Source organism: Melghirimyces profundicolus, from assembly GCF_003054245.1.
GTDB classification, from domain to species: Bacteria; Bacillota; Bacilli; order Thermoactinomycetales; family DSM-45169; genus Melghirimyces; species Melghirimyces profundicolus.
In genome coordinates, this window is record NZ_QBKR01000015.1 from 1 (window position 1) to 57,671 (window position 57,671).

General features: G+C 56.2%; 51 protein-coding genes (1 of these 51 running past the window's edge). 50 read left to right on the forward strand and 1 reads right to left on the reverse strand.

Annotation, left to right across the window (positions count from 1 at the left end):
- Positions 1–289: 289 nt before the first annotated feature.
- Positions 290–535 (reverse strand): phospholipase D-like domain-containing protein, encoded by a 246-nt coding sequence (locus tag C8P63_RS11200; protein ID WP_108024186.1) that lies wholly within the window; start codon positions 533–535, stop codon positions 290–292.
- A gap of 290 nt (positions 536–825) precedes the next feature.
- Between C8P63_RS11200 and topA the strand changes: the two genes are divergently transcribed.
- The 50 genes from topA to C8P63_RS11450 all read left to right on the forward strand — a co-directional run.
- Complete coding sequence (topA, locus tag C8P63_RS11205; protein WP_108024188.1) at positions 826–2,901, forward strand: type I DNA topoisomerase; 2,076 nt, start codon at positions 826–828, stop codon at positions 2,899–2,901.
- A 15-nt stretch (positions 2,902–2,916) separates the two neighbouring features.
- Complete coding sequence (gene trmFO, locus C8P63_RS11210; protein ID WP_108024190.1) at positions 2,917–4,263, forward strand: FADH(2)-oxidizing methylenetetrahydrofolate--tRNA-(uracil(54)-C(5))-methyltransferase TrmFO; 1,347 nt, start codon at positions 2,917–2,919, stop codon at positions 4,261–4,263.
- 229 nt (positions 4,264–4,492) lie between these two features.
- Positions 4,493–5,032 carry an ATP-dependent protease subunit HslV gene (gene hslV / locus C8P63_RS11215; RefSeq protein WP_108024192.1) on the forward strand — a complete coding sequence of 180 codons (540 nt, stop codon included), beginning with the start codon at positions 4,493–4,495 and terminating at the stop codon, positions 5,030–5,032.
- A 3-nt stretch (positions 5,033–5,035) separates the two neighbouring features.
- Positions 5,036–6,451 carry an ATP-dependent protease ATPase subunit HslU gene (gene hslU, locus C8P63_RS11220; protein WP_281258710.1) on the forward strand — a complete coding sequence of 472 codons (1,416 nt, stop codon included), beginning with the start codon at positions 5,036–5,038 and terminating at the stop codon, positions 6,449–6,451.
- Between the two features lie 18 nt (positions 6,452–6,469).
- Positions 6,470–7,243, forward strand: coding sequence for a GTP-sensing pleiotropic transcriptional regulator CodY (gene codY, locus C8P63_RS11225; RefSeq protein ID WP_108024194.1), 774 nt, complete (start codon positions 6,470–6,472; stop codon positions 7,241–7,243).
- A 152-nt stretch (positions 7,244–7,395) separates the two neighbouring features.
- On the forward strand, positions 7,396–8,100 hold the full coding sequence (gene rpsB, locus C8P63_RS11230; protein WP_108024196.1) for a 30S ribosomal protein S2: 705 nt from the start codon (positions 7,396–7,398) through the stop codon (positions 8,098–8,100).
- An 86-nt stretch (positions 8,101–8,186) separates the two neighbouring features.
- Positions 8,187–8,837 carry a translation elongation factor Ts gene (gene tsf / locus C8P63_RS11235; protein ID WP_108024198.1) on the forward strand — a complete coding sequence of 217 codons (651 nt, stop codon included), beginning with the start codon at positions 8,187–8,189 and terminating at the stop codon, positions 8,835–8,837.
- Positions 8,838–8,952: 115 nt separating this feature from the next.
- Positions 8,953–9,678 carry a UMP kinase gene (pyrH, locus tag C8P63_RS11240; RefSeq protein WP_108024347.1) on the forward strand — a complete coding sequence of 242 codons (726 nt, stop codon included), beginning with the start codon at positions 8,953–8,955 and terminating at the stop codon, positions 9,676–9,678.
- Positions 9,678–10,235, forward strand: coding sequence for a ribosome recycling factor (frr, locus tag C8P63_RS11245; RefSeq protein WP_108024200.1), 558 nt, complete (start codon positions 9,678–9,680; stop codon positions 10,233–10,235). Before pyrH ends, frr begins: the two co-directional genes overlap by 1 nt.
- A 235-nt stretch (positions 10,236–10,470) precedes the next feature.
- A complete protein-coding gene (locus tag C8P63_RS11250; RefSeq protein WP_108024202.1) occupies positions 10,471–11,262 on the forward strand; it encodes an undecaprenyl pyrophosphate synthase in 792 nt (263 codons plus the stop codon).
- 19 nt (positions 11,263–11,281) lie between these two features.
- Positions 11,282–12,082: a phosphatidate cytidylyltransferase gene (locus C8P63_RS11255; protein WP_108024204.1), complete on the forward strand. Its 801-nt coding sequence runs from the start codon at positions 11,282–11,284 to the stop codon at positions 12,080–12,082.
- A gap of 13 nt (positions 12,083–12,095) precedes the next feature.
- Positions 12,096–13,268 (forward strand): 1-deoxy-D-xylulose-5-phosphate reductoisomerase, encoded by a 1,173-nt coding sequence (locus C8P63_RS11260; protein ID WP_108024207.1) that lies wholly within the window; start codon positions 12,096–12,098, stop codon positions 13,266–13,268.
- A 15-nt stretch (positions 13,269–13,283) separates the two neighbouring features.
- Complete coding sequence (gene rseP, locus C8P63_RS11265; RefSeq protein ID WP_108024209.1) at positions 13,284–14,621, forward strand: RIP metalloprotease RseP; 1,338 nt, start codon at positions 13,284–13,286, stop codon at positions 14,619–14,621.
- Between the two features lie 29 nt (positions 14,622–14,650).
- Positions 14,651–16,375, forward strand: coding sequence for a proline--tRNA ligase (locus tag C8P63_RS11270; RefSeq protein ID WP_108024211.1), 1,725 nt, complete (start codon positions 14,651–14,653; stop codon positions 16,373–16,375).
- A gap of 529 nt (positions 16,376–16,904) precedes the next feature.
- On the forward strand, positions 16,905–21,191 hold the full coding sequence (locus C8P63_RS11275) for a PolC-type DNA polymerase III (protein ID WP_108024349.1): 4,287 nt from the start codon (positions 16,905–16,907) through the stop codon (positions 21,189–21,191).
- 259 nt (positions 21,192–21,450) lie between these two features.
- On the forward strand, positions 21,451–21,912 hold the full coding sequence (gene rimP / locus C8P63_RS11280; protein ID WP_108024213.1) for a ribosome maturation factor RimP: 462 nt from the start codon (positions 21,451–21,453) through the stop codon (positions 21,910–21,912).
- Positions 21,913–21,934: 22 nt separating this feature from the next.
- Positions 21,935–23,152 carry a transcription termination factor NusA gene (nusA, locus tag C8P63_RS11285; RefSeq protein WP_108024215.1) on the forward strand — a complete coding sequence of 406 codons (1,218 nt, stop codon included), beginning with the start codon at positions 21,935–21,937 and terminating at the stop codon, positions 23,150–23,152.
- A 35-nt stretch (positions 23,153–23,187) separates the two neighbouring features.
- The gene (gene rnpM, locus C8P63_RS11290; protein ID WP_108024217.1) at positions 23,188–23,466 is read left to right on the forward strand and encodes an RNase P modulator RnpM; all 279 of its coding nucleotides are present in this window, start codon (positions 23,188–23,190) and stop codon (positions 23,464–23,466) included.
- A complete protein-coding gene (locus C8P63_RS11295) occupies positions 23,459–23,755 on the forward strand; it encodes a YlxQ family RNA-binding protein (protein ID WP_108024219.1) in 297 nt (98 codons plus the stop codon). The genes rnpM and C8P63_RS11295 overlap by 8 nt, the downstream gene beginning before the upstream one ends.
- Positions 23,756–25,996, forward strand: coding sequence for a translation initiation factor IF-2 (gene infB, locus C8P63_RS11300; RefSeq protein WP_425437299.1), 2,241 nt, complete (start codon positions 23,756–23,758; stop codon positions 25,994–25,996). It abuts the gene before it with no gap.
- A gap of 6 nt (positions 25,997–26,002) precedes the next feature.
- Positions 26,003–26,284, forward strand: coding sequence for a DUF503 domain-containing protein (locus tag C8P63_RS11305; RefSeq protein WP_108024223.1), 282 nt, complete (start codon positions 26,003–26,005; stop codon positions 26,282–26,284).
- A 51-nt stretch (positions 26,285–26,335) separates the two neighbouring features.
- Entirely contained in the window at positions 26,336–26,695 is a 360-nt protein-coding gene (rbfA, locus tag C8P63_RS11310; protein ID WP_108024225.1) for a 30S ribosome-binding factor RbfA, read from the forward strand.
- On the forward strand, positions 26,676–27,671 hold the full coding sequence (locus C8P63_RS11315; protein WP_108024227.1) for a DHH family phosphoesterase: 996 nt from the start codon (positions 26,676–26,678) through the stop codon (positions 27,669–27,671). Before rbfA ends, C8P63_RS11315 begins: the two co-directional genes overlap by 20 nt.
- On the forward strand, positions 27,671–28,585 hold the full coding sequence (truB, locus tag C8P63_RS11320) for a tRNA pseudouridine(55) synthase TruB (RefSeq protein WP_108024229.1): 915 nt from the start codon (positions 27,671–27,673) through the stop codon (positions 28,583–28,585). Before C8P63_RS11315 ends, truB begins: the two co-directional genes overlap by 1 nt.
- Positions 28,586–28,593: 8 nt before the next feature.
- Positions 28,594–29,538, forward strand: coding sequence for a bifunctional riboflavin kinase/FAD synthetase (locus tag C8P63_RS11325; RefSeq protein WP_108024232.1), 945 nt, complete (start codon positions 28,594–28,596; stop codon positions 29,536–29,538).
- 171 nt (positions 29,539–29,709) lie between these two features.
- Positions 29,710–29,979, forward strand: coding sequence for a 30S ribosomal protein S15 (rpsO, locus tag C8P63_RS11330; RefSeq protein ID WP_108024234.1), 270 nt, complete (start codon positions 29,710–29,712; stop codon positions 29,977–29,979).
- A gap of 129 nt (positions 29,980–30,108) precedes the next feature.
- Positions 30,109–32,199: a polyribonucleotide nucleotidyltransferase gene (pnp, locus tag C8P63_RS11335; protein ID WP_108024236.1), complete on the forward strand. Its 2,091-nt coding sequence runs from the start codon at positions 30,109–30,111 to the stop codon at positions 32,197–32,199.
- A 159-nt stretch (positions 32,200–32,358) separates the two neighbouring features.
- Entirely contained in the window at positions 32,359–33,348 is a 990-nt protein-coding gene (locus tag C8P63_RS11340) for a polysaccharide deacetylase family protein (RefSeq protein WP_108024238.1), read from the forward strand.
- A 90-nt stretch (positions 33,349–33,438) separates the two neighbouring features.
- Complete coding sequence (locus tag C8P63_RS11345) at positions 33,439–34,695, forward strand: M16 family metallopeptidase (protein WP_245920851.1); 1,257 nt, start codon at positions 33,439–33,441, stop codon at positions 34,693–34,695.
- Positions 34,696–34,699: 4 nt separating this feature from the next.
- Positions 34,700–35,131: a dUTP diphosphatase gene (gene dut, locus C8P63_RS11350; protein ID WP_108024351.1), complete on the forward strand. Its 432-nt coding sequence runs from the start codon at positions 34,700–34,702 to the stop codon at positions 35,129–35,131.
- Positions 35,132–35,794: 663 nt separating this feature from the next.
- Entirely contained in the window at positions 35,795–36,043 is a 249-nt protein-coding gene (locus C8P63_RS11355) for a YlmC/YmxH family sporulation protein (protein ID WP_108024240.1), read from the forward strand.
- Between the two features lie 209 nt (positions 36,044–36,252).
- On the forward strand, positions 36,253–37,146 hold the full coding sequence (gene dpsA / locus C8P63_RS11360) for a dipicolinate synthase subunit DpsA (protein WP_108024242.1): 894 nt from the start codon (positions 36,253–36,255) through the stop codon (positions 37,144–37,146).
- Between the two features lie 3 nt (positions 37,147–37,149).
- The gene (locus tag C8P63_RS11365) at positions 37,150–37,752 is read left to right on the forward strand and encodes a dipicolinate synthase subunit B (protein WP_108024244.1); all 603 of its coding nucleotides are present in this window, start codon (positions 37,150–37,152) and stop codon (positions 37,750–37,752) included.
- A gap of 110 nt (positions 37,753–37,862) precedes the next feature.
- Entirely contained in the window at positions 37,863–38,894 is a 1,032-nt protein-coding gene (locus C8P63_RS11370) for an aspartate-semialdehyde dehydrogenase (protein WP_108024246.1), read from the forward strand.
- A 13-nt stretch (positions 38,895–38,907) separates the two neighbouring features.
- Entirely contained in the window at positions 38,908–40,143 is a 1,236-nt protein-coding gene (dapG, locus tag C8P63_RS11375) for an aspartate kinase (protein ID WP_108024248.1), read from the forward strand.
- A gap of 45 nt (positions 40,144–40,188) precedes the next feature.
- Positions 40,189–41,082, forward strand: a complete 894-nt coding sequence (dapA, locus tag C8P63_RS11380; protein ID WP_108024251.1) for a 4-hydroxy-tetrahydrodipicolinate synthase — start codon at positions 40,189–40,191, stop codon at positions 41,080–41,082.
- Positions 41,083–41,257: 175 nt separating this feature from the next.
- The gene (locus tag C8P63_RS11385) at positions 41,258–42,937 is read left to right on the forward strand and encodes a ribonuclease J (RefSeq protein ID WP_108024253.1); all 1,680 of its coding nucleotides are present in this window, start codon (positions 41,258–41,260) and stop codon (positions 42,935–42,937) included.
- Positions 42,938–43,009: 72 nt separating this feature from the next.
- Complete coding sequence (locus tag C8P63_RS11390; protein ID WP_108024255.1) at positions 43,010–43,801, forward strand: ClpP family protease; 792 nt, start codon at positions 43,010–43,012, stop codon at positions 43,799–43,801.
- Positions 43,798–44,010: a YlzJ-like family protein gene (locus C8P63_RS11395; RefSeq protein ID WP_108024257.1), complete on the forward strand. Its 213-nt coding sequence runs from the start codon at positions 43,798–43,800 to the stop codon at positions 44,008–44,010. The genes C8P63_RS11390 and C8P63_RS11395 overlap by 4 nt, the downstream gene beginning before the upstream one ends.
- Positions 44,011–44,103: 93 nt before the next feature.
- On the forward strand, positions 44,104–46,437 hold the full coding sequence (locus C8P63_RS11400; protein ID WP_108024259.1) for an FtsK/SpoIIIE family DNA translocase: 2,334 nt from the start codon (positions 44,104–44,106) through the stop codon (positions 46,435–46,437).
- Positions 46,438–46,700: 263 nt separating this feature from the next.
- Positions 46,701–47,741 (forward strand): BMP family lipoprotein, encoded by a 1,041-nt coding sequence (locus C8P63_RS11405; RefSeq protein WP_108024261.1) that lies wholly within the window; start codon positions 46,701–46,703, stop codon positions 47,739–47,741.
- Between the two features lie 83 nt (positions 47,742–47,824).
- Positions 47,825–49,348: an ABC transporter ATP-binding protein gene (locus C8P63_RS11410; protein WP_108024263.1), complete on the forward strand. Its 1,524-nt coding sequence runs from the start codon at positions 47,825–47,827 to the stop codon at positions 49,346–49,348.
- The gene (locus tag C8P63_RS11415) at positions 49,348–50,415 is read left to right on the forward strand and encodes an ABC transporter permease (protein ID WP_108024265.1); all 1,068 of its coding nucleotides are present in this window, start codon (positions 49,348–49,350) and stop codon (positions 50,413–50,415) included. The genes C8P63_RS11410 and C8P63_RS11415 overlap by 1 nt, the downstream gene beginning before the upstream one ends.
- A complete protein-coding gene (locus tag C8P63_RS11420; RefSeq protein WP_108024267.1) occupies positions 50,408–51,343 on the forward strand; it encodes an ABC transporter permease in 936 nt (311 codons plus the stop codon). The genes C8P63_RS11415 and C8P63_RS11420 overlap by 8 nt, the downstream gene beginning before the upstream one ends.
- 593 nt (positions 51,344–51,936) lie before the next feature.
- Positions 51,937–53,232 carry an EF-P 5-aminopentanol modification-associated protein YfmF gene (gene yfmF / locus C8P63_RS11425; protein ID WP_108024355.1) on the forward strand — a complete coding sequence of 432 codons (1,296 nt, stop codon included), beginning with the start codon at positions 51,937–51,939 and terminating at the stop codon, positions 53,230–53,232.
- Positions 53,219–54,508: an EF-P 5-aminopentanol modification-associated protein YfmH gene (gene yfmH, locus C8P63_RS11430; protein WP_108024269.1), complete on the forward strand. Its 1,290-nt coding sequence runs from the start codon at positions 53,219–53,221 to the stop codon at positions 54,506–54,508. The genes yfmF and yfmH overlap by 14 nt, the downstream gene beginning before the upstream one ends.
- Before the next feature lie 59 nt (positions 54,509–54,567).
- Positions 54,568–55,323 (forward strand): elongation factor P 5-aminopentanone reductase, encoded by a 756-nt coding sequence (gene ymfI, locus C8P63_RS11435; RefSeq protein WP_108024271.1) that lies wholly within the window; start codon positions 54,568–54,570, stop codon positions 55,321–55,323.
- A 676-nt stretch (positions 55,324–55,999) separates the two neighbouring features.
- Positions 56,000–56,260: a DUF3243 domain-containing protein gene (locus C8P63_RS11440; protein ID WP_108024273.1), complete on the forward strand. Its 261-nt coding sequence runs from the start codon at positions 56,000–56,002 to the stop codon at positions 56,258–56,260.
- A 172-nt stretch (positions 56,261–56,432) separates the two neighbouring features.
- A complete protein-coding gene (locus C8P63_RS11445) occupies positions 56,433–57,206 on the forward strand; it encodes a DUF3388 domain-containing protein (protein ID WP_108024275.1) in 774 nt (257 codons plus the stop codon).
- A gap of 31 nt (positions 57,207–57,237) precedes the next feature.
- Positions 57,238–57,671, forward strand: the start of a protein-coding gene (locus tag C8P63_RS11450) for a helix-turn-helix domain-containing protein (RefSeq protein WP_170109620.1). It continues 754 nt past the right edge of the window; the window shows 434 of its 1,188 coding nt (coding positions 1–434); it begins with the start codon at positions 57,238–57,240; its stop codon lies off the right edge, out of view.

Sequence of the window (57,671 nt, forward strand, 5' to 3'; positions counted from 1 at the left end):
AGCACAAGTCTCGCCTGGGTCGCTTGTGCTCCCCGGTCTCGCTATGCACTCACAGAGCACAAGTCTCGCCTGGGTCGCTTGTGCTCCCCGGTCTCACTATGCTGTCCTGCAGGGATGGTTGCACGGTCCGCTCCGAATCTTCCTGCTGCGGGCAGGGGCAAACGCCTGCGGATGCAACCCAGAGAAGCTTTTGCCCCTGAACGCCCTTGCAGGCTGATTCTCCGCTGGGCAGGACAGCAAAGTCGCTATTTCGGGTAAACGCTTCCCTTCTTCTGAGCCTAACCATAAATCACAACGCTTCCAGCCGGTTCCGAACGGGGGCTTTGACCATGTGGCCCACGTTTTCCGAGGGGGTGTTGCTCCCCCGCTTTTCATTGAATTCCGTCTTGAAGATCGAAGCCAGTTCCGGGGAATTACGTTCCACGGAGTTCTGCGTGTTTCTGTCCAGGACCCGGTTGGCATCGGAGCCGTAGAGACCCGTTGTGGCAAAGTTCCGGCTCCCCGTCCGGACAATCACGAGAAAGTTGTTGTGCATCTGGTTGTCTCCCCCCTCCGGCACGGGGGGATTTTCTTGTTTTCAGGTTTAAGCAAGGAAAGTGAAAAAGGTTGGGGAAGGTATGGATTACGGGGAAGCGGGATAAAGTCTCTTTAATATAAAAGGAAATCACGGATGTCCCGTTGTCTGACCTTAAGGGAAGTTGATTCCCGTCGGAGGGATCTGGTATGTTACAATAGCTACTCGAGGCTTTTTCCTCCGACAGGAAGGATTTGGTTGCCGAAATGTGGAAGGGAACAGCGTTCCTGCAATAGAGGGGAGGACGAGAGATGGCCGACTCGCTCGTCATCGTCGAATCGCCCGCCAAAGCGAAAACCATCGGCAAATATCTTGGAAAGAAATACATCGTCAAAGCGTCGATGGGACATGTGCGGGATCTGCCCAAGAGTCAGTTGGGTGTGGATACCGAAAACCAATTCAAACCGAAATATATCACCATCCGGGGAAAGGGCGACGTATTGAAAGAGCTCCGGAATGCCCGTAAAAAAGTGAAGCGCGTCTATCTTGCTGCGGACCCCGACCGGGAAGGGGAGGCCATTGCCTACCACTTGGCCCACAGCCTCAACCTGGAACTTGACGAAGAATGTCGGGTGGTTTTCAATGAAATCACCAAAGAGGCAGTGAAAGACGCCTTCAAACATCCGCGAAAGATCAACATGGACCTGGTTCAGGCCCAACAGGCCCGCCGCATTCTCGACCGACTGGTGGGCTACGGAATCAGTCCGGTGCTCTGGAAAAAAGTCAAGAAGGGGCTTTCCGCCGGCCGTGTACAATCGGTGGCCGTGAAGTTGATCATCGACCGGGAAAACGAAATCCGCAATTTTAAGCCCGAGGAATACTGGACGGTGACAGCCGTTTTGGAGGCCGGGGAAGAAACCTTCGAAGCGAAATTCCACGGCTACGGGAAAAAGAAAACGGATCTCAAAAACAAACAGGACGTGGATCAACTGTTGCAGGCGATCAAAGGTAAACGTTTCACCGTGGAAGAGGTGAAGAAGAGTGAGCGCCGTCGAAATCCCGCCCCGCCCTTCATCACCAGTTCCCTGCAGCAGGAAGCGGCCCGGAAACTCAATTTCCGCGCCGGAAAAACCATGGCGATCGCCCAGCAGCTTTATGAAGGGGTGGATCTGGGCAAAAAGGAAGGATCCGTCGGTTTGATCACATACATGCGCACGGATTCCACAAGGATCGCGGAGACGGCCCGGCTTGAGGCCCGGGATTACATCCAATCCGAGTACGGGTCGTCCTACTTGCCCCGAAACCCCCGCGTCCATAAGAAGCAATCGGGGGCCCAGGACGCTCACGAGGCGATCCGGCCCACCTCCACCTTGCGGACGCCGGCCAAAATCAAACCCCACCTCTCCCGGGACCAGTATCGGTTGTACAAATTGATCTGGGAACGGTTTGTCGCAAGCCAGATGGCCCCGGCAGTCCTGGACGCCATCTCGGCGGACATCCGGGTGGGGGACGCAATATTTCGGGCCACCGGTTCCAAGGTGAAATTCCCCGGCTTCATGAAACTTTACATTGAAGGGAACGACGACGGGAAAAAGGAGGAGAATAAGTTCCTCCCCACTCTGAAAGAGGGACAAAAACTGAAAAAAAAGTCCCTCGATCCGAAACAGCATTTCACCCAGCCCCCGCCCCGCTACACCGAGGCGCGTCTGGTCAAAACCCTGGAAGAGAAGGGGATCGGCCGACCCAGCACCTATGCGCCCACCTTGGACACGATCCAGAAACGAGGGTACGTGACGCTGGAGGATCGCCGGTTGGTTCCGTCGGAGTTGGGAGAAATCGTGATTTCCCTGATGGAGGAGTTTTTTCCGGAGATCCTGAACGTGGAATTCACGGTCAACATGGAGGAAGAACTGGATCGTATCGAGGAAGGGAAAGTCGATTGGGTCCAAATTTTGGAACGCTTCTACGAAAAATTCCACAAACGCCTGGAAGTGGCCGAGGAAGAAATGAGAGAAGTGGAGATCCAGGATGAAGTTTCCGATGAAGCCTGCGAAAAATGCGGCCGTCCCATGGTATATAAATTCGGCCGCTACGGGAAGTTCCTCGCCTGTTCCGGATTTCCGGACTGCCGCAACACCAAACCGATCCTGAAATCCACCGGGGTGACCTGTCCCAAGTGCAAAAAAGGGGACATCGTGGAGCGGAAAAGCAAAAAGCGCCGGACTTTCTACGGGTGTGACCGATATCCCGAATGCGACTTTGTGTCCTGGGACAAACCGATCCCCCGCCCTTGCCCGAGGTGCAGCGGGTTGAGGGTGGAGAAGCGGCGGAAAAAAGGGACTCTCCTTCAATGCACGGAATGTGAGTACCAGGAAGAGAAAAACTGAAGGGAGGTATCCGTTATGACAACACAATCGGTAACCGTAATCGGAGCGGGGCTGGCGGGGAGTGAAGCGGCGTGGCAGCTGGCCCGCCGCGGAGTCCCGGTGCGTCTGGTGGAGATGCGGCCCAAGAAACGGACTCCCGCCCACGTGACGAAAAACTTCGCCGAGCTGGTTTGCAGCAACTCCCTCCGCTCCAATGACCTGACCAACGCGGTCGGAGTGCTGAAGGAAGAGATGAGACGGCTTGATTCGGTGATCATCGAATGCGCCGACACCCATTCGGTTCCCGCTGGCGGCGCGCTGGCCGTGGACCGGGACCGTTTTTCCTCCTGCGTGACGGAAAAACTCTCCAGTCACAAGAATGTGGAGATTGTAAGGGAGGAAGTCCGGGAGATTCCGAAAGGGCTGACGATCATCGCCACCGGCCCGTTGACTTCGGATTCTCTGTCGGCGGAAATCCGAAAGCTGACGGGAGAAGAGCACCTCTATTTCTACGATGCGGCCGCTCCCATCGTGGAGAGGGAAAGCATCGACATGGAAAAGGCCTTTGTCGCTTCCAGGTACAATAAGGGTGAGGCGGCTTACATCAATTGCCCCATGAACGAAGAGGAGTTCCGCCGGTTCTATGAAGCCCTGATCTCGGCGGAAGTCACTCCCCTGAAGGAATTCGAAAAAGAAATCTACTTCGAAGGATGCATGCCGATCGAAGTGATGGCCAAACGGGGGGAGAAAACCGTTCTCTACGGTCCGATGAAACCGGTCGGCCTCATCGATCCGAGAACGGGGGAACAACCCTTTGCCGTGGTTCAGTTGCGCCAGGACAACAGCACGGGTACTCTCTACAACTTGGTGGGCTTCCAGACCCACCTGAAGTGGGGTGAACAGAAGCGCATCATCCGGATGATCCCCGGCCTCGAAAATGCGGAGATCGTCCGTTTCGGTGTCATGCACCGAAATACCTTCATCAATTCCCCCCGCGTGTTAAAACCGACTTACCAGTTCCATGAACGGGAGGATCTCTTCTTTGCCGGCCAGATGACGGGAGTGGAGGGCTATGTGGAGTCCGCGGCGGCGGGGCTGATCGCCGGAATCAATGCCGCCCGGATCGCCCTGGGAAAAGAACCCGTCGTTTTTCCGGCGGAGACGGCGATGGGGAGCCTTGCCCACTACATCACCACTGCCAACCCCGATCATTTCCAGCCGATGAACGCCAATTTCGGGCTCTTCCCCCCGCTTCCGAAACGAGTCAAACCCAAAAAAGAACGGAACCGGAAGATGGCCGAACGAGCTCTTCGGACGATGGAGGCATTCAAAGAACAGCAGGGACTGAAGGGGGGAGAACAGACTCAGACCGGGTCCCTGTGAGGATCCGGTTTTTCCTTCCGATAATGTTCAGAATATTAAAACCCGAGCCTTCTTTCGCCTTGCGGCGGCCAAACCCTGTGTGGTACGATAGGATGGAGTTTGAAACTGGGAACCTTTGACACTTTTTCGAAGGATTAAATGAGCATTACCCACGGAGAGAGTATAGCGGCGTATCCGCTGTTTTTTTCGTCCCGGACACAGGTTTTGGGAAGACAAGGAGGAAACCCGATTGAACAGCATGCACGCGACGACGATTTTCGCCATTCGGCACAGAGGTGCAGGTGCCATCGCCGGTGACGGTCAGGTGACCCTGGGAAACCAGATGGTGATGAAACACCGGGCGAAAAAGGTCCGTCGGCTGTACCGCGGGCAGGTGGTGGCCGGCTTCGCCGGATCGGTGGCAGATGCCGTCACCCTTTTTGAGAAGTTTGAGAGCAAGCTGGAAGAGTACCATGGCAACCTGCCGAGAGCGGCGGTGGAACTGGCGAAGGAATGGCGTGCTGACAAGGTGTTGCGACGGCTGGAAGCGATGTTGGTGGTGATGGACAAGGAGCATCTGCTGTTGGTTTCCGGCACCGGGGAAGTGATCGAACCCGACGACGGGATGATGGCGATCGGTTCCGGGGGCAGTTACGCCCTGTCCGCCGGACGGGCGCTCCAGCGGTATTCCCCGGACCTGTCCGCCCGTGAAATCGCGGAAGCGGCTCTGACCGTCGCTTCCGAAATCTGCGTGTTCACCAACGACCAAATTGTCGTGGAGGAGGTATGACGGGTGGTCAATGATCCCGAACGTCTGCAACGATGGACACCGCGCCAGATCGTGGCGGAGCTGGATAAATACATCGTGGGGCAGAACGCGGCAAAAAGGGCGGTGGCCATCGCACTGAGAAACCGGTACCGGCGGACGTTGCTGCCGGAAGAGCTGCGTGACGAAGTGGTCCCGAAAAATATTTTGATGATCGGGCCCACCGGGGTGGGAAAGACGGAAATCGCACGCCGGTTGGCCAAACTGTCCGGTGCTCCCTTCGTCAAGGTGGAAGCCACCAAATTCACGGAAGTCGGCTATGTCGGCCGGGATGTGGAATCGATGGTGCGGGACCTGGTGGAAACGGCCATCCGCATCGTGAAAGCGGAAAAGCTGGACGAAGTGAAAGAGAAAGCGGAAGAGTTGGCCGATGAAAAAATCGTTTCTCTGCTGGTGCCTTCCAAACGGGAGGGCAATCAGTTCAAGAACCCGCTGGAGATGTTTTTCAACACCGGGAAAGATGGCCGCGGAGCGGACCAGGAGGAAGAGGAACGGGCGCACGAGGTGGAGCAGAATCGGCGCAAAGTTCGCTTTCAGTTGAAAAGCGGTGAACTGGAAGATAAAGTGATCGAGATCGAAGTGGAAGACCAGCTCCCGATGATGGATATGTTCGCCGGTTCCGGTGTGGAACAGATGGGCATCAACATGCAGGAGATGCTCGGGCAATTCATGCCCAAAAAAACGAAAAAGCGCCGGCTTCCCGTCCGGGAAGCCCGCAAAGTACTGGTCCAGGAGGAAGGGCAGAAGCTCATCGACATGGATCAGGTTCAGCAGGAATCCCTGAAACGGGTGGAGCAGACGGGGATGATCTTTATCGATGAAGTGGATAAGATCGCGGGCAAGGACCGGCAGGGAGGTCCCGATGTTTCCCGGGAAGGGGTGCAGCGGGACATCCTGCCCATTGTGGAAGGATCCACCGTGATGACCAAATACGGTCCGGTCAAGACGGACCACATCCTGTTCATCGCTGCCGGAGCCTTCCACACCGCCAAACCTTCGGATATGATACCGGAGTTGCAGGGGCGTTTTCCGATCCGGGTCGAACTGACCGATCTGACCGCCGAGGACTTCGTGAGGATCCTGACCGAACCCAAAGGGGCATTGTTGAAGCAATACACCGCTTTGCTGCAGACGGAAGGGATCCGCGTGAATTTCACGGAAGAGGCGATCCGGGAAATCGCCGCTCTCGCAGCGGATGTCAACAAAGGCACGGAAAACATCGGGGCACGCCGGCTGCACACCATGCTGGAGCGGCTCTTGGAGGAACTTTCCTTCGAGGCGCCGGACATCACCCTGGAAGAAGTTCAGATAACGCCTGAATATGTCCGTGAGCGTTTGGGCGATATTGTGGAAAACAGGGATCTCAGCCAATACATTTTGTAAGGGGTGTTCATCAAGGAAATGGATCTTTTGAGCAAAGCGCGGGAGATCAACAGTCTCCTGCAGAAAACCGGGGGACAAGCCGTCAGTTTCAAAGAGATGGCCGAGGTTCTCGGGGAGATTATCATGGCCAACATTTACGTGGTCAGCCGCCGCGGAAAGATTCTCGGATACGGGGTGGCCCAGGAAAATGACACCGACGAGCTGTATCAGGGTGTCCTCCGGGAAGGGCGCCTGCCCGAAGAATACAATGAACTCCTGAAATCGGTCCGTGAGACTTCCGCCAATCTGGATGAGACCAGTGAATACAGTTTCACGGTCTCCGGTGGTCACGAGCATCGTTACACCACCATTGTTCCGATTATCGGAGGCGGGGACCGATTGGGGACCCTGCTTTTGACCCGTTTCGATCAACCCTTTGTGGAAGACGATCTGGTGCTGGCCGAGTACGGCGCCACCGTGGTGGGCATGGAAATTCTGCAGATGAAAGCGGAGCAAGCGGAGGAGGAGGCCCGCAACCGGGCGATGGTCCAGCTGGCCGTCGATTCCCTCTCCTACAGCGAATTGGAAGCGGTGGAGCATATTTTTGAGGAGCTGGACGGTATGGAAGGAATCCTGGTCGCCAGTAAAGTGGCTGACCGGGCCGGCATCACCCGTTCCGTCATTGTCAACGCACTCCGGAAACTGGAGAGCGCGGGAGTGATCGACTCCCGTTCCTTGGGGATGAAAGGGACTCACATCAAAGTCCTGAACGAAAAACTGATTCCGGCTCTGGAAAAACTGAAACGGTCCTGAACCTTTTCAAGCAGTTCTTGCGGCGGCAGAGGAGATTATGGTATATTATTTAGCGGTGTGAATACACACGCCGGGGGATGCGTCCGGTCGGTGCCGCAAGGTCCCGGTCGCAGCAGAAACCGGCGGAGGCAAAACCAAAAGGAGGAATAGGCATGGCTGTTGTTTCCATGAAGCAACTTCTCGAAGCAGGGGTCCACTTCGGTCACCAAACCCGTCGTTGGAATCCCAAGATGGAAAAGTACATCTTCACTGAACGAAACGGGATCTACATTATCGACCTGCAAAAGACGGTCAAGATGATGGAAGACGCGTACAACTACGTGCGCGATCTGGCCTCCAAAGGCGGAAAGATCCTGTTTGTGGGAACCAAAAAACAAGCGCAGGACGCCGTGCGGGAAGAAGCCGAGCGTTCCGGCATGTTCTATGTCAACCACCGTTGGCTCGGCGGCACGCTGACCAACTTCCAGACGATCCGTCGCCGGATCAACCGGTTGCATCAGCTGGAAGCGATGGAAGAGGACGGCACTTTCGACGTGCTTCCGAAGAAAGAGGTCGTCATGCTGAACAAGGAAAAAGCCCGTCTTGAGAAGTTCCTCGGCGGAATCAAGCATATGAAGGACCTTCCCGATGCCGTCTTCATCATCGACCCTCGCAAAGAGCGCATCGCCGTGGCGGAAGCCCGCAAGCTGGGGATCCCGATCATCGCGATTGTGGATACCAACTGTGATCCCGACGAGATCGACCACATCATCCCCGGTAACGACGACGCCATCCGTGCGGTTCGTCTCTTCACTTCGAAAATAGCCGATGCCGTCCTGGAAGGGAAACAGGGAGAACAGACGACGACAGCGTCCTGACGTCAGGAAAGTAAACGGGGTGGCCACGGGATGCGTGACCACCCTTTTTATACGAAATTTTGATCAAGCGATGGGAGGAATCGAGCATGGCGATTACTGCGGCTCAAGTAAAAGAGTTGCGTGAAAAAACCGGCGCCGGCATGATGGATTGCAAAAAGGTGCTTCAGGAAGCCGGCGGTGACATGGAAAAAGCGATGGAGTTGCTCCGTGAAAAAGGTTTGGCCAAAGCCGAAAAGAAAGCGGACCGGGTGGCCGCCGAAGGCATGGTGGAATCCTACATACACGCCGGCGGACGGATCGGTGTGCTCGTGGAAGTCAACTGCGAAACCGATTTTGTCGCCAAAACCGATGATTTCCGCGAGTTTGTCCGGGATGTGGCGATGCAGATTGCCGCGATGAACCCCCGTTACATCCGTCGTGAAGAGGTGCCGGAGGAGGAAGTGAACAAAGAACGGGAAATCCTGAAAACCCAGGCCCTCCAGGAAGGGAAACCCGAGCATATCGTCGATAAAATGGTGGAGGGTCGCCTCGGCAAGTTTTATGAGCGGATCTGCCTCCTGGAGCAGCCCTTTATTAAAGACGGGGATAAAAAAGTGGATGAATTGGTGAAAGAAAAAATCGCCAAGATCGGAGAAAACATCTCCATCCGCCGGTTTGCCCGCTTTGAGCTGGGTGAAGGTCTGGAAAAGCGGGAAGACGATTTCGTCTCCGAAGTGATGTCCCAGGTGAAGAAATAAGGAGCCTGGGTTCATGGGAACACGGTGTGTTCCCTTTTTTTACACGGGAAGGGAAGAGAAAGGATCCAGCCATCCCGTGTCGAATTGCTTGACTGGGAAACGGGGGTTTTTGAGGATGGCAGGTACGAGGTATAAGCGCGTCGTACTGAAATTGAGCGGGGAAGCACTGGCGGGGGAGCAGGGTTACGGGATCGACCCCAACGTCATTCATTCCATTGCCAAGCAACTGAAGGAAGTCGTGGAACTGGGTGTTCAAGCGGCCATCGTGGTCGGCGGCGGTAACATTTGGCGGGGGATGGCCGGCAGAGCGAAAGGGATGGACCGGGCCACCGCCGATTACATGGGAATGCTGGCCACGGTAATGAACTCCCTCGCTCTGCAAGACGCCTTGGAAAAAGTGGGCGTTCCGACGCGGGTGCAAACTTCCATTGAAATGAGACAGGTGGCGGAACCCTATATTCGGCGCCGTGCGATCCGCCATTTGGAGAAAGGCCGTGTGGTCATCTTCGCTTCCGGTACGGGCAACCCCTATTTTTCCACCGACACCACCGCGGCGCTCCGGGCCGCCGAAATCGAGGCGGAAGTCATCCTGATGGCGAAAAACAAGGTGGACGGGGTTTATTCCGCCGATCCCTGTCGGGATCCCGAAGCGGTGAAATACGATTCCCTGACCTATATGGACGTGCTCAACCAGGGTCTCGGTGTGATGGATTCGACGGCCTCCTCGCTCTGCATGGACAACGATATTCCGCTGATTGTGTTCAACATCGATGGTCAGGGGAATATTCGCCGCGTGATCATGGGAGAACAAATCGGTACCATTGTAAGGGGGAATTCATGATGCTTTCGGAAATCAAACAGGATGCCCAAAAGCGGATGGAAAAAGCGATCCAAGCCTTGAAAAGAGATCTCGCCACCCTGCGGGCCGGCCGTGCCACCCCTTCGCTTCTCGACAAAGTGACGGTGGAGTACTATGGCAGTGAAATGCCGCTCAATCAGGTGGCCAACATCTCTGCACCGGAACCGCGCCTCTTGGTCATTCAGCCCTGGGACAAGTCCACCCTGGGTGATATTGAGCGGGCCATTCTCAAGTCGGAACTGGGGTTGACTCCGAACAACGACGGAAATGTGATCCGTATCAGCATTCCGGCACTGACCGAAGACCGCCGGGCCGAACTGGTGAAGGTGGTCAAAAAGACCGGGGAGGAATCGAAGGTGGCGATCCGCAACATCCGCCGGGACGCCAACGATGAAGTGAAGAAGCTGGAAAAGAATGGCGACCTTTCCGAAGACGAAGCGAGACGGGGTCAGGAAGAAATCCAAAAAATGACGGACCGTTTCATCAAAGAGACGGATCGACACGTGGAAGCCAAAGAAAGTGAAATCATGGAAGTATGACAGGGCGATCCCCCTTCGAGGGGGATCTGTTTTATACCGATGCATCGATGAGGATTTCCGGTAGAAAACAGCGAGAAATTATTGCATACTAGAAATGCGTGCACATGAGAGGACAGGTTGCGGCAGACCACGGTTTTTCCGCCCAGAGCCGGCGGCTGCCTGAATTCCCGCATGAAACCCCGGCACTGCCATGAAACGTCGCAATGTATGTAAAGGAACTGCGGAGGAATGAGGAATGATTCGAGCACTGAAAAAATGGCTGATCGGATATAAAGAAGAGGCCCGGCAAACGGAGGAGGGCCGGGAGCGGATCGCATCCCTCCAGAAAGCCCCCCTCCCCCGGCATGTGGCGATCATCATGGATGGAAACGGCCGTTGGGCCAAAAAGCGCGGCTTGCCCCGTGTAGCCGGTCACCGGGCCGGCATGAAGACGGTTCGCCGCATCACCCGGGCAGCGGATGATCTGGGAATCGAAGCACTGACCCTGTATTCGTTTTCCACGGAAAACTGGAAGCGTCCCAAAGATGAGGTCAATTATCTGATGGGATTGCCGGAAGAATTTCTCCGCACCGACCTGGACGAATTGGTGTCGCGGAACATCCGTGTCCGCATGCTCGGCGAAGAAGAAGGTCTTCCCGAACATACGCTGGATGCGATCCGCAAGTTTAAAGAGGCGACGAAGGAGAATACGGGGATGATTCTCAGCTTTGCGTTGAACTACGGATCCCGGGCGGAAATCATCCATGCCATTGAACGGATTATAGATGATATGAAATCGGGTAAGCTGAGTAAAGACGTTCTGGACGAATCCTTGATCGGACAATACTTGTACACGGCGGATCTGCCGGACCCCGATCTGATGATCCGAACCAGCGGCGAGGTCCGCATCAGCAATTTTATGTTGTGGCAGCTCGCTTACAGCGAACTATGGTTTACCGATGTTCAGTGGCCCGACTTTTCCAAAGAGATGTTCTATCAGGCGATCGAAGATTTTCAGCGCCGTTCCCGTCGTTACGGAGCAGTCTGAAGAAATCGGGTGAGATTGGATGAAAAAGCGAATGATCACGGGGGTGTTGGGTGGAGCGGGTTTTATGACTCTTCTCTGGGTGGGCGACTGGGCGTATACCGGGATGGTGGCGGTTCTGGCCACCGTGGGATATTTTGAATTCTGCCGGATGAAGCGGATTCCCGTCTGGAAGGTCCAGACCTGGGTGGGTCTCGTTCTGGTATGGTGTCTGTTGCTGACGGGCATGGTCAAGCAGGGGGTGTTTCCACCTGGTTGGCCCTTGGAAGAGCCTGACAGCGTCCTGGTGGGGTTGGTGACCTTGCTTCTGTTAATGGTGGCGAGCCGCAACCGGATTCATGTGGACGAAATCGCATATCTGTTTTTGGGGTCTTTATACATAGGGTACGGTTTTTCTTATATGATCCAGACCCGGTTGATCACCGATGGCTTGGCATGGTCCTTTTTGGCTGTGGCGGTCACATTTGCAAATGACACCGGGGCTTATTTCCTGGGCCGGCGTTGGGGAAAGCGAAAATTGTGGCCTTCCGTCAGTCCCAACAAAACCTGGGAAGGTTCTTTGGGAGGCGTTTTTCTTTCCCTTGTGATCAGTGGGATGATCGCGTTCTTTTTTCCGGAGCTGGGCAACCTCTCCGCCGTTTTGGGGATCGGACTCTTGGTCAGTGTGGCGGGCCAGTTCGGGGATCTGGTGGAGTCTGCGATCAAACGGACCACAGGGGTGAAGGATTCGGGGGCTCTGCTTCCGGGGCACGGAGGGGTGTTGGACCGGTTTGACAGCCTTCTGCTGGTGTTTCCTGTCCTCCATCTGTCCCAGCTTATCTGAGGAGTGAATGTGGATGAAACAACGAATCGCCATCCTGGGTTCCACCGGTTCCATCGGAACGAATACACTGGAAGTCATCCGTCAACACCCGGAAGAATTTGAGATCGTCGCTTTCGCCGCGGGCAACAACGTGGAGGAGATGCTCCGGCAGGTGGAGGAGTTCGGACCGTCGGTTGTCTCCATGTCTTCCCGGGAAGCGGCGAAGGAAGTGGAGTTGCGCGCCTCCCGGCCGGTCCGGGTGGTTTGGGGGGAGGAAGGGTTGGAGGAGGTGGCTTCCCATCCCGATGCCACTTACCTCGTTTCCGCCATGGTCGGGAGCCGGGGTCTCAAGCCCACCCTGGCGGGAATCCGGGCGGGGAAAACCGTGGGATTGGCCAACAAAGAAACCTTGGTCATGGGCGGTTCCATCGTCATGAAAGAGGCGAAAAAACACGGGGTGGACATCCTGCCCATCGACAGTGAACATTCGGCGATTTTCCAGTGCCTTCACGGGGAGAACACCGGCCGGGTTCGCCGCATCATCCTGACGGCCTCCGGAGGCGCGTTTCGGGACTGGTCGCGGGAGAAGATGAAGTCGGCCACCCGGGAGGAAGCGCTGAACCACCCCAACTGGTCGATGGGGGCCAAAATTACCGTCGATTCGGCTTCCCTGATGAACAAGGGGCTGGAAGTGATCGAAGCCCGCTGGCTGTTTGATCTTCCCTATGACCGGATTGACATCGTCATTCACCCGGAAAGCATCGTCCACTCCATGGTGGAGTTTGTGGACGGGGCGGTTCTGGCTGAACTGGGTTCGCCGGACATGAAGGTGCCGATCCTGTATGCTCTGAGCTATCCGGATCGTCTCCCCCTGAAAACGGAGGCGTTGGACTTGACGAAAATGGGCACTCTCCATTTCCGCGAACCGGACTTCGACCGGTTCCCCTGTCTGAAGCTGGCCTTTGAGGCGGGGCGCGCGGGCGGCACGGCTCCGACGGTGCTGAACGCCGCCAATGAGGTTGCGGTGGAGTACTTCCTGAAAGGAGACTTGCCTTTTCTCGCCATCGAGGAGATCAACGGGGAAGTTCTCTCCCGGCACATTCCGGTGGCAGATCCCGGGTTGGAAGACCTTTTTGAAGCCGACCGGTGGGCAAGGGAGACGGCCCGGCTCCGGCTGAAATCATTAAGCCCAACCCGTGACCAATGAAGGCGGTGATGGAGAATGCAGACGATTGTTTCCTTTATATTGCTGATCAGTGTATTGGTGTTTATACATGAACTGGGCCACTTTATCTTTGCCAAACGGGCGGGGATCCTGGTCCGGGAGTTTGCCATCGGGTTCGGACCCAAGCTGATTTCCTGGTTCCGGGGAGAGACCCTGTACTCCATCCGCCTCCTTCCTTTGGGCGGTTACGTGAGAATGGCGGGGGAAGATCCGGAAATCGTGGAGTTGAAAACCGGTTCCCGCCTGGTGATGGATCGGGATGCGGAAGGCCGGATCATTCGGATCCGGGCACCCAAGGCGCATTCCGACGGACCAACGGATGAAGTGGCCCGGGAATACGGTGAAGTGGACGATTATGCCGATGCGGATCTTCCCCGCCATCTTCCGCCTGTGAAGGATACCGTTTTCGGAAAGCTCCTGGAGGCGGACATCGAAAAGGAATTGTATCTCCTTGTGGAAGATGGGGAGGAGCGGGAAGTTCGCCACCGCATCCATCCTCAGGCGGTCATTCAGTACGATGAGAAGAACATGGTGCAGATTGCCCCACTCGACCGCCAGTTTGCTTCCAAGAGCATCCTGGACCGGGCACTGACCATTCTCGCCGGACCGGTTTTCAATTTCCTGTTGGCGGTGGTCCTGATGGCAGTGGTGACCCTGGTGGTCGGACTGGAGACCAAAGTGTCGATTCAGGATACCGTACCGAACTCCCCTGCGGAACGGGCGGGCATTCAGCCCGGGGATATCGTGAAGCAGGTGGAGGGAAAAGACGTCAACAGCCTAAACGATATCCGACTCCCGTTGCAGGAAGCCCAGGGAAAACCGGTCAGCATCGTGTTGGAGCGGGCCAACCAAACCTACGAGACCACGTTGAAGCCCGAAAAAAAAGACGGCCGATTCATGATCGGGATCCAAATGAAACAGGAGCTTCGGGACGCCACCATTTCCGAAGCGGCGGTCAACGGGTTTAAACAAACCTATGAACTGGCCGTGGTGATGGTGAAGGGGATCAGCCAGCTGGTGACCGGCAAAGTGGGCCTGGAAAATTTGGCCGGTCCCGTGGGAATCGCCGATATCACCGGTCAGGCGGCCGAGGCGGGATGGTTGCCCCTGGTCCGGCTGGCGGCACTTTTGAGTCTGAACCTGGGCATCCTGAACATCCTTCCGTTTCCGGCTCTGGACGGAGGACGGCTCATGTTCATTTTGGTGGAAGCTCTCCGCGGCAAGCCGTTGGATCCGAACAAAGAAAGTCTGGTTCATTTTGTAGGATTTGCTCTTTTGATGATGTTGATGCTGTTTATCACGTATAACGACATCCTGCGGGTCTTTTTCAGCTGACTCCGGGTACTGAGTAAGGAGCGGGAACCATGAGACAGAAAAACATGCTGATCCCTACGCTCCGCCACGTGGGGGCGGAAGCGGAAATGGCCAGTCACCGGCTGATGCTGCGTGCGGGAATGATCCGGCAACTGGCCGCGGGGGTGTACACTTATCTCCCCCTCGCGTACCGAACGCTTCGCAAAGTGGAGCAGGTGGTCCGGGAAGAGATGGACCGCATCGGGGCCCAAGAGCTTCTCCTGCCGGCGATGAATCCCGCCGAACTGTGGAAGGAATCGGGACGATGGGAGACCTACGGGCCGGAACTGGTGAAACTTCAGGACCGGCACGAACGGGAATTTCTGCTGGGACCCACCCACGAGGAAGTGATCACGGACCTGGTGCGGAACGAGGTCAATTCTTACAAAAAGTTGCCGATGGCACTCTACCAGATCCAAACCAAATTCCGGGACGAGAGACGGCCGAGGTCGGGGCTGCTCCGGGGACGGGAATTCCTGATGAAAGACGCCTATTCCTTCCATGCAGATCAGGAGACCCTGGACGAAACTTACCAGGACATGTATGAAGCCTACCGGCGGATCTTTACCCGCCTGGGACTGGATTTCCGGGCGGTGGAAGCCGATTCCGGCGCCATCGGGGGATCCGAAAACCACGAATTCATGGTATTATCGGAATCCGGCGAAGACACCCTTGCTCTGTGCGGCTCCTGTGATTACGCTGCCAACATCGAGACCGCCGAGGTGGGGGCTTTGACAGAGGCAGCCGCCCCAACAGCCACCGACGTACCGGGGGTGGAGAAGGTTTCCACTCCCCGTGCGTCCACCATCGACGAAGTGACCCGGATGCTCGGAAAAAAACCGGAAGAGCTGGTGAAAAGCCTTTTGTTCACCGTGGACGGGGAACCGGTGCTGGTACTGGTCCGGGGAGACCATGAGGCGAATGAAGTGAAGGTGAAACACGTCCTGGACGCGGAACAATGCGAGCTGGCTGACGATGACACCGTTCGCCGGGTGACGGGATCACCGGCGGGATTTGCCGGCCCCGTCGGGCTGAAACAACCAGTGAAAGTGGTGGCCGATCATGCCGTGAAAGGGATGCGTGAGGCCGTCGTCGGGGCAAATGAAGCCGATGCCCATTTGGTGCATGTCCGTCCGGCCCGGGATTTTCAGGTGGATCTCTATGCCGATGTGCGGACCGCACAGGAGGGAGACGCCTGTCCCCGTTGCGGAGGAACCCTCCGGTTTTCACGCGGGATTGAAGTGGGGCATGTCTTCAAGTTGGGCACCCGGTACAGTGAGGCGATGAACGCCACCTTTCTCGACCGGGAAGGGAAAGAACGCCCGTATATCATGGGATGCTACGGGATCGGCATTTCCCGGGTGGTTGCCGCCATCGTGGAACAATGCCACGATGAGAACGGGATCATCTGGCCTTCCGGGGCGGCTCCGTATCAGGTGCATTTGATTGCGGTCAACCCGAAGGACCCGGATCAGTCGCGCCTGGCGGAAGAACTTTATGCCCAGCTGACGGCGGACGGCATCGAAGTCCTTTTTGACGACCGTCAGGAACGGGCCGGTGTCAAGTTCAAGGATGCCGACCTGCTCGGAATACCTCTTCGCATCACTGTGGGGAAGATGGCCTCGGATGGTCGCGTCGAATACAAGTTTCGGCGTTCCGGAAAGAGCGGTGATTTGTCGGCAGAGGAGTTGCCTTTGAAGCTGCCGGATCTCCTGAAGAAAGCAGATGAAAAGTGACTGGCTCCGCACGGCAACAGCACCTCAAGGGTGACCGAAGGAATGCCTATGGTGCACTTTGCTGAAGCCGTGGGTTTTTCGGCGCTTTTTCTAACGGTACCCAGCCCCCGTCGCTTCGGCGGGGGCTTTATTCTGGAAGCGTTGTGAAAAAGTGAGCGGCAGCATTTATCCAAAGCCGCTCCGGCTGCACTCACAGAGCACAAGTCTCGCCTGGGTCGCTTGCGCTCCCCGGTCTCGCTATGCTGTCCGGCAGAGATGGTTGTACTGTCCGCTCCAAATCATCCTGCTGCGGGCAGGGGCAAAAGCCTTCGGATGCCACACAGAGAAGCTTTTGCCCCTGAACGCCCTTGCTGGCTGATTCTCCGCCGTGCAGGACAGCAAAGTCGCTATTTTGGGTAAACGCTTCCCCTTTTCTCGAAACGAACATTCAATCACAACGCTTCTAGTCCGGCCGGACGGTTTCTGATAAACTCGGAAAAGAAGAGAGAAGCAACACGGAGAGCGGATACTGGAGGTGAAGGGTTTGTCGATGGAGGCTTTTAAACGGGACCGGTTGGAAGAAGTGTTCCGGCGTGCCCGGATTCCCGATGAAGCCGCGAAGTATTTCGAAGGTGCGTACATAGAAAAAGTGAAAGTGAGTCGGCGGGACCGGAGTTGGACCTTTTATCTCCAATTGGTTCACCCCGTGCCGCCCAACATTCTGTTCGGGGTTCGGGACCGGATCGCATCCGCCTTCCATCCGGTTGCGGACGTGCGGTTTGTCGTTCGGTACGGACGTGCCGATCTCTCCCAATTGATGGAGATGTACTGGCACTGGATTCGGAAGCGGGTGGCGGATAACCTCTCTCCGTCAGCGGCCGGGTGGCTTTCCCGGGGAGAGTGGCAGATGGAGGGGAATCGGTTGACCATCGCCTTCCCCAACCCGGTCATGAATAAAATGGCGGTCGCCAAGCAGTTGGATCAGGTGGTGGCCTCCCTTTTCCATGAGATTTCCGGTACCCGAATCCAGGTGGACCTCGCCTGCCGGGAATCGGATGAGGCAAAGGAAAAGTTCCTGGAAGAACGGGAGGAAGCCGATCGTCAGCTGTTGGAGGAAGCGATGAGCCATCTGGAAGAGTCGTCGCCTCCGCCGGCGGAGGAGGCGGAGGAGGAGTCTCCGGTGACTCTCGGTTACGACTTTCATGATGAACCGGTTCTGATCAAGGAAATTACCGATGAGGAACGCCGGGTGACGATTCGCGGAACGGTCTTCAAGGCCGAAACCCGGGAACTTCGCAGCGGGAGAACCCTTTTGACCTTCAATATGACGGATTACAGTGACTCCATCGCGGTCAAGATCTTTGCCCGGGACAAAGAAGACGCCGCCAAGCTGAACCGGGTGAAAAACGGGATGTGGCTCGCTGTCCGCGGGTCGGTCCAATACGATACCTTTGCCCGGGATCTGGTGGTGATGGCCAACGATCTGAAAGAGGTGCCTCCCTACCGGCGAGAGGACCGGGCGGAGGAAAAACGGGTGGAGCTTCACCTTCACACGGCGATGAGTGCCATGGACGGCGTTTACGATCCCGCCGTCATGGTGAAACAGGCGGCGGATTGGGGACATCCCGCGGTGGCCGTGACGGATCACGGCGTTCTTCAGGCATACCCCGACGCCTTTTCCGCCGGAGAGAAACACGGAATCAAAGTGATTTTCGGGCTGGAGGCCTTCGTGGTGGATGACGGCGTACCGATCGTGATGAATGCCTCAAGCCGGGTCATGAAAGAGGACAGCTATGTCGTTTTTGACGTGGAGACGACGGGGTTGTCCGCTGTCCATGACGAAATCATCGAACTTGCCGCGGTCAAGGTGAAGAACGGCGAAATCGTGGACCGGTTTGAATCTTTTATCAACCCTCACCGGAGGCTTTCGGCCACCATCACCGATTTGACCGGTATCACCGATGACATGGTGAAGGATGCCCCGGATCTGTCCGATGTTCTGCCCCGGTTCCTCCGTTTTCTCGAAGGCACGGTCCTGGTGGCCCACAATGCCCGCTTTGACATGGGATTTCTTCAGGAAGCCTGCCGCAAAACCGGTCGGTCCCCGGTGGAGAACCCGGTCGTGGACACGTTGGAACTGGGCCGGTTTCTGTATCCCCGGTTGAAAAACCACCGTCTCAACACGCTCTGCAGGCAGTTTGACATCGAACTCACCCAACACCACCGGGCGATCTATGATGCCGAAGCGACCGGATACCTGCTCTGGAGGATGGTTCTCGACTGCGGGGAAAGGAACATCCACCGACTGGATCAGCTGAACGAATATATGGGGGACCGGGACTTGAGCCGCCTGCGTCCTTTTCATGCCATCGTGCTGGTGCAAAACGAGAAAGGTCTGAAAAACCTGTACAAACTGGTCTCCAAATCCCACCTGGAATATTTTCACCGGATGCCTCGGATTCCCAGAAGTCTTCTGGAACGGTACCGGGAAGGGTTGATGATAGGCTCGGGATGTGAAAAAGGGGAGCTCTTTGAGGCCGCTCTTCAAAAATCCCCGCAGGAAGTGGAAGAGTTGGCCCGCTTTTACGATTACCTCGAAATTCAGCCGGTGGAAGTGAACCGGCATCTGGTGGAAAAGGAACTCGTGGACAGCGAGGAACGGCTCCGGGAAGCCAACCGGCTGTTGGTACAGATCGGTGAGAAATTGAACAAGCCGGTGGTGGCCACTTCCAACGCCCACTATCTCAACCGGTGGGACGCCACGTTCCGGGAGATCCTCGCCTTCAACCAAACGGGTGGTTTTCGCAACCAAGGTCCGCTGGCCCCCGCGTACTTCCGGACCACCGATGAGATGTTGGAAGAGTTCTCGTATCTGGGGGAGGAGAAGGCCCGCGAGGTCGTGGTGACCAATCCCCGGGCCATCGCGGATCGGATCGGGAAATTAAAGCCATTTCCGGATAACCTGCACACACCGATTATCGAAGGGGCGGACGAGGAACTTCGCCGGATTTGCTATGAGACGGCGGAAGGTCTTTACGGGAGTCCGTTGCCGGAGATCGTTGAAAGCCGGCTGGAAAAAGAGCTTGGAAGTATCATCAAGCACGGATTCGGGGTCATCTATCTGATCTCCCACAAGCTGGTGACCAAATCCCTGGAGGACGGATACTTGGTCGGTTCCCGAGGTTCCGTCGGATCTTCCTTTGTAGCCACGATGAGCCACATCACGGAGGTGAATCCCCTGCCTCCCCACTACGTCTGTCCGGAGTGCAAGTACAGCGAGTTCATCCGGGACGGATCCGTCGCATCCGGTTTTGATCTTCCCGACAAAGATTGTCCCGAATGCGGCGAAAAGCTGAAGAAAGACGGCCACGACATTCCCTTTGAAACCTTTCTCGGTTTCAAAGGGGACAAGGTTCCGGATATCGATCTGAACTTTTCCGGGGAATATCAGCCCCGCGCCCACAAATACACAGAGGAACTTTTCGGTAAAGACTATGTCTACCGGGCGGGAACGATTTCGACGGTGGCTCAGAAAACCGCGTTTGGGTACGTGAAGAAATACCAGGAAGAGAAAGGCCACCAATGGAGAAACGCCGAGGTCGACCGGATGGTGGAAGGATGCACGGGTGTGAAACGGACGACCGGTCAGCATCCCGGCGGGTTGATGGTCATCCCTCAGAACAAGGAAGTCTTCGATTTTACGCCGATCCAGCGTCCCGCCGACGACGTCAAATCGGAAACGATCACCACCCACTTCGATTATCATGCGATCAGCGGGCGTCTGTTGAAGCTGGACATCCTGGGGCACGATGACCCGACCGTGATTCGGATGCTGCAGGATTTGACGGGGGTCGATCCCAAGACCATTCCCGTGGACGATCCGAAAGTGATGAAGCTGTTCAGCAGCACCGAATCCCTCGGGGTGAAGCCGGAGGAGATCGGAACGGTGACCGGAACCCTCGGCATACCCGAATTCGGGACCCGCTTTGTCAGGCAGATGCTGGAGGATACGAAACCGACGACCTTCGGGGAGCTGGTCCGCATCTCCGGTCTTTCCCACGGAACCGATGTCTGGTTGAACAACGCCCAGGATTTGGTCCGTTCCAAGACCGCGGTGCTGTCGGAAGTGATCTCCACCCGGGACGACATCATGGTCTATCTCATCTATAAAGGAATGGAACCCTCCATCGCCTTCAAGTTGATGGAAAAGGTGCGGAAGGGAAAAGGGCTGACCGATGAGGAGGCCGACCTGATGAGGAACCATGACGTTCCGGAGTGGTACATCGAATCCTGCCGGAAAATCAAGTACATGTTCCCCAAAGCCCACGCGGTTGCTTATGTGTTGATGGCCGTTCGGATCGCCTGGTTTAAAGTCCACTACCCGATCGAATACTATGCCACTTACTTCACCGTCCGTGCCGACGACTTCGATGTGGAATTGGTCCTGAAGGGGCCGGAAGCGGTGAAAAAGAAGATCGTCGAGATTGAAGAGAAAGGCGTGGGAGCCAGCCCGAAGGAAAAAGGGCTTCTGACTGTGCTGGAATCGGTGCGGGAGATGTTGGCCCGCGGTCTCACTTTTCAGCGGGTGGACCTCTACCGATCCGACGCCGAGCGGTTTCTGGTGGACGGGAACAGTCTGATCCCACCCTTCTCATCCGTCTCGGGCATCGGAACCAACGCTGCGAAGAATATCGCCCGGGCGCGGGAGGAAGGCGAGTTTTTGTCCGTTGAAGATCTTACGAAACGGAGTCGCATCTCCAGCGCTGTCGTGGACGTTTTAAAACGACTCGGTTGCCTGGAGGATATGCCGGAGAGCAACCAGCTGTCTCTGTTCTGACCGTCTCAGAGGAATTTTTTGCGAATGGATGCCGGATTGTGTTATGATGTCGTAGAACATTCCCTTCAACTCTGCCGCTCGGAAAGTCCCGGGTGGCTCCCGGGACTCCCGTCTTTCGACGTTGTAGTTTGGAATCTTTTTGGCTATACTGATTTGTAGATATGTCTCGGCCGAAAAGAGTGGGTTGTCGCCCACTCTTTCCCTTTGTGATGGAGTCTTCCTCACGGGGGTGGAGGGCTTGGATAAGGAGGTACAAAAGATGAGCCGTAAGGTGATTGAAGCGGTGGAGCAACTGGCCGAACCGATCCTTGATGAGGAAGGCTTGGAACTGTACGATACGGAATATACAAGGGAAGGGAATAACTGGTATCTCCGCGTATATATCGACCGTCCGGAAGGAAAAGTGGATCTGGACGACTGCAGTCGTGTGAGCGAACGTCTCGGCGCGGAGTTGGACCGGGTGGACCCGGTTTCGGGTCAGTATTTTCTGGAGGTTTCGTCCCCGGGGGCCGAACGCCCGCTGAAAAAGCCGGGCCATTTCAAACAGGCGCTGGGAAAACGGATTTTTCTGACCACCTATGAACCGATCGACGGACGGAAGAAATTCGAGGGCACTCTGACCCGGTATACCCCGGAAAGCCTGACGATCGATCTTGAGGGAGATCCCGTCGAGATCCCTGTGGATAAAGTGGCCAAGGCGCGTCTGGTCCTCGTGTTTTAATTGAAGGGAGGAGAAGAAAACGATGAATGCGGAGTTCATCGAAGCCCTCAACCAGCTGGAGAAAGAGAAGGGCATCAGCAAAGAAGTGTTGATTGAGGCCATCGAGGCAGCGTTGATCTCGGCATATAAACGGAATTTCCATTCCGCACAGAACGTGCGGGTGGATATTGACCGGGATACGGGCCGGGTCCGGGTGTTTGCCCGAAAGACGGTGGTGGAAGAAGTTCTCGACCCCCGGCTGGAGATATCCGCCGACGCTGCCGCCGAAATCAACCCTTCCTATGAATTGGGGGACATTGTCGAAATTGAAGTGACCCCGGCGGATTTCGGCCGGATCGCCGCTCAGACCGCCAAACAGGTGGTCACCCAACGAATCCGGGAAGCGGAACGCAACATCATCTATGAACAATTCGTGGACCGGGAAGAAGATATCGTGACCGGAGTGGTGCAGCGCTCCGACAACCGGCAATACTACATCGATCTGGGCCGTGTCGAGGCGTTGTTGCCCTTCCAGGAAACGATGCCGGGAGAACGATTTAAGCATAATGACCGGGTCAAAGCCTATATCACCCGTGTCGAGAAGTCGACCAAAGGGCCCCAGGTCTTTGTTTCGAGAACGCATCCGGGCCTTCTGAAGCGTCTTTTCGAGCTGGAGGTCCCCGAGATTTTCGAGGGAATCGTGGAAATCCGTTCGGTGGCAAGGGAAGCGGGTCACCGTTCCAAAATTGCCGTCTCTTCCCGGGAAGAACAGGTGGACCCTGTCGGAGCCTGCGTGGGACATCGGGGGATGCGCGTTCAGACCGTAGTGAATGAGTTGAGGGGAGAGAAGATCGACATCGTCCGCTGGTCGGAGGATCCGGTGGAATTTGTCTCCAACGCCCTCAGCCCTTCCAAAGTGGTGAGTGTCGATATCCGCGAGGATGAAAAAGTGGCCCGGGTGGTGGTTCCCGATCACCAACTTTCTCTGGCCATCGGAAAAGAAGGCCAAAATGCCCGCCTGGCGGCCAAACTGACGAACTGGAAAATCGATATCAAGAGTGAATCCGAAGCGGATCAGACAGAGGAAGAAGAAACCGAAATCCCCGACGGGGAGATCGTCGCTGAGGAAAGGGTGGAAACGGAAGCACCCGACGGGGAAATCGACGCCGAAGAAAGGGCGGAAACGGAACCCCGGGACGAATCCGAGGCGGCGGATGCCGCCGAGCCTTCTGACAGAGCCAAGGAAAAGGACGGGATTTGACCGTCCGGCTATCTTTGTGAGGAGGTGGGTGGAGCATGAAAAAGAGAAAAACGCCGATGAGAAAGTGCGTGGCTTCCCAGGAGCTGTACCCGAAAAAAGATCTGATTCGGGTGGTTCGCACACCGGAAAACGAGATTGAAATCGATCCCACCGGGAAAAAATCCGGCCGGGGAGCGTACATCTGCGCCAAAGAGGAATACGTGGAACTGGCAAAAAAGAAACGGGCGCTGGATCGGGCGCTGAAGACCAAAGTGGGCGAGGAAGTCTACCAGCGGTTACGTGAATACATCGCGACGGGAAAAACCGATGGATAAAGTGCACCAGATGCTGGGGATGGCGATGCGTGCCGGCAAAGTGGTCTCCGGGGAAGAGCAGGTGGTTTCCGCGATCCGGTCCGGAGCGGCTTCCCTCGTTTTCCTCTCCGATGACGCCGCATCCAACGCCAGAAAGAAAATCACGGACAAATGCACCCACTATCGAGTGCCCTTGGTGACGGTCGGTTCGCGGGAGGCTCTGGGCAGAGCGATCGGAAAGCCGGAACGGGTGACCGTCGCCGTGACCGATCCCGGTTTTGCCGATGCCATGCGGAAGTGGTGCGAGTAACTGACGGGGGTGAGCAATGTGGCGAAAATCCGCGTTTATGAATACGCCAAAAAAATGAATATGAGCAGCAAGGAAATCCTGACCATCTTAAAACGCCTGAACGTACCGGTCAACAACCATATGAGTGTGATGGACGATGAGATGGTCAACAAGGTGGAGAAATTTTTCAAAGACGTGAAACAGGGGGCGGAGAAATCGGAACCGAAAACCAAGAACAAGCCGAAAGCGGCCAAGCAGGAAGAGAAAACGAACCGCACCGGTGGAAGCCAGAAACAGGGGAACGGACAAAACCGGAACCGGGGGAACAAGTCCAAAGGAGGAGGCCAAGTTGCTGCGCAACACGCGGGAGGCAGGGACCGCCGGCGCAACCGGGGAAGCGGGAACCCTTCCGCCAACCGGGGAGGCAAAGGTGGAAACCGCGGCCGCGGCCGCAAAGGACGGCGATCCGATCGCAGGAACCCGCAACACCGTGAAAAGCAGGCTCCCGTCCTGCCCGCGGAGATTGAAGTTTCCGGTCCGATGACGGTCGGAGAGTTGGCGCGCCTGTTGCGCCGGGAGGCCTCGGAAGTGATCAAAAAGCTGATGACTCTGGGGACAATGGCCACCATCAACCAGGAAATCGATGTGGATACCATCACCCTCGTTTCCGAGGAATTCGGCGTCAAAGTGAACTACAAAGAAGTCATCGATGAGTCCGCCTTCGAAGAACTGGAAGAACACGATGACCCCGAAACCCTCCGGGAACGTCCGCCGGTCGTAACCATCATGGGGCATGTGGACCACGGAAAAACCACTCTTTTGGATACGATCCGCAAAACGAAAGTGACCGCCGGTGAAGCGGGCGGCATCACCCAACACATCGGAGCCTACCAGGTGGTATCCAACGATAAGAAAATCACTTTTCTGGACACCCCCGGTCACGCGGCATTTACCACCATGCGCGCACGCGGTGCTCAGGTGACGGACATCACCATCCTCGTGATCGCTGCCGACGACGGCGTGATGCCCCAAACCGTGGAAGCGATCAATCATGCCAAGGCCGCCGATGTCCCCATCATCGTGGCCATGAATAAGATGGATAAACCGGAGGCCAATCCCGACCGCGTCAAACAGCAACTGACGGAACACGGGCTGATTCCGGAAGATTGGGGCGGAGACAATATTTTCGTGCCGGTTTCCGCTGTTACCGGTGAGGGGATCGACGAGCTTCTGGAAATGATTCTTCTGGTGGCCGAAGTTCAGGAATACAAAGCCAATCCGGATAAACGGGCCCGGGGCATCGTCATCGAAGCGGAGCTGGACAAAGGACGCGGCGCCGTCGCCCGCCTGCTGGTCCAAAACGGAACCCTGAAGGTGGGGGACGCCCTTGTGGCCGGGACCCACTTCGGAAAAGTGCGGGCCATGATCAACGACCGCGGGCAACGGGTGAAAAGCGCGGAACCGTCCATGCCTGTCGAGGTGCTTGGTCTTTCCGACGTGCCGGAGGCCGGTGATCCCTTCATCGTTTACCAGGACGAGAAAAAAGCAAGGGAGATCGCTGCCCGCCGGGCGGAGAAGAAACGTCAGGAAGAGCTGGGAGCCACCACTCGGGTCACCCTGGATGATCTGTACAAACAGATCCGTGAAGGCGAAATGAAAGATCTGAACGTGATCATCAAAGCGGACGTCCAGGGATCTGTGGAAGCGTTGCGCGGATCTTTTGAGAAGATCGAAGTGGAAGGCGTCCGGGTCAACATCATTCACTCCGGGGTCGGTGCCATCACGGAATCCGATGTCACCCTGGCTTCCGCCTCCAATGCGATCATCGTCGGCTTTAATGTACGCCCCGAACCCCAGGCACGCGTGGCGGCGGAACAGGACAAAGTGGATATCCGCCTGTATCGGGTGATCTACGACGCCATTGAAGAAATCGAATCCGCCATGAAGGGAATGCTGGATCCGGAATACCGGAACAAAATGGTGGGACGCGCCGAAGTCCGGCAAACCTTCAAAGTGTCCAAAGTGGGGACCATTGCCGGCTGCTATGTAACGGAAGGCAAGATCGTCCGTGACGGCAAGGCACAGTTAATCCGCGACGGCGTGGTGATCCACGAAGGCGACATCGATACCCTCAAACGCTATAAGGATGACGCCAAGGAAGTGTCCCAAGGTTACGAGTGCGGCGTCACCCTGAAGAATTACAACGATATTAAAGAGGGCGATATCATCGAAGTGTTTGTCCTGGAAGAAGTGGAGCGGTAACGTTCCATGCATGTCGGTGTTTTGGACTGCCGTTGTAAGATCCTGGGTTCCACCTCGCTCAAGGAGAAGCGCCGGGCGGTCAAAAGCGGGCTTTCCCGAATCCGTCACCGGCTCAACCTGTCCGCATCCGAGGTGGGTTCCCAGGATGACCGGCAGTGGGCCGACCTGGCGATCGCGGGGGTCGGAAGCGACAGAAGCATCGTGGAGAAGGAACTGCGGGAAGCCATGCGTCTCTTGGAAACCATCGACGGTATGGAGATCGTCGAGGCGGAGATCGCCTTCCTGTAACGAGAGGAAACTTTTCGTTCCGTCAAGAGTGGCGAACAGGAGGTGTCGGCGTTGGCGCGCATTCGGGCGAGTCGAGTCGGCGAACAGGTGAAAAAGGAATTGAGCCATGTGTTACAACATGAAATGAAGGATCCCCGGGTCGGATTCGTGACGGTGACTGCCGTTGAGATGAGCGGGGACCTGCAGCAGGCGAAGGTGTTCATCAGCGTTCTCGGAGACGAGGAGCAGAAAAAACAGACCCTGAGGGGTCTGGATAAAGCCAAAGGGTACCTCAGGACGGAGATCGGAAGGCGGGTTCAGCTCCGTCACACTCCGGAACTGATCTTCAAGTTTGACGAATCGATCGAACACGGCCAACACATTTCCAAATTGCTGGAAGAAGTGAACCGCAATGACCCCGAACCGGAGTGAGGATTTCAAGCGTGCAACTGCTTTTGTGACGGGGGAGGGACCCTATTTGGTGGTCTCCCACATTCACCCGGACGGGGACGCGATCGGATCCACCCTGGCCGTCGGACGGGTTCTGAGCAAATTGGGCAAGGCGGTGGTGATGGTCAATGAATCCCCTGTTCCCCATAAGTTTCGGTTTCTTCCCGGAGCCGGCGAGATCCGTTCTCCGGAGGAGGCGAAAAGCGCCGCCCCCTACCGCCGGGTGATCGCTGTCGATGTGGCCGATGCGGAACGGATGGGGCAAGTACGGCCTTTGTTGGCCGATGATGCCGAAGTGCTGAATATCGACCACCACCCCACCAATGACCGGTTCGGCACGGTCAACTTGGTGGAACCCGATGCTGCCGCCACGGCCGAGATCCTGTGTCGTTGGTCCGAAGGACTCGGGGTGGAATGGGATCCGTCATTGGCTGCCTGCCTTTATACCGGTCTTCTCACAGACACCGGCGGTTTTCGTTATTCCAACACCACACCGGAGGTATTGGAACGTGCCTCCGATCTGCTCCGCCACGGAGTGGACCCCGGAGAGGTTGCCGACCGCGTCATCGAGACGGTGACCCGGGAACAGCTGGCGATCCTCCGCCGTGCGCTGGACACCCTTTCTTTTTCCGAGCAGGGGAAGGTGAGCTGGATGTGGTTGACCCAGAGGGATTTTCAGGAGACCGGTGCCAAGGAAGAAGATCTGGACGGGATCGTCAATTATGCCCGCAATGTGGCCGGTGTGGATGTCGGCATTCTGTTCCGTGAAACCGCGGAGGGAACGGTGAAGGCCAGCCTTCGTTCCCGCGAAATCGTGGATGTGGGGGAACTGGCTCAGTCCCTGGGCGGAGGAGGACACGCCCGAGCGGCGGGTTGTAACTTGAGGGGGAACCGAAAAGAGGCGGAGCGGGCGATTTTGGATCGGGTAGCCGCCGCTTTGAGACGGGGGGGATGCTGATGTTGCACGGGGTAATTCCCGTCCGGAAGGCCAGAGGGATGACCTCCCATGATGTCGTGAGCCGAATCCGCCGCCTGGCGGGCCAGAAAAAGGTGGGGCACACCGGCACCCTGGATCCGGAGGTGGAAGGTGTGCTCCCTGTCTGTCTGGGACAAGCCACCCGTATTGCCGAATACATTCAGGAGTTGCCGAAACGATACCGGGGGACGATGACATTGGGCTCGGCCACCGACACCCAGGATCAGACAGGCCGGGTGGTGGAGGAAAGAGAAGTCGGATCCCTCGATCCTGAGGAGATCGATGAAGTGTTCCGGCGGTTCACCGGTGAAATCGAACAGATCCCCCCTATGTTTTCCGCCGTCAAGGTGGGAGGCCGGAAACTCTATGAATGGGCACGGGAAGGCAGGGAAGTCCCTCGGAAACCCCGGAAGGTCACCATCCACTCCCTTCGAAGGATCGGAATGGAAAAGGGAAAACAGCCTCGGATCCATTTCGACGTCCAGTGTTCCAAAGGGACTTATGTGAGAACCCTCTGTGTGGACCTGGGCAGGGCGCTGGGGTATCCCGCCCACATGTCCGGCCTGATCCGGACCGAAAGCGGCCCTTTTTCCCTGGAGGACGCCCGTTCACTGGAAGAATTGGAATCCATGGCGGAAAACGGGGAATTGGACCGGGCTCTGACCGGGATCGGGGAAGCTCTCGGCCATCTCCCAGCCGTCATGGTTCCCCGGGAAACGTTCCCCGATGTGATGAATGGGAGACCTCTCGGAATGGAGGAACAGAAAGAAGAACAAGGGCCCGTCCCGGTGGGGACCCTTTTCCGGGTTTACACCGACGACGGCCGGTTTTGTGCCCTGTACACCCTGAAAGACAAATCCAAGGCGATTCCTGTAAAAGTGTTTCGGGTCAGGTGAATCAATTGATGGAAACCATCCATTTGTCGTATCCCTTCAAGCAAAAAGGATCTTTTCCTCCCGTCTCCCTTGCGATCGGTTATTTCGACGGAGTGCACCGGGGGCACCGGACCGTGATCGAAAAAGCACGGAGGTTCGCAACGGCTATTGGGACGACCCCGGCAGTGATGACCTTTCATCCCCATCCGAGGGAAGTGCTGGGCAAGGCCGAAGTTACCCGGTACCTCACCCCCCTTCCCGAAAAGCTGAAACGCTTCGAAGAATTAGGGGTGGACAGGGTTTATGTGATGCGTTTTGACCGTGAGCTGGCCGCCCGGACCAAGGAGCAGTTTGTCGAGGAAGTGCTGCTCCCCTTGGAAGTGAAATCGGTGGCGGTGGGATACAACTTCACCTTCGGCAGGGGGGCGGAAGGAAAAGCGGAGGACCTCGCCCGCCTCGGGGCGGACCGGTTCCGGGTGGAAGTGGTCCAGCCGGTCCGCGGAAACGGAGGGTCCTTCAGCAGCACCCGGGTCCGGGAAGCGTTGGGGGAAGGCCGGGTTTCCGAAGCGGCGGAAATCCTCGGCCGTCCCTATTCCCTCTGGGGAAGAGTGACGGTGGGGGACCGACGGGGACGGAAAATCGGTTTTCCCACCGCAAACCTCCGGTTGGAGGAGCCTTTTCTCGTTCCCGCCACGGGAGTTTACATCGTCCGGGTCAAAGTGGGAGCGCGAATCCATCACGGGATGATGAACATCGGGTTTCGTCCCACGTTTGACGACCCCGAACCGAAAAAAACCCTGGAGGTCCATCTGTTCGATGTGAATGAAGATCTCTACGGTTTCCGGATGGAAGTGCAGTTCCTCCGGCATCTCAGAAACGAAGTCCGCTTTGATTCGGTGGAATCCCTGATCGACCAGCTCAAAAGCGACGAACGGGAGGCACGGGATTGGTTGAAAAACCAAAATCGTTTTTGAGCAAGGACTCATTTACTCCAACACTCTTCTATGATATACTGATCAAGTGTCGGTTGGGATGGATCCCAGCCGGTCTACGTTTTCATGCGCAAAACAACCCTGGCGTGGATCATCGACTGCCTCGGCGATGGCCTGGGCCACGGGGGTTTTCGACACAAGGAGGTGAAAGGGATGAGTCTGTCCCTGGAACGGAAGCGGGAAATTATCAACGAGTTCAAAACGCACGAGAACGATACCGGATCTCCCGAAGTTCAAATCGCAATCCTGACACACCGGATCAACGAACTGAACGAACACCTCCGGGAGCACAAGAAGGATCATCATTCCCGCCGCGGGCTTCTGAAGATGGTCGGGCAACGCCGCAACCTGCTCAACTATCTGAAGAAAAACGACATTCAGCGGTATCGGGTGCTGATTCAAAAATTGGGCTTGCGCCGGTAACGAAGGACAAAAGCGGGGAGAATCCCCGCTTTTTTCAATCAGCCCCCCTCTAAAAGCCCCGATGGAAGGAAATAATGCTACCATGAAGAAGGTATATGTGCGTGTACGAGAGGAGGATTAAGAGCGTAGATGGAATCGACCGTATTCGAGACCGAATTGGCAGGCAAGCGTTTGCAGTTGGAGTTTGGCAAATTCGCCAACCAAGCGAACGGAGCCGTCTTTGTCCGTTACGGTGAGACCGCGGTGCTTGCAACGGCCACCGCGTCGGAGGAACCGAAGGACCTGCCGTTTTTTCCATTAACGGTGAACTATGAAGAACGGCTGTACGCGGTGGGTAAAATCCCCGGTGGGTTTATCAAACGGGAAGGACGGCCCAGTGAAAAGGCGGTATTGGCAAGCCGTCTGATTGATCGGCCCATCCGTCCGCTTTTTCCGGAGGGGTATCGCAATGATGTACAGGTGGTTACGACTGTCATGTCAGTGGATCAGGACTGTTCTTCCGAGATCGCGGCCATGATCGGCGCATCCGCGGCCCTTTCTGTTTCCGACATCCCTTTTTCCGGCCCCATCGCCGGGGTGATCGTCGGCCGGGTGGACGGAGAACTGGTGCTCAATCCAACCGTTGAACAGGCGGAAAAAAGCGATTTGCACCTGGTGGTCGCCGGAACGAAACAAGGGGTCAACATGGTGGAAGCCGGCGCGGACGAGGTGCCGGAGGACATTATGCTGGAAGCGATCCTTTTTGGACATGAAGCGATCAAAGAGTTGGTGGCATTTCAGGAAAACATCGCGGAACAGATCGGAAAGGACAAGATGCAGCCGGTGTTGCACCGGGTGGACGCCGAATTGGAACAAAGGGTCCGGGAACTGGCGGCTGTTCCCATGGCTGAAGCGGCACAGGCAGTGGAAAAACAGGAACAGGAGGATGCCATCAACCGGGTGAAGGAAATGGTCTTGGAAAAGATCGCCGGAGAGGAACCCGACGAGGAACTCCGGCAGGAGATCGAGGAAATCCTTCAAACGGTGTTGAAAGAGGAAGTCCGCCGCATGATCCTGGAAGAGAAAAAGCGTCCGGACGGTCGTTCTCCGGAAGAGATTCGGGAACTCACCAGCGAAGTCGGGACTCTTCCCCGGACTCACGGATCCGGACATTTTCGCCGCGGACAGACCCAGGTTTTGAGCGTCTGCACCCTGGGAGCCCTGGGGGATGTGCAGATTCTGGACGGGTTGGATCTGGAAGAGTCGAAACGGTTTATGCACCATTACAATTTTCCACCGTTCTCCGTCGGGGAGTCCCGGCCGATCAGAGGACCGGGACGGCGGGAAATCGGACACGGCGCATTGGGGGAACGGGCCTTGGAGCCGGTCATCCCTTCGGAAGATGAGTTTCCTTATACCATCCGGCTGGTTTCCGAGGTGCTGGAATCCAACGGGTCCACTTCCCAAGCCAGTATTTGCGCCTCCACCCTGGCCATGATGGATGCCGGCGTGCCGATCAAATCTCCGGTGGGTGGAATCGCCATGGGATTGGTGAAAGAAGGGGATCAGGTCACCGTGCTGACGGATATTCAAGGCATGGAAGACCATCTCGGAGACATGGATTTCAAGGTGGCGGGAACCCGCAAAGGGGTGACGGCTCTGCAGATGGACATCAAGATCCAGGAAATCGACCGGAATATCCTTTCCCAGGCACTGAAAGAGGCGCATCGGGCACGGCAGAAGATCCTGGACAACATGGAGGCCACCCTGAAAGAACCGCGCAAGGAGTTGTCTCCGTTCGCTCCGAAAATCCTTACCCTGAAGATCCATCCGGACAAGATCCGGGAGGTGATCGGACCCAGCGGACGGGTGATCAACAAGATTATCGACGAGACCGGGGTGAAAATCGATATCGAACAGGACGGGCGCATCTTCATCTCCTCCACCGATCCCGAGCAAAACCAGAAGGCGAAAAACATCATTGAAGATCTGGTGCGGGAAGTGACGGTGGGCGAGACGTACACCGGTACGGTGAAACGGGTGGAGAAGTACGGAGCCTTTGTGGAAGTTCTTCCCGGAAAGGAAGGTTTGGTACATATCTCCCAACTGGATAAAAACCGGGTGAATAAGGTGACGGACGTCGTAAACCTGGGTGATAAGATTCTGGTGAAGGTGACGGAAATCGACAATCAGGGCCGGATCAACCTTTCGAGAAAAGCAGTCCTGACAGAGGAATCCTGACAAGAGTTCCGCTTTGTTCCGGTCTCTTCTTCCACAAAAAGAGTCAGAGCGATCTGTCTCTTTTTTTATGTGGTTTGGGAGAGGTCCATCCTCGTATAGGAGACCGTGAGGGTGCATAAGTTATTAGCATCTGACCGAGGATGCCGAGGTGTTTGATCCGTGAGACGTGGCAGATTTACATGGTGGCTGATCCTGGCGGTTCCCCTGGTGTGGCTGGGGGTTTATTCCCCGTCGGTGACGGCGTACGTGAAAGCAGTCAAAAAGGGAACAGCGGAGCCGGTTTTTAAGCCGTTCCACCGGAACGATGAGTGGAGGGATCTGATTGAAAGTGGCGCCCGTGTTCGAAATGAACCTCCGGTGGATGCCCGGGTGGACCGGGTTTGGAAGGCAATCCCGGGTTACAACGGACTGGAGGTGGACCAGGAAGTCACGTATCGTCTGGCCGTCAAACAGAAAAAGAAGAAGTCGATTCCTTGGGTTTACAGGGAAATTCCGGCGCGGGTGAACCTGGATCAACTGGGGGCGCAACCGATCTATCGGGGGAATGAACACAAGCCCATGGCGGCACTGATGATCAATGTGGCGTGGGGAAGCGAATACCTCCCGAAAATGCTGAAAATCCTGGAGGAAGAAGGGGTCGCCGCCACTTTTTTTCTGGATGGGTCCTGGTTGAAAAAACATCCCGCCGAAGCCAAACAGATTCTTCAGAAAGGGCACGAGGTGGGAAATCACGCCTACAGCCATCCGTTGATGAGCCGTATTTCCAGGGAACGGGTGAGGTCGGAAATCCGGAAAACCGAAGATCTGGTCGGCCGGTTGGGAGTCCGTTCCGTTTATTTCGCCCCTCCCGCCGGGGACTTCAATCGCAACGTTCTGGAGGAGGCTCATCGGATGGGGATGAAAACGGTCCTGTGGACCGTGGATACGGTGGACTGGAAAGAAAGTTCCACACCGCAATGGATGATCCAACGAATCCGAAATCACATCAGCAAAGGCAGCTTGGTGCTGATGCACCCGACAGGGAGGACGGTGGAAGCTCTTCCTCAAATCATAAGCACGATCAAGGAAAAGGGATTAAGATTAGGCACGGTGGGGGAGGTGCTCTCTCCAAACCGGGTGGAACGTCTTGAGCCGATCGGGACCTTTTGATATAGTGGGGATGCTTTGCGGCCATTCCTAACATCGTTGAGATGACACAGCGATGACATGTCCATGGGACGAGGAGGAATTCGGATTACGGTGATTCTGAAACATACTCTCCCCAACGGGGTTCGCGTGGTGGCCGAGTCCATTCCGTATGTCCGGTCCGTCGCTTTCGGTTTATGGGTCGGCACCGGATCCCGGTATGAAACGTGGCAGAACAACGGGATTTCCCATTTTTTGGAACACATGATGTTTAAAGGAACAGAAAATCGGACCGCCCGCCAGTTGGCAGAGACGTTTGATGAAATCGGAGGGCAGGTCAATGCTTTCACCTCCAAGGAGATCACCTGTTATTATGCAAAGGTGCTGGACGAACATCTGATGATCGCCGTCGATGTGCTTGCGGACATGTTTTTCAGGTCTCTTTTCGACCCGGAAGAGATCCGGAAGGAGCAAAAGGTGGTGGATGAAGAGATCCGCATGGTGGAGGACACGCCGGATGACGTCGTTCACGACCGACTTTCTTCCGTCGCCCTGGAGGGCCACCCTCTCGGGTGGTCTGTTTTGGGCCGTGTCGAAAACCTCCGGAGGTTTGACCGGTCGCTCCTGCTGGACTACAAAAGTCGGCGATATCGCCCGCAGGAACTGGTGATTGCATGCGCGGGAAACCTTCCCGAAAACTACCTGGACATGATTGAGGCTCATTTCGGCGACTTCCAGGGCGGGCCGGCGGTTTCCGAAAGAGTGAAACCGGAATTCACAGGGGGAATTTCCGTTAAGAAAAAGGAGACGGAACAATCCCATATCTGTTTGGGGCTTCCCGGGATTCCGGCCGGCGATCAGCGGATTTATTCCTACATATTGCTGAACAATCTGGTGGGAGGGAACATGAGTTCCCGTCTGTTTCAGGAAGTCCGTGAGGAACGGGGGCTGGCCTATTCGGTATATTCCTATCACAGTGCCTACAGCGATACCGGTCTTTTCACCATTTATGCAGGTACGTCTCCGGATCAGGAAAACGAAGTGATCCGAGTCATATTGGGGATTCTGGATGAAATCCGCAATCACGGGATCACTGCGGAAGAGCTCGCCAAGGGGAAAGAACAGCTGAAAGGCAGTCTGATGATGAGCTTGGAGAGTACCAACAACCGGATGAGCCGGTTGGGAAAGAACGAACTGCTCTTGGGCCGGCATAAGTCGATGGACGAAGTGGTGGAAGCGGTGGAGAGCCTCACCCGGGAAGACCTTCTGGAAGCGGCCCGATCGATCTTTTCCCACCCGCTGGCCTTGTCGGTGATTTCACCGGGTGGAACCGTTCCCCCGGCGTACAGGAGGGACGCTCTTGCGGTTTGACGTCATGATCCGGAAGTTGCCCGGAAATGAAGATCTCCCCCTTCCCACCAGAATGTCGGACGGGGCGAGTGGATTCGATCTGTATGCGGCGATCCCTGAAGAATTCTTTTTGGAACCGGGAGAATGGAAATTGATTCCGGCGGGCTTTGCATTGGAGATGCCCGAGGGGCTGGAAGCCCAGGTGCGCCCGCGGAGCGGGTTGGCATTGAAATACGGGGTCACGGTGTTGAACGCGCCGGGAACCGTGGATGCGGATTACCGGGGTGAGGTTTCCGTGCTCCTTCACAATTTGGGGAAACAGCCATTTCCGGTTCGTCGGGGGGATCGAATCGCCCAGCTGGTGTTTCAGGAGGTGGCCCCCGTCCGCCTCCGGGAGACCGAACACCTGAAGGACACCCCCAGGGGAGCCGGAGGCTTCGGGCATACCGGAAAGTAAGCAGCCCCCGGAGGGGCCCCGTCCTGCACAATCCTCCTAAAAGCGTTGTGATTTCGACCCCAGGCGAGACTTGTGCTCTGTGAGTGCATAGTGAGACCGGGGAGTGAAGCGACCCCAGGCGAGACTTGTGCTCTGTGAGTGCATAGCGAGACCGGGGAGTGAAGCGACCCAGGCGAGACTTGTGCTCTGTGAGTGCATAGCGAGACCGGGGAGTGAGCGACCCAGGCGAGACTTGTGCTCTGTGAGTGCATAGCGAGACCGGGGAGTGAGCGACCCAGGCGAGACTTGTGCTCTGTGAGTGCATAGCGAGACCGGGGAGTGAGCGACCCAGGCGAGACTTGTGCTCTGTGAGTGCATAGCGAGACCGGGGAGTGAGCGACCCAGGCGAGACTTGTGCTCTGTGAGTGCATAGCGAGACCGGGGAGTGAGCGACCCAGGCGAGACTTGTGCTCTGTGAGTGCAGCCGGAGCGGCTTTGGGTGAATGCTGCCGCTCACTTTTTCACAACACTTCTAAAGTGTTCCGGTCCGTCAGCCCGATTGGACATTCCCAGATCCATACCGCGCCGAAAAGATAAAAACGTTCTGGTTGTGGAAGGGGCGTTTTTTTCTTTCCGGCATAAGTTCGTCCCTGCTCCGATAATATCTGGTAAGGGGGAGTTCTTATGCGCTGGAGCGAGTTTGCGGAAAAAGAACTGATCGATGTGGGAGGGGGCGAGCGGATCGGTTCGGTGGGGCAGGCGGATCTTCTCATCGACCCCGAGACGGGGGAGATCCGGTCCATGCTGTTGCCTGTCGGCTCCTCCTGGTTCGGAAAAAGACAGGAGGTCCGGGAAGTCATTTGGAGCCACATCAAAAAGATCGGTCCCGAAATGGTGATCGTGGAACGGGGGAACGGCTTCTTTTACAAATGATTCAGGATTCCGGCCGACATGACGGCCGCGGGCAGGGGCCCATCGCCCCCGCCCGTTTTATTTTGCATGGATACCCGAAAGGAGACGGGGCTTCCGGTAACCGAAGCGGAAGTCCTGACATATGATGCAGGAGAAAGCGGCGACTTCCCATAGGGAGAGGTCCCCGCCGCCAAGGGGTGCTCCCCCGGGAAAGGGGTCATTCAGGCGAAATGTTGACAGGAAAACACGTGGCCTTTATCGGTGGCGACGCCAGACAATTGGAAGTGATCAAAAGCTGCATTGAACAAAATGCCAAGGTCAGTCTCATCGGGTTTGACAATTTGCAGAGTCCATTCAGCGGAGCCAGCAACCGGGAACTGACTCCCTCCCTTTTAAAGACCGTGGATATGTTGATTTTGCCCATCCTGGGGACTGACGAAGAAGGATATGTCAGCAGTATATTCACGACAAAAAAACTGGCATTGTCGGAAGAACATATCGCTTCATTGACGTCCCGTGCCATGGTTTACACAGGGATCGCGAAATCATACTTAAAAAATCTTTGTGATCAACATTCCATCCGGCTCGTGGAGCTCCTGAAACGGGACGACGTGGCGATATACAACTCCATCCCCACGGTGGAGGGGGCTCTGATGATGGCCATCCAGCACACAAACATCACGATCCACGGGTCTGTTTGTGCCGTACTGGGTCTGGGGCGGGTGGGAATGACCCTCGGCAGGACGTTGGCGGCATTGGGTGCCCGGGTGAAGATGGGGGTGCGCCGGACCGATCAGGCGGCCCGCTCGGAGGAGATGGGTCTCTCGCCTTTTTTCATGAAGGACCTCCATCGGCACGCCGGGGATGTGGACCTTTTGTTCAATACGGTTCCCGCCCTGGTGGTGACCGCCAAAGTGTTGAACCGAATGCCTTACAGCGCAGTGATCATTGATTTGGCTTCGAAACCGGGGGGAGTGGACTTCACATATGCCGAAAAACGGGGAATCAAGGCCTTGCTGGCTCCCAGCCTGCCCGGAATTGTCGCTTCCAAGACCGCTGGCCGGATTCTGGCCCAGACCATGACCCGGCTGATGTCGGAAGAACTCGAAGAGGAGGGTTCTTAAAGCATGAATCTGGAAGGGAAAACCATCGGATTCGGGATGACGGGTTCCCACTGCACCCACGACGAAGCACTTCCCCAGATGAAACGTCTGGTTGAATTGGGGGCCCGGGTGATCCCGATCCTTTCCCACACCGTTCAGACAGTGGACAGCAAGTTCGGCGATGCGGCGGATTGGCTGAAGAAAATCAAGGAAATCACGGGGGAGAAGATCATCACTTCGGTGCCGGAAGCGGAGCCCATCGGCCCCAAAAAGCTTCTGGACGGTATGTTGATCGCTCCGTGCACGGGCAACAGCCTGGCCCGGCTGGCCAATGCGCTGACGGACGGACCGGTCCTGATGGCTGCCAAAGCGCAAATGAGGAACCAGCGGCCGGTGGTTTTGGCGATATCCACCAACGACGCCCTCGGTTTGAATGCGGCCAACCTGGCCCGCCTGCTTCCGGCCCGACACATTTATTTTGTTCCCTTCGGACAGGATTCACCCGAAAAAAAGCCGAATTCCTTGGTTGCACGCATGGAATTAATCCCTGAGACTGTCGAGTCGGCCATCAACGGCCGTCAGATCCAGCCTTTGATAGTTGAAAAATACCGCGATTTAATCTCATAATAGAGAATGATGCATTGATAGAATTTCAAAAGAGGACGAAGGCCTTCCTTCATTCGTGAACGAAGGCCCTCATAACTTTTTGGCCGACTCAAATGAGGGGGATTTATAACATGCCTGTAAAAGAAGCAACTGTTGCGGTTTTGGGTGCGACAGGGGCGGTCGGAGAACAGATCCTGCGTAACCTGGAAAAGCGTTCTTTTCCGCTGAAAGACCTTCGGCTTTTGGCCTCGAAGCGTTCCGCGGGCAAAAAAGTCCGCTTCAACGGCGGCGAAGTGACCGTGCAGGAAGCGACGCCGGAGGCTTTTGAAGGGGTGGACATCGCTTTGTTCAGCGCCGGCGGAAGCGTCAGTGAGAAGTTCGCTCCCGAAGCAGTGAAGCGGGGAGCCGTTGTCGTCGATAACACCAACGCTTTCCGTATGGACCCGGAAGTTCCCCTGATCGTTCCCGAGGTGAACAAAGAAGAGATCAAACATCACAAGGGTATCATTGCCAACCCCAACTGTTCCACCATCCAGATGGTGGTGGCTCTTAAACCGCTGTATGATCGCTTCGGCTTTGACCGGGTGATCGTTTCCACCTACCAGGCGGTTTCCGGTTCTGGAGCGAAAGCCATGGAGGAGCTGAACGAACAATCCCGGGCTGTGCTGGAGGGCCGGGAAGTGGTGAAGAAGATCATGCCGGTGGGCAAACTTGACAAACACTATCAGATCGCTTTCAATGCCCTTCCCCAATGCGACGTTGCCCAGGAAAACGGGTTCACACTGGAAGAAATGAAGATGGTACGCGAAACGAAAAAGATCTTCGGCGACGAACAGATCGGCGTGACCGCCACCTGTGTCCGGGTCCCGGTCCAGCGTGGACACAGTGAATCGATCTACGTGGAGTTGAAAAAGGATTTTGATCTGGAAGAGGTGCGCCAAGCGCTCCGCGAAGCGGATGGGGTGATCCTCGAAGACGACATCCACAACCAGGTGTATCCGACCCCGCTCGATTCCGCCGGTCGGGACGAAGTTTTCGTCGGTCGGGTACGGAAGGACACCGTCCATCCGAAGGGACTCAACCTCTGGGTGGTCTCCGATAACCTTCTGAAAGGGGCCGCCACCAACGCCGTTCAGATTGCCGAACATCTTGTCCGCGAGTAGAAGGGAATGTTCCATGAAAATCCGAGTACAGAAGTTTGGCGGAACTTCCGTCGCCACTCCGGAACGGCGGGGACGGGTGGTTCATCATATCCGCCAGGCTTTGAATGAAGGCTGCAACGTTGTTGTTGTCGTATCCGCGATGGGTCGAAAAGGCGATCCCTATGCGACGGACACCCTCCTCCATTGGATTGAGGAAAACGGGCAATCCCTGTCCCCGCGCGAACAGGATTTGCTGCTGTCCTGCGGGGAAATCATCTCCGCTTCCACTCTGTCCAGCCTGCTGAACAAGGAAGGCATCCCCAACACGGTACTGACCGGGGGGCAGGCCGGTATCATCACCAACAACCAGTACAATAACGCCCAGATCCTCACCATCAACCCGAGCCGGGTGGAAAGCGAACTGGAGAAGGGAAAAGTGGTGGTCCTGGCCGGTTATCAGGGAAAGACCATCGATGGAGAGGTGACCACGCTGGGACGCGGGGGGAGCGATACCACCGCGACGGCCATCGGGGTTGCCCTGAATGCCGATATGGTGGATATTTTCACCGACGTGGAAGGCATCATGACGGCCGATCCCCGGATCGTGGAAGATGCTGCTCCACTGGAGGCGGTCACCTATACAGAAATCTGCAACCTGGCTTTTCAAGGTGCCAAAGTGATCCATCCCCGTGCGGTGGAACTGGCCATGCAGACAAATGTTCCCATTCGGGTGCGTTCCACGATGAGTGATCACCCCGGGACGCTCGTTTCCAGCACCCATGAAAAGAACAAACTGGCGGGGGAAGTGAGCGACCGTCTGATCACGGGCATCACCCAGATGGCCAATGTGACTCAGATCAAAGTGCCGGCCAAGGAAGACCAATACGACCTCCAGCTGAAGGTGTTCAAAGCGATGGCGGAGAACGGCATCAGTGTGGATTTTATCAATATTAATCCCAGCGGGGTGATCTACACCGTTTACGACCATGTGGCGGATGCGGCGGAGGAAATTCTCCGTTCGATGGAGCTGGAGCCGGAACTGTTGCGCGGGTGCGCCAAAATTTCGGTTGTGGGCGCCGGCATCGCGGGTGTTCCCGGTGTGATGTCCAAGATTGCCGAAGCCTTGACGGAAGAGGATATCCCAATCCTTCAGTCCGCCGATTCCCATACGACCATCTGGGTTTTGGTTCCGGGGAACCACATGGTCAAAGCGGTCCGCTCCCTCCACCGCAAGTTCGATCTTCATAAGGTCCATGTGACCAATTCCTAAACCAAAAGAAAACAGATCTACAGGATAGATCGGGAGACTAGGGGGATGGACGTCGTGCAATTTGGTAGACTGCTGACTGCTATGATCACTCCCATGACCCATCATGGGGCCATTGATTGGCCGCGTGTCGATTCCGTGATCGACCATCTGATTCAAACCGGGACCGACTCCATCGTCATTGCGGGAACGACGGGGGAGTCACCGACACTGAGCCATCAGGAAAAGCTGGATCTGTTTCGGCGCGCGGTCCGGCAAGCCGATGGTCGCGTCAAGATTATCGCAGGGACCGGGACCAATAACACCGATGCCTCCGTCCAGCTGACCCGTGAAGCGGAAGAAACGGGTGTGGACGGAGTGATGTTGGTGGTTCCGTATTACAACAAACCGACGCAGGAAGGGTTATACCAACATTTCAGGACGGTGGCCGAGTCCACATCCCTCCCGGTCATGCTTTACAACATTCCCGGACGAAGTTCGGTCAACCTGGGTGTGGACACCATGGTCCGCCTGACCCACGAAGTGGAAAACATCAGCCTCATCAAGGAATCCAGCGGAGATCTGGTTCAGGTGATGGAATTGGTGGAGCGGAAGCGGGAAGGTGTGGCCGTCTACAGCGGGATGGATGAGCTGACGGTTCCTTACCTTTCCGTCGGCAGCGTCGGGATCGTCAGCGTGGCGAGCCACGTGGTCGGACGGGAAATGAAAGAAATGATCGAGGCCTTTATCGGCGGAGATGTGGAAAGAGCGGGACGGATTCAGCGGCGGATCGTTCCCCTGTGGCGCGCCCTGTTCATGACGTCCAGCCCGGCCCCCCTGAAATACGCCCTGTCTTTGATGGGGGTGTGCGAAGACCACGTCCGTCTGCCGATGGTTCCGTTGAACCAAGCGGAAAAAACCCATATGCAAACGATTCTTCAAACGATGCAGGTAATCAAATGAGACGGTGGTGAAAAACCGGGCCCTCGCGGGCCCGGTTTTTCACCACCGTCACTCTGGAAGGATTTTCGCATGGGGTTTCTTGCAACGGATCAAATGGTTCGTGTATAATATCAGTAAGTGACTTGTGCGGTTTTTGGGTGATCGACAACTGAATAGGGTACAGGAGGAATTTTTTTTGACAAAAAACAACTCACGAAGCAAATTGTCCATTTTTGCTCTCGGTGGGTTGGATGAAATCGGGAAAAATATGTATGTGGTGAGGTACGGCGACGACATCGCGGTGGTGGACGCCGGCCTGATGTTTCCGGAAGAAGAGATGCTGGGAATCGACGTCGTGATTCCGGATATCACGTATTTGATTGAAAACCGCGATAAAGTGCGCGGAATTCTTTTAACGCACGGGCATGAGGACCATATTGGCGGCCTTCCTTACATCCTGAAGGAATTGAACGTGCCGGTGTTCGGCACAAAACTGACCATGGGTCTGGTGGAACACAAGTTGCGGGAAGCCCATCTGTTGAACCAAACCAAGCGGGTTGTGATCAACAACCGTTCGGAAGTGAAGTTGGGTTCGATGAGGGCGACCTTCTTTAAGACGAACCACAGCATTCCCGATTCAGTCGGAGTCTGCCTCGAGACGCCGGAGGGTCGGGTGGTTCACACCGGTGACTTTAAATTTGACATGACACCGGTGAACGGACAGGCCGCAGACATGCATAAAATGGCAGAAATCGGAAAGAAGGGGGTTCTGTGCCTTCTTTCCGACAGCACCAATGCGGAACGGGCCGGTTTCACGGGATCGGAACGGACGGTGGGTGAAGCGCTGGAAGCCGTGTTCCGCAAAGCCAAGCAACGGGTGATTGTGGCGACGTTCGCTTCCAATATTCACCGTATTCAACAGGTGGTGGACGCCGCCCATATGCACAACCGCAAACTGGCGGTCGTGGGACGCAGCATGGTCAATGTGGTCAACATCAGTATGGAGCTCGGTTACCTCCGGGTTCCCTCCGACCTTTTGATCGATCCCGACGAGATTAATCGTCTGCCCGCCCACCGGGTGGCGGTGATCTCGACGGGGAGTCAGGGGGAGCCGATGTCGGCATTGACCCGGATGGCCCACGGCGCCCACCGCAAGATTGAAATTCTGCCCGGGGACACGGTGGTTTTGGCTGCCACTCCGATTCCCGGCAACGAAAAACTGGTTTCCAAAACGGTCGACCAACTCTTCCGGGTCGGGGCCAACGTGGTTTACAGCACCACTTCCCAGCACGGTGTTCACGTATCCGGCCACGGTTCCCAGGAAGATCTGAAACTCATGCTCAATCTGATGAGACCGAAATATTTTATCCCGATTCACGGTGAGCACCGTATGTTGCGGGCTCACGGCCAACTCGCCGAGTCCGTCGGTATTCGTCCGGAGAATATCTTCATCAGTGATAACGGAGATGTGGTGGAGTTTTCCGACGGAAAAGCACGCTACGGATCCAAAGTTCAGACGGGCAATGTCCTGATTGACGGATTAGGTGTCGGAGATGTGGGGAACATCGTTCTTCGCGATCGGAAATTGCTGTCCCAGGACGGCATTCTGGTGGTTGTGGTCACCCTTGGAAAGAACAACGGCAAAATTTTGTCCGGACCCGATATCATCTCACGTGGCTTCGTCTATGTGCGCGAATCAGAAAAACTGCTGGAAGAAGCCAACCGCATTGTCACCCAAACGATGGAAAAATGTGCAAATGAACGGGTCAGCGAATGGGCGTCGCTCAAGACGAGCATCCGGGATGCCCTCAGCCGGTTTTTGTATGATAAGACCCGTCGTCGTCCGATGATCCTGCCGATTATCATGGAAGTCTGAACATGAGCCCCCTGAACGGGGGCTTTTTGCATGGGAACAGCCCCCCTTTCGCATACTAGAGAGGGAAGGGGGATGAGTATGAACGATAAGACCGAATTGACGCCGCAAACCAACCCTGCGGGACAACCTCCCGGCACCCCCGTTCCCGGACAGCAACCGGGAACGGAACCGCAGAAAAAGGAAGATCCGAAGAAAAAAGGGATCGTCGACGCGATCCAGCAACTGGGCCAGACCAACATACCCCAAATGCAATCCAACGTCCACTGCTTGTCGGTGATCGGGCAAGTGGAAGGACACTTGGTGATGCCCGCCCAGAACAAGACGACCAAATACGAACACGTGATTCCGCAAATTGTGGCAGCCGAACAGAACCCCAACATCGAAGGGGTTGTCATCATCCTGAACACTGTCGGCGGAGACGTGGAGGCGGGCCTTGCGATCGCCGAGATGATTTCCTCCATGAGCAAACCGACGGTTTCCCTGGTGTTGGGAGGAGGACACAGCATCGGGGTTCCGATCGCGGTTTCCGCAGACATGAGCTTTATCGCCGAGACAGCCACCATGACCATTCACCCTGTCCGGTTGACGGGGATGGTGGTGGGAGTGCCGCAGACCTTTGAGTACATGGAGAAGATGCAGGACCGCGTCATCCGTTTTGTCGCCCAACACTCCAACATCAGTGAAGAACAATTCCGGGAATTGATGTTCCGCACGGGGGAACTGGCGCGGGACATCGGAACCAACGTCATCGGATCGGATGCCGTGAATTACGGGCTGATCGACCGTGTCGGCGGATTGGGGGACGCTCTGGCGGAACTGAACCGGCGGATTGAACTCAACCGGCAGGGCGGCGTGGTTCAATGATCCACTACTCCGTCATTCCCGCAGAATTCGCCTGGGTCGACCCCTCCCAAGAACCCGAAACCCGTGAAGTCGAAGTGGAAGGGGTTTCGATGTTAGTGGAGATGACAGGTTCGGGGGAAGGTCGGATCGTGCGCCTCTTCTCCACCGATCCCCGGCACTATCTCGATTCCCGCTATCAGCCGGGGGCGAGGATTCATGTCCAACCCTGACTCCGGCTTTGACCCTCCGGTTTGATTACTGGAGGGTCTTTCCATGTTATAATGGAAAGACAGGCACGGTTTGGACAGAAAAGGGGGTCGGTTATGGCGAAAAAAAAGAAAAAATCGTCCGAAAGACTTTCGAACGCGATCCTTTTTGAACTTTACGGAATCGTCATCTTGACGCTGGCGTTGATGGCGATGGCCAGAATGGGAGCGGTGGGGCGTTCCCTGAGTTACCTGTCCCGCTTCTTCGTTGGGAACTGGGATTTTCTCCTTCCCCTTGGCGGGCTCATCCTCGCCGTCCGCATCATGGTCAAACGTCAGTGGCCAAACCGATGGTCCGCCCGCTGGACGGGAATCCTGCTCCTGATTCTGGCGTTTCTCATCTGGAACCATATGGACACTTTCGACACCTTGGAAGCACGCGGCCGGGGCGGCCCCATCCTTTCCGTCACCTGGGAGCGGATTCTGGAAGAGAAGAATTCCCGCCTTCCAACCGATATCGGGGGCGGGATGATCGGAGCCCTGGGTTATGCCTTGTTTCATTTTCTGTTTGATCGGACGGGTTCCACCCTGGCCACCATCGCTCTCGGTTTGGCGGGAGGGATCCTGGCCACGGGTGTCTCTTATGTCAACACCCTCCGTTCTATGAGGGAACGGTGGAAGGAGTTTGTTGCGGAGTGGAAGTTCCGACTGTCCCGGCGGTATTCAAATAACCGAAAAAAAGCCGCCGGGGGGAAGCGGAGGAAGAGCCCCAAGAGAGACCAAGGGCCGGTGGCGGATCCGAGGGAGCCTTCGGATATTCCGGTGATTCATGACTTTTCCGAAAAGGAAGAGGAGACCCGCCGAACCGATTGGTCGGAACAACAGGAGCTCTTTCCGCCGCAAACCCGGCAGCCGGTTAAACCGGAACCGGCTGCGACGGAGCCCCGCAGTTCCGGAAAATCCGTTGAGGAGGACTCGAAGGGAGCTGTGGTGGTTCAATTCAATAAAGACCGGGATCTTCCCGAGTACCGTTTGCCTCCGTTCACCCTCCTCGGAAAGCCGAAGAAAAGCGGGAACAACCAGGACCGGAGAGGAATGGCGGACAACGCCAAAAAACTGGAAACCACATTGGAAAGTTTCGGGGTGAAGGCGAAGGTGACTCAGATCCACCGGGGCCCCGCGGTGACCCGGTACGAAGTGCAGCCGGACACGGGGGTGAAGGTGAGCCGGATCGTCAATTTGGCGGACGATATCGCCCTTGCCTTGGCGGCCAAAGATATCCGGATCGAAGCGCCGATTCCGGGAAAAGCCGCTCTCGGGATCGAAGTGCCCAACCCGGAAACCTCGGTTGTGGGGCTGAGGGATGTATTGGAAAGCTCTCAGTACCACGAGGCGGACTCCAAACTTTCCATCGCCTTGGGGCGGGACATTTCCGGGGAACCCATCGTCGGGGATTTGTCCCGAATGCCTCACCTGCTGGTGGCGGGTGCGACCGGTTCCGGCAAAAGTGTCTGCATCAATGATATCATCTGCAGCATCCTGTACAAAGCGAAACCCAATGAAGTCAAATTCATGATGATCGACCCCAAAATGGTGGAGCTGAACATCTACAACGGCATTCCCCATCTCCTGTCCCCGGTGGTGACCGACTCCCGCCGGGCCGCTGTTGCATTGAAGAAAGTGGTCGCCGAAATGGAAAAACGGTATGAATTGTTTGCGGAGACCGGGGCCCGGGACATCGAGCGGTACAACCGGCTGATCCGTGAGAAGGGGGAGGAAGAACGGACCCTGCCCTATATCGTGGTCATCGTGGATGAGCTGGCCGATTTGATGATGGTGGCCCCGGCCGATGTGGAAGACGCCATCTGCCGGTTGGCTCAGATGGCCCGGGCCGCGGGGATTCATCTGATCATCGCCACCCAACGTCCCTCGGTGGATGTGATCACCGGCGTGATCAAGGCGAACATTCCTTCCCGGATCGCTTTTGGTGTCTCTTCTTCCGCGGACTCCCGGACGATTTTGGATATGGGCGGAGCGGAAAAACTTCTGGGTCGGGGGGACATGCTGTACCTTCCCACGGGGGCTTCCAAACCGATCCGGGTGCAGGGTTCCTTCGTTTCGGATCAGGAGGTGGAGTCCGTGGTCCAATACGTGAAGGATCAGCAACAGGCACGCTATCATGAAGAAATGATCCCCGAGAAACAGGAGGGCGGTGGCGGGGGGGAGAAAGTGGAAGATGCACTCTTCCCCCAGGCAGTGCAGTTGGTGGTGGAAGCCAAAACCGCCTCCGTCTCCCTCCTTCAACGGCGCCTCCGAGTGGGCTACACCCGTGCCGCCCGTCTGATCGATTACATGGAACAGCGGGGGATCGTCGGCCCTTATGAGGGCAGTAAACCGCGGGAGGTGCTGATGACATCGGAACAGCTTTCCAAACACAATATTTCCGTTTAGAGTTTCACCTGATTTCAACAAAACAGTGGCCAATTGAAAGGTTGCATGGTATAACAGAAAAGGGACTGGGAGAAGCCTTCAGACACCCGGAAATGAAAAGAAATGGGAATCGGATCCGCCGAGGGACAAAGCCCGGACGTGATTGGCCGTTTTTGGTTTACCCAAAGCGCTTTTCACCACTTTAGGTAACGCGGTTTCACGGGGGTCTCATTGTCTATTCCGGTCTGCCCACTGTTTGAAAACACTCAAGGGGGTTTTAGTTTATGGGCAAACAATCCTGGGGCATTTTGCTTCTCTGTGCGTTGCTCGTCATCACAGCGGGTTGCGGCACCGCCGGTAATCAGGGTGGCGGAAACGGCGAAGAGGGTTTTTCCGCCGGCCTGGTGACCGATACCGGGGGGCTCAACGATGAGTCCTTCAACCAGACGGCCTGGGAAGGGATGACAAGAGCCAAAAAAGAGTTGGGTGCGGATATCAAACCCTTGGAATCAAAACGGGATGATGACTATATTCCCAATCTGACCAAATTTGCCCGGGAAAAACGGGATATCATCTGGGGAATCGGATTCAAGTTCAACAAGGCGATTCCCGATGTGGCAAAACAATTCCCCGATCAGAAATTCGGCATCGTCGATGACAGTCTGGGCGGCAACATTCCCGAAAATGTGGTGGCGGTCACTTTCAAGGAGGAGGAAGGCTCCTTCCTGATGGGCGTGATCGCGGGATCCATGACCCAATCGGACAAAGTGGGTTTCATCGGAGGCATCACCTCGCCTCTCATCAAGAAATTCGAGTCCGGCTTCCGGGCCGGAGTGAAAGCGGTGAACCCGGATGCCAAAGTGACGGTGGCCTACGCGGAAAGCTTCACTGATGTGGCCAAAGGGCGCTCGCTGGCCGCCAACATGTACAACGGCGGGACCGATATCATCTTTCATGCCGCCGGCGGGGTGGGCAAAGGTCTCTTCGACGAAGTGAAGACCCGGAAAAAAGGGAAGTACTGGGCCATCGGGGTGGACATGGACCAGTCCGGACTGGCTCCGGACCACACGCTGTCCTCCATGGTGAAACGGGTCGATGTGGCGGTCTTCGATATCATGAAAGACATAAAAGAGAACGATCAATTCCCCGGCGGCAAAGAGGTGCAACTCGGATTGAAGGAAGGCGGTGTGGGTCTGGCCGAGAACACCGACAAGCACGTTCCGGAGAAAGTCATGAAAAAAGTGGAGGACTACAAACAACAGATCATCGACGGAAAGATCGAGGTCCCTTCCACCGAAAAAGAACTGAAGGATTTTAAGGGATAACCAGACAACATTTCAGTGGACCGGGCCGAAAAGGGCTAGCATTCGCTAGCCCTTTTCGCCGGTAACAGAGAAGGGGGATCCCCATGAATGTCGTCGAAATGAAAGGCATCACCAAACGCTTCCCCGGGATCGTGGCGAACGACAACATCCATCTGACGGTCAAGGAAGGCGAGATCCATGCCCTGCTCGGGGAAAACGGAGCGGGAAAATCGACCCTGATGAACATTCTCTTCGGCCTGTACCAGCCTGATGAAGGGGAAATCCGGATTAAGGGGGAAAAAGTTCACGTCACCGGTCCCAGCATGGCGGGGAAACTGGGAATCGGAATGGTCCACCAACATTTCATGCTGGTGGATCCCTTCACGGTTACGGAGAACATTATTCTGGGCAGCGAACCGACCATTCAAGGAAGGATCGACCGAGAGAAGGCGGAAAGAGAAGTTCAGGAAATCTCCGACCGCTACGGTCTTCGTGTGGACCCCCGGGCCAGAATACGGGACATTTCCGTCGGGATGCAGCAACGGGTGGAAATTCTGAAAACCCTGTACAGGGGTGCCGACATTCTGATTTTCGACGAGCCGACGGCGGTTCTGTCACCCCAGGAGATCGACGAATTGATCGAGATCATGGGCAACCTGGTCAGAGAGGGAAAAACCATTATCTTCATCACCCACAAACTGAAGGAGATCATGCGGGTCTGTGACTCGGTGACCATCATTCGACGGGGGAAAACCATCGACACCCTCCAGGTGAAGGAAACCGACGAAAACCGGTTGGCTTCGATGATGGTCGGACGGGAGGTTTCCTTCGATGTCGAAAAAGAACAACGTGAGCCGGGTGAGACGGTTCTCTCGATCCGTGATCTCCGGGTGGCCGATTCCCGCGGGGCGGATGCGGTCAAAGGCCTTGATCTGGAAGTCCGGGCCGGGGAAATCGTCGGAATTGCCGGCGTCGACGGCAACGGACAGACAGAACTTCTGGAAGCGATCACGGGGCTCAGAAAAACGAAGTCGGGCCGTGTCCGGTTAAACGGCAAGGATATTACCAATCTGAAGCCCCGTTCAGTGACGCGGTCCGGGGTGGGGCACATTCCGGAGGACCGGCACCGCCGGGGCCTGGTCCTGGACTTTTCCATCGGGGAAAACATGGTGCTTCAAACCTACAACCTTCCCCCCTTCGCCAAGGGATTTCGTCTTCAGTATTCCGAAATTCAAGAGCATGCGGAAAAGCTGGTCAAAGAATACGATGTTCGCACTCCGGACATCCACACCCCTGCCCGGGCCCTTTCCGGAGGGAACCAGCAGAAGGCGGTCATCGCCCGGGAAGTGGAACGTGACCCCGATCTGTTGATCGCTGCGCAACCCACCCGGGGGTTGGACGTCGGCGCGATCGAATTCATCCACCGGCGGCTGATCGAACAGCGGGACAAAGGAAAGGCGGTTCTTCTGATGTCGCTGGAACTGGATGAGGTGTTGAAGCTGAGTGACCGGATCGCGGTGATTTACGAAGGGAAAATCGCGGGTTGGGTGGATCCTTCCACCGCTGCCGAAGAAGAAGTGGGACTGTTGATGGCCGGCGGCAAGTCCGGCGCGGAGGTGAAGTCATAATGCAGGTGCAACAACGACAGATGCGGCAGTCCCCGTTGCTGACATCGATCGTTTCCGTGATCCTGGGCATGCTGGTGGGGGCGGTCATGATGTTGGTGGCCGGGTATAATCCGATTCAAGCTTATATCGCCCTTTTCACCAGCGCTTTTTTGATGCCCTATGACATCGGGGAGACCATCCGGACTATCACCCCCCTCATCCTGACCGGACTTTCGGTGGGATTGGCTTTTCGGACGGGGCTTTTCAACATCGGGGTGGAAGGGCAGTTCATCATCGGTCAGTTGATGTCGGTCATCGTGGCGTTGAAACTGGACCTTCCACCGGTGGTGCACGTGATCGTCGCCGTGATCGCGGGGGCCGTGGGAGGGGCGTTGTGGGCGTTTCTTCCCGGTTTTCTGAAAGCGACGCGCGGCGTGCATGAAGTGATCACCACCATCATGCTGAACTTCATCGCCCTCTACCTCGCCAACACCTTGGTTCGCAATTGGTTGTCCGCGGGTTCCGACTCCACGGAGAAGATTCCGGAGTCCGCTTCCCTGAGATGGGACGTTCTCTCTTCCCTCTTTGGAAATGCACGCATCCACCTGGGTCTCTTTTTGGCTCTGGCGGCCGCTTTTGTCATGTATTACCTTCTCTGGCGAACCACCTGGGGATTTGAATTGCGGTCCGTCGGATTCAACCCCCAGGCCTCTGAATATGCGGGGATGAGCGTCAAAAAAAATCTGGTGATGTCCATGATGATCAGCGGTTGCTTCGCCGGGCTCGGCGGGGCCACCGAGTTGCTCGGAACCGCCGAGTATCTCTCCATCCACGGTTCTCACACCGGGATCGGGTTTGACGGGATCGCCGTCGCTCTACTCGGGGCCAACTCCCCGGTGGGAATTCTGTTGGCGGCATCCCTGTTCGGGATCCTGACCTACGGAGGAAGCGTCATGCAATTTGAAGCCAGTGTTCCTTATGAGGTCATTCGGATCGTGTTCGCCGCCATCATCTTTTTCGTTGCGGCCAACATTGTCCGCTGGGCCGGTACCAAGTTCCGCAAGAAGGCGGTGACGAAAGATGCTTGATGTCCTCACCAATGTCCTTCAAACCACGGTCCTCTACGCGACACCGCTCATCCTGACCGCCATCGGCGGGCTGTACTCGGAACGCTCCGGCGTGGTGAACATTGGTCTGGAAGGGTTGATGACCATCGGCGCGTTTACGGCGGCCGTTGTGACCCTGGCCACCCACAGCCCGTGGGTGGGATTGTTGGCCGCCGTGGCGGCGGGAGTGTTGATGGCGCTTCCCCATGCGATCGCCTCCGTCACCTTCCGGGCAGATCAGGTGGTGAGCGGGGTCGCGATCAACTTTCTGGCCCTGGGGGTCTCCGTCTACCTGGTGAAGGCCATGTATGACGGAGCGGCCCAAACCCCATCGGTACCCGAGACGCTCAAGCGGCTGCCCATCCCGGGGCTGGATCAGATCCCGGTGATCGGTCCCGCGCTGTTCAACGCGTTCCCGACCACTTATCTCGCGGTGATTGTCGTTTTCCTTTCCTATTACATCCTGTATAAAACTCCCTTCGGAATGCGCCTGCGCGCGGTCGGGGAGCATCCCCGCGCAGCGGAGACCATGGGAGTGAATGTTTTCCGCATGCGATATGTTGCCGTCCTGATCAGCGGTGCCTTGGCGTCGGCGGGAGGGGCCGGACTTTCGATCGCCATCGGCAGTGAATTCAACGAGACCACGGTGGCGGGGCATGGATTTATCTCCCTTGCGGCGTTGATCTTCGGAAAATGGCATCCCTTCGGTGCCTTCGGGGCCGCCACTTTCTTCGGGTTTGCCGTGTCCCTGGCCCTGATCGGTCAAATCTTCGGTTTGACTGCGTACGTACCCAGTGAAGTGCTCAACATGCTGCCCTATATCCTCACCATTCTGGCCCTGGCCGGTTTTGTGGGGCGGGCGGAAGCCCCGGCCGCCATTGGCAAACCTTATGAAACGGGCGGACGTTGAACCGATGACAAAAACGCTTCTCTTCGGGGAGGGGCGTTTTTGTTGTAACCGCCACGATTCGGAGTACCATGGCTCCGGGTCTGGAAGGAAAAAGGGGAACGAGCTTCAGAATCATGAGCCGAGGTTTTGATCATGCGAAACATTTCCGTCCAAAACCGTCATACTATCAAGCAGGGGTCTTTCTTTCTTATACGGACAGACACGAGAAGTGTTGTGAAAAAGTGAGCGGCAGCATGTACCCAAAGCCGCTCCGGCTCCACTCACAGAGCACAAGTCTCGCCTGGGGTCGCTTGCGCTCCCCGGTCTCGCTATGCACTCACAGAGCACAAGTCTCGCCTGGGTCGCTTGCGCTCCCCGGTCTCGCTATGCACTCACAGAGCACAAGTCTCGTCTGGGTCGCTTGCGCTCCCCGGTCTCGCTGTGCTGTCCTGCAGAGATGCAGGCACTGTCCAACGCTTCGAGGAGAGGCTCCTCCTCGCATGGCCCTTTCGTTTTTGGTACAATTTAGCTGTTGGATGCGAAAACCGTTACCAACTGGTATAGCGTCTTCCGTCCCGAAAGGAAACATCAGAATTGGGAAACGGGGTGTGGATGTGACTGAATTGCGTTTTGAAACAGTGGACGTGGGGAACCTGAGGGTTCACGTGTGTTCCACGGATAAATTCAAGACCCATATGATGGTGGCCATGGTGCAGCAGGAGCTTTCTCCGGAAACGGTGACCTTGCATGCGCTCCTTCCGAGTGTTCTTCAGCGGGGAACCCGTTCTTATCCTTCCACCGTTCAATTAAAACGGAAACTGGATGAACTCTATGGAGCCAACATGTTTGGCGACGTTTTCAAACGGGGGGAACGACATATCCTCCAAATGGGACTGGAGTTGCCTGATGCCGCTTACCTGTCGGAGGCGGACGCCTTGCTGGACGATGGAGCGGCCTTTTTGGGTGAGCTTTTGCACCAGCCGGTGACCGAAGGAGAAGCCTTTCGGGAAAGCTACGTCAAAGCGGAAAAGAAAAACCTCAGACAGAAAATCGAGAGCCTGATGGACGACAAAATCCGTTTTGCCGCCCACCGCTGCGTGGAAGAAATGTGCGAGGGGGAACCTTATGCTCTCTTTAACCACGGCCGTCTGCAGGATCTGGATGCCATTGATCCCCAAAACCTCTATACATACTACCAAGAGTTGTTGAGCAGTCGGCCGATCGATCTGTATTTTGTGGGAAACCTGGACACCGACCGGGCGGTGAGATTGGTGGAGAACCACTTCCCCTCGGGGAACGGCGCACGCAGGGAGATCTCTCCGGCGGCTGTCCGGGAGGGGGCGGGAGAAGTCCGGGAAGTGGTCGACCGGCTGGATGTGAACCAAGGGAAACTGAATATGGGATGCCGGACCGGGGTGACCCTGGCGGACGACGACTACCCGGCCCTGCAGATGTACAACGGGATTCTCGGAGGATTCCCCCATTCCAAATTGTTCATCAATGTCCGGGAGAAGGCCAGCCTCGCTTATTACGCGGCTTCCCGGCTGGAAAGCCACAAAGGGATTCTGACCGTTCAGTCGGGTATTGAGATCGACAACTATCAAAAAGCCGTCGATATCATCCGTGAGCAGTTTGACTTGATGGAGCGCGGGGAGTTCACCGACGCCGAAGTGAATCAAACCCGGGCCATGCTCACCAACCAGCTGAAGGAGCGGCAGGACCGGGCCCATGACCTCGTCGATTCCCACTATCACGGCATGCTGAGCGGTCGCAAGCGTCCTCTGGATCAAATGATCGATGAGGTCCAGCGGGTCACCGCGGACCAGGTGAAGGCGGTTGCCGGAAAAGTCCGGTTGGATACCATTTACTTTCTGAGGGATAAGGGGGGAGTCGGGAATGAAAAAGCTTGAACACACACAGCTGAAGGAAACGCTCCACTTTGAGAAACTCCCTAACGGCCTGCAGGTTTACCTGCTTCCCAAACCGGGTTTCAACAAAACGTATGCGACGTTCACCACCCGGTACGGTTCCATCGATAACCACTTCATTCCTCCGGGGAAAGAGGAGGTCCGGGTTCCCGACGGAATCGCCCACTTTCTGGAACACAAGATGTTTGAGGAACCTGACGGGGACGTTTTCAGGAAATTCTCCAACCAGGGGGCTTCCGCCAACGCGTTTACCAGCTTCGAGCGGACGGCGTATCTCTTTTCCTGTACGGAGAACGTAAAGAAGAACCTGACCACCCTGATTGACTTCGTGCAAAATCCGTACTTCACCGATCAATCCGTGGAAAAAGAGAAGGGGATCATCGGACAGGAGATCCGCATGTATGACGATAACCCCGACTGGCGTTCTTATTTCGGTTTGATCGAGGCCATGTTCCAAAACCACCCTGTCAAGATCGACATTGCAGGTACGGTGGAGTCGATCGCCAAGATTGACAAGGAGACACTTTACACTTGTTATGAAACGTTTTACCACCCGAGCAACATGCTGCTGTTCGTGGTGGGGCCGATTGAACCGGAAGACATCATGGAACTGGTTCGTCAAAACCAAGCAGGAAAATCCTACGACTCCCAGGGAGAAATCCGCCGTATTTACCCGGATGAACCACTCCAGGTGGCGGAGCAGAAAAAAGAAGTGAGCCTGTCGGTCGGGATTTCCAAGTGTCTGTTCGGTTTCAAGGAAAGCCGGACCGGCTTGACCGGAGATGATCTTGTCCGACAGGAACTGGCGACGGAAGTGATGTTGGAAGCCATTTTCGGTCAGGGCTCCGACCTGTATCAGGCTTTGTACGATGAGGGCTTAATCGATGACCATTTCGGTTACGATTACAATCTGGAAGAAGGGTACGGGTTTTCCATGGCGGGAGGGGACACCCCCGATCCGGATGCCCTCCTCGGCCGGATCCGTGAAGAATTGCCCCGCATCGCCGAAGCGGGGATCCCCGAAGAGGTGGTGGAACGCATCCGGAAGAAGAAGCTGGGTACTTACCTCCGGTATTACAACTCCCCGGAATGGATTGCCAATCAGTTCACCAGCTACAAATTCAGGGGGACGGATCTGTTCAACATCATTCCCTTGCTGGAGAGATTGAAGGTCTCCGAGGTGAACCGCCGTCTGAATGAGCATGTCAACTGGGATTGCTTTGCCGCCTCCATTGTCCGCCCTCTTGAAGGGGATTGACACTCTGTGTAAAAGGCGTGCCTTCCGGCACGCTTTTTTGATGAAAGGAGAAACGCAACATGCACCCACCGTTGTCGGGGGAAGTGGCCCTGGTTTCCGGGGGAAGCCGGGGCATCGGTGCCGCCATTGCCCTTCATCTGGCCGCCGCCGGAGCGGATGTGGCTCTGACCTATCGCAGTTCCGCAGAGAAGGCAAAACGCGTGTCCGAAGGATGCCGGGCGTACGGAGTCCGTTCCTCGGCCTACCGCTCCGATGTCCGATCCCGCTCCGATGTGAGAGGGATGTTGGATGAGGTGACCCGGGAATTGGGCCGGCCAAGCCTTTTGATTCACAATGCGGGAGTGGCGGGGAACAGCCTCTTCTTCCAGGATGTGACCGGGGAGGAATACGATCGGGTGATGGACACCCACGTGAGAGGGGCTTACCACCTGATCCAGGAAGTGTTGCCGGACATGGTGAGCCGGCGTTTCGGACGGATCATCCTGCTTTCCTCGATCTGGGGGGAGTCGGGCGGAGCGGGTGAAGTGCTTTATTCAGCGGCAAAAGGAGCCATCAACGCCATGGCCCGTTCACTGGCAAAGGAGACGGCCCCATCCGGAATCACCGTGAACGCCGTCGCGCCAGGTGCGATCCGGACGGATATGCTGAATGAACAGTTATCCGATGCCGAAAAAGAGGAACTGGCCGGACGGATTCCGTCGGGACGTCTGGGGGAGCCGGAAGATGTGGCTGCCATGATTGGCTGGCTCTGCAGAAGGGAAGCGGGTTATGTCACCGGGCAGGTGATCCATGTCAACGGAGGCTGGTATCCTTAAGAAAAGCACGACAGGCACTCCCCTTGTCAGGCACAGAAGAAGGGAAGCGTTTGAATGGCGATGGCGGAGACAGCCGGCAAGGGCTTCAGGGGCAAAAGCTTCACTGTGTTGCATCCAAAGGCGTTTTGCCCCTGCCCGGGACGATTTGGAGCGGACAGTGCCACCTCCCTGCAGGACAGCATAGCGAGACCGGGGAGAGAAGCGACCCAGGCGAGACTTGTGCTCTGTGAGTGCATAGCGAGACCGGGGAGAGAAGCGACCCAGGCGGGACTTGTGCTCTGTGAGTACAGCCGGAGCGGCTTTGGGTACATGCTGCCGCTCACTTTATCAGGGTGTCCGCTTCCGTTTCGGACACCGCCCCAATTTACGGCCGTGCCCAACGGAAGTACCCGTGGTATAACCAATACGTCAGTTCCTTTTTGCACTCCCATGGTTTTACCCGATCCCATACCATGACGTACGGAGGGACGACCCGCAACCAGCGGGGTGAGCCCATACTCCCTGTGATACCAATAACTTCCTGACGCATCCCGTAAGGGACACCGAGCAACGCCGCCTTTCATCCCAAGATGAAAATGGGACTTTCAGTCGGACCCTTCTTTTTTGAATAAAGATGTCTGCTTTGTTTCATATTACCCATAGAAGACATCACCCGGATTAAAGGAGGGTTTGATCCATGTCGGTCTTAAACAACTTTCAGGATTGGAAGAACTTCCTGAACGAGCGCGTCGAACAGGCACAGGGTGTGGGGATGGACAAAGAGACCATCAACGATGTGGCCTATCAACTCGGTGATTATCTTTCCAAGGAGATCGATCCCAAAAACGAACAGGAACGTCTGTTGAAAGAGTTGTGGGATGCCGCGGATGAGCAGGAGCAGCGCATGATGGCTGGATTGATGGTCAAACTGGTTCACGGCGGTCAAAACCGGCAATAACGTTCGGATGAAGCACCCTTTAAGGGGTGTTTCATTTTTTTGCCCAACAATTTTCTTAATCCCCCGGGGTTCGATTCTGACGCGACATATGATATACTATTAACAAATTTGCAAGGTTCTTTTAGAGTCTACTGAACAATTTGACAGCCGGCATGGGGAAAGGTGTGTGGAGATGGGCGGACACGATTGGTATCTCGAATACCAGATTCATAAAAACCGTCCCGGTCTGCTCGGGGACATCGCTTCCCTCCTGGGGATGCTCTCCATCAACATCCTGACGATCAACGGGGTGGAGAACAAAAGAAGGGGGATGCTCCTCAACACCGACGACAGGGAAAAAATCCATGCCCTGAAGCATATCCTCAACCGCGTGAACAACATCACGGTCACGGCCATCCGCCCTCCCACCCTGATGGATCGCATGGCGGTCCGCCACGGGCGCTATCTTGACCGGTGTATCGAAGATAAGCGTACATATCGATTCACACGGGAAGAGCTCGGGCTTTTGGTGGATTTCCTGGCCGAGATCTTCAAAAAAGAAGGTCATCAACTGATCGGAGTTCGCGGGATGCCCCGGGTGGGAAAAACGGAATCCGTGGTCGCCTCCAGTGTTTGTGCGAACAAGCGATGGACCTTCGTCTCTTCCACGCTTCTCCGGCAAACGGTCCGCAAACAGTTGGCCGACGATGAGATGAGCGCCGACAACGTCTATATCATCGACGGAATCGTTTCCACCATGCGTTCGACCGAGCGTCATCACATGCTGGTTCAGGAGATTATGCGCATGCCCGCCACCAAAGTAGTGGAACATCCGGATATCTTCGTCAGGGAGACGGAATACGATCTGGAAGATTTCGATTACATCATCGAGTTGCGGAACGACCCGGATGAAGTGATCAGTTACGAGGTTTTGGACGAAGATATGGCAGGTTTTGATATAGGATAGAGAAATGGATGGGATTTCAGGAGGTGCAGTTATGCCAGGTATCGGATCTCAACTGAGGGAAACCCGGGAATCAATGGGGCTTTCCCTCGAACAGGTGCAACAGAGCACCAAAATTCATATCGAATATTTGCGTGCTTTGGAAAACGACCAGTTTGACACGCTGCCCAGCCCTTTCTATGTACGGGCTTTTCTGCGGACCTACGCCCACAGCTTGGGGCTGGATGCCCAGCCCCTTCTCGAACGGTATGAGCGGATGGCGGGCGCCGGAGGGGGCGGGAGAGTCCCCGGCCGACAGCCTTCCCGTGGTCGCGGGCGGGGAGAAGCGGGGGCGGAGCATCCCCCCTTCCGTCAGGCACCCCGGCTCGGGCGCACCTACTCGCCCCGGCCCCAACGAACGGAGCGACCGAGGGGGCAAGAGCCCCCACCCTTTGCCGGCGATCAAGGCAACCGGCCCCGGTCTTTCGG

Excerpts from the sequence above, each read along its gene's own strand:
- C8P63_RS11200 (WP_108024186.1), bottom strand. The coding sequence starts at position 535 with ATGCACAACAACTTTCTCGTGATTGTCCGGACGGGGAGCCGGAACTTT.
- topA (WP_108024188.1), top strand. The coding sequence starts at position 826 with ATGGCCGACTCGCTCGTCATCGTCGAATCGCCCGCCAAAGCGAAAACC.
- trmFO (WP_108024190.1), top strand. The coding sequence starts at position 2,917 with ATGACAACACAATCGGTAACCGTAATCGGAGCGGGGCTGGCGGGGAGT.
- codY (WP_108024194.1), top strand. The coding sequence starts at position 6,470 with ATGGATCTTTTGAGCAAAGCGCGGGAGATCAACAGTCTCCTGCAGAAA.
- rpsB (WP_108024196.1), top strand. The coding sequence starts at position 7,396 with ATGGCTGTTGTTTCCATGAAGCAACTTCTCGAAGCAGGGGTCCACTTC.
- tsf (WP_108024198.1), top strand. The coding sequence starts at position 8,187 with ATGGCGATTACTGCGGCTCAAGTAAAAGAGTTGCGTGAAAAAACCGGC.
- pyrH (WP_108024347.1), top strand. The coding sequence starts at position 8,953 with ATGGCAGGTACGAGGTATAAGCGCGTCGTACTGAAATTGAGCGGGGAA.
- frr (WP_108024200.1), top strand. The coding sequence starts at position 9,678 with ATGCTTTCGGAAATCAAACAGGATGCCCAAAAGCGGATGGAAAAAGCG.
- C8P63_RS11250 (WP_108024202.1), top strand. The coding sequence starts at position 10,471 with ATGATTCGAGCACTGAAAAAATGGCTGATCGGATATAAAGAAGAGGCC.
- C8P63_RS11255 (WP_108024204.1), top strand. The coding sequence starts at position 11,282 with ATGAAAAAGCGAATGATCACGGGGGTGTTGGGTGGAGCGGGTTTTATG.
- C8P63_RS11260 (WP_108024207.1), top strand. The coding sequence starts at position 12,096 with ATGAAACAACGAATCGCCATCCTGGGTTCCACCGGTTCCATCGGAACG.
- rseP (WP_108024209.1), top strand. The coding sequence starts at position 13,284 with ATGCAGACGATTGTTTCCTTTATATTGCTGATCAGTGTATTGGTGTTT.
- C8P63_RS11270 (WP_108024211.1), top strand. The coding sequence starts at position 14,651 with ATGAGACAGAAAAACATGCTGATCCCTACGCTCCGCCACGTGGGGGCG.
- C8P63_RS11275 (WP_108024349.1), top strand. The coding sequence starts at position 16,905 with ATGGAGGCTTTTAAACGGGACCGGTTGGAAGAAGTGTTCCGGCGTGCC.
- rimP (WP_108024213.1), top strand. The coding sequence starts at position 21,451 with ATGAGCCGTAAGGTGATTGAAGCGGTGGAGCAACTGGCCGAACCGATC.
- nusA (WP_108024215.1), top strand. The coding sequence starts at position 21,935 with ATGAATGCGGAGTTCATCGAAGCCCTCAACCAGCTGGAGAAAGAGAAG.
- rnpM (WP_108024217.1), top strand. The coding sequence starts at position 23,188 with ATGAAAAAGAGAAAAACGCCGATGAGAAAGTGCGTGGCTTCCCAGGAG.
- C8P63_RS11295 (WP_108024219.1), top strand. The coding sequence starts at position 23,459 with ATGGATAAAGTGCACCAGATGCTGGGGATGGCGATGCGTGCCGGCAAA.
- C8P63_RS11305 (WP_108024223.1), top strand. The coding sequence starts at position 26,003 with ATGCATGTCGGTGTTTTGGACTGCCGTTGTAAGATCCTGGGTTCCACC.
- C8P63_RS11315 (WP_108024227.1), top strand. The coding sequence starts at position 26,676 with ATGACCCCGAACCGGAGTGAGGATTTCAAGCGTGCAACTGCTTTTGTG.
- truB (WP_108024229.1), top strand. The coding sequence starts at position 27,671 with ATGTTGCACGGGGTAATTCCCGTCCGGAAGGCCAGAGGGATGACCTCC.
- C8P63_RS11325 (WP_108024232.1), top strand. The coding sequence starts at position 28,594 with ATGGAAACCATCCATTTGTCGTATCCCTTCAAGCAAAAAGGATCTTTT.
- rpsO (WP_108024234.1), top strand. The coding sequence starts at position 29,710 with ATGAGTCTGTCCCTGGAACGGAAGCGGGAAATTATCAACGAGTTCAAA.
- pnp (WP_108024236.1), top strand. The coding sequence starts at position 30,109 with ATGGAATCGACCGTATTCGAGACCGAATTGGCAGGCAAGCGTTTGCAG.
- dut (WP_108024351.1), top strand. The coding sequence starts at position 34,700 with ATGATCCGGAAGTTGCCCGGAAATGAAGATCTCCCCCTTCCCACCAGA.
- C8P63_RS11355 (WP_108024240.1), top strand. The coding sequence starts at position 35,795 with ATGCGCTGGAGCGAGTTTGCGGAAAAAGAACTGATCGATGTGGGAGGG.
- dpsA (WP_108024242.1), top strand. The coding sequence starts at position 36,253 with ATGTTGACAGGAAAACACGTGGCCTTTATCGGTGGCGACGCCAGACAA.
- C8P63_RS11365 (WP_108024244.1), top strand. The coding sequence starts at position 37,150 with ATGAATCTGGAAGGGAAAACCATCGGATTCGGGATGACGGGTTCCCAC.
- C8P63_RS11370 (WP_108024246.1), top strand. The coding sequence starts at position 37,863 with ATGCCTGTAAAAGAAGCAACTGTTGCGGTTTTGGGTGCGACAGGGGCG.
- dapG (WP_108024248.1), top strand. The coding sequence starts at position 38,908 with ATGAAAATCCGAGTACAGAAGTTTGGCGGAACTTCCGTCGCCACTCCG.
- dapA (WP_108024251.1), top strand. The coding sequence starts at position 40,189 with ATGGACGTCGTGCAATTTGGTAGACTGCTGACTGCTATGATCACTCCC.
- C8P63_RS11390 (WP_108024255.1), top strand. The coding sequence starts at position 43,010 with ATGAGTATGAACGATAAGACCGAATTGACGCCGCAAACCAACCCTGCG.
- C8P63_RS11395 (WP_108024257.1), top strand. The coding sequence starts at position 43,798 with ATGATCCACTACTCCGTCATTCCCGCAGAATTCGCCTGGGTCGACCCC.
- C8P63_RS11400 (WP_108024259.1), top strand. The coding sequence starts at position 44,104 with ATGGCGAAAAAAAAGAAAAAATCGTCCGAAAGACTTTCGAACGCGATC.
- C8P63_RS11405 (WP_108024261.1), top strand. The coding sequence starts at position 46,701 with ATGGGCAAACAATCCTGGGGCATTTTGCTTCTCTGTGCGTTGCTCGTC.
- C8P63_RS11410 (WP_108024263.1), top strand. The coding sequence starts at position 47,825 with ATGAATGTCGTCGAAATGAAAGGCATCACCAAACGCTTCCCCGGGATC.
- C8P63_RS11415 (WP_108024265.1), top strand. The coding sequence starts at position 49,348 with ATGCAGGTGCAACAACGACAGATGCGGCAGTCCCCGTTGCTGACATCG.
- C8P63_RS11420 (WP_108024267.1), top strand. The coding sequence starts at position 50,408 with ATGCTTGATGTCCTCACCAATGTCCTTCAAACCACGGTCCTCTACGCG.
- yfmH (WP_108024269.1), top strand. The coding sequence starts at position 53,219 with ATGAAAAAGCTTGAACACACACAGCTGAAGGAAACGCTCCACTTTGAG.
- ymfI (WP_108024271.1), top strand. The coding sequence starts at position 54,568 with ATGCACCCACCGTTGTCGGGGGAAGTGGCCCTGGTTTCCGGGGGAAGC.
- C8P63_RS11440 (WP_108024273.1), top strand. The coding sequence starts at position 56,000 with ATGTCGGTCTTAAACAACTTTCAGGATTGGAAGAACTTCCTGAACGAG.
- C8P63_RS11445 (WP_108024275.1), top strand. The coding sequence starts at position 56,433 with ATGGGCGGACACGATTGGTATCTCGAATACCAGATTCATAAAAACCGT.